Annotated in this window: 56 protein-coding genes and 1 riboswitch (2 of these 57 running past the window's edge); of the genes, 27 read left to right on the top strand and 29 right to left on the bottom strand. The window is 73.6% G+C overall.

Features of this window, described 5'->3' with window-relative positions; translation table 11 throughout:
* A protein-coding gene (locus tag GGE06_RS24935; RefSeq protein ID WP_184931759.1) for a site-specific integrase crosses the window boundary here: on the top strand, positions 1–431 show its 3' end. 964 nt of this gene lie to the left of the window's left edge; 431 of the gene's 1,395 nt are visible here — the last part of the coding sequence; its start codon lies beyond the left edge, outside the window; the stop codon is at positions 429–431.
* 172 nt (positions 432–603) lie between these two features.
* On the opposite strand, the gene exaC is transcribed toward GGE06_RS24935, so the two are convergent.
* Positions 604–2,127 (bottom strand): acetaldehyde dehydrogenase ExaC, encoded by a 1,524-nt coding sequence (gene exaC, locus GGE06_RS24930; protein ID WP_184931949.1) that lies wholly within the window; start codon positions 2,125–2,127, stop codon positions 604–606.
* A 43-nt stretch (positions 2,128–2,170) separates the two neighbouring features.
* The gene (locus GGE06_RS24925) at positions 2,171–3,604 is read right to left on the bottom strand and encodes a GAF domain-containing protein (RefSeq protein ID WP_376773589.1); all 1,434 of its coding nucleotides are present in this window, start codon (positions 3,602–3,604) and stop codon (positions 2,171–2,173) included.
* A 92-nt stretch (positions 3,605–3,696) separates the two neighbouring features.
* Positions 3,697–3,805: riboswitch (ZMP/ZTP riboswitch) on the top strand.
* A gap of 28 nt (positions 3,806–3,833) precedes the next feature.
* On the opposite strand from GGE06_RS24925, the gene GGE06_RS24920 reads away from it, so the two are divergent.
* Both GGE06_RS24920 and GGE06_RS24915 read left to right on the top strand, forming a co-directional pair.
* Positions 3,834–4,688, top strand: a complete 855-nt coding sequence (locus GGE06_RS24920; RefSeq protein ID WP_184931758.1) for a bifunctional 5,10-methylenetetrahydrofolate dehydrogenase/5,10-methenyltetrahydrofolate cyclohydrolase — start codon at positions 3,834–3,836, stop codon at positions 4,686–4,688.
* Between the two features lie 272 nt (positions 4,689–4,960).
* Positions 4,961–5,791: a hypothetical protein gene (locus tag GGE06_RS24915; protein WP_184931757.1), complete on the top strand. Its 831-nt coding sequence runs from the start codon at positions 4,961–4,963 to the stop codon at positions 5,789–5,791.
* Here the strand turns inward: GGE06_RS24915 and GGE06_RS24910 are convergent.
* A complete protein-coding gene (locus GGE06_RS24910; RefSeq protein WP_184931756.1) occupies positions 5,772–7,115 on the bottom strand; it encodes an SWF or SNF family helicase in 1,344 nt (447 codons plus the stop codon). The two genes, GGE06_RS24915 and GGE06_RS24910, sit on opposite strands and share 20 nt — an antisense overlap.
* Positions 7,112–10,066 (bottom strand): SCO1167/SCO6262 family helicase, encoded by a 2,955-nt coding sequence (locus tag GGE06_RS24905; protein WP_246532727.1) that lies wholly within the window; start codon positions 10,064–10,066, stop codon positions 7,112–7,114. Before GGE06_RS24905 ends, GGE06_RS24910 begins: the two co-directional genes overlap by 4 nt.
* 249 nt (positions 10,067–10,315) lie before the next feature.
* Here GGE06_RS24905 and GGE06_RS24900 point away from each other — a divergent pair, with 249 nt between their 5' ends.
* Positions 10,316–11,404, top strand: coding sequence for a fatty acid desaturase family protein (locus tag GGE06_RS24900; RefSeq protein WP_116164243.1), 1,089 nt, complete (start codon positions 10,316–10,318; stop codon positions 11,402–11,404).
* A gap of 87 nt (positions 11,405–11,491) precedes the next feature.
* Positions 11,492–12,037, top strand: a complete 546-nt coding sequence (locus GGE06_RS24895; RefSeq protein ID WP_184931754.1) for an MOSC domain-containing protein — start codon at positions 11,492–11,494, stop codon at positions 12,035–12,037.
* A gap of 12 nt (positions 12,038–12,049) precedes the next feature.
* On the opposite strand, the gene GGE06_RS24890 is transcribed toward GGE06_RS24895, so the two are convergent.
* The 4 genes from GGE06_RS24890 to GGE06_RS24875 form a co-directional block, all read right to left on the bottom strand.
* Entirely contained in the window at positions 12,050–13,459 is a 1,410-nt protein-coding gene (locus GGE06_RS24890) for a tannase/feruloyl esterase family alpha/beta hydrolase (RefSeq protein WP_184931753.1), read from the bottom strand.
* A 177-nt stretch (positions 13,460–13,636) separates the two neighbouring features.
* On the bottom strand, positions 13,637–14,497 hold the full coding sequence (locus tag GGE06_RS24885) for a hypothetical protein (RefSeq protein WP_184931752.1): 861 nt from the start codon (positions 14,495–14,497) through the stop codon (positions 13,637–13,639).
* Positions 14,498–14,596: 99 nt separating this feature from the next.
* Positions 14,597–14,932 carry a hypothetical protein gene (locus GGE06_RS24880; protein WP_181924784.1) on the bottom strand — a complete coding sequence of 112 codons (336 nt, stop codon included), beginning with the start codon at positions 14,930–14,932 and terminating at the stop codon, positions 14,597–14,599.
* 82 nt (positions 14,933–15,014) lie between these two features.
* Entirely contained in the window at positions 15,015–15,620 is a 606-nt protein-coding gene (locus GGE06_RS24875; protein ID WP_116164253.1) for a class I SAM-dependent methyltransferase, read from the bottom strand.
* 161 nt (positions 15,621–15,781) lie between these two features.
* On the opposite strand from GGE06_RS24875, the gene GGE06_RS24870 reads away from it, so the two are divergent.
* The 10 genes from GGE06_RS24870 to GGE06_RS24825 all read left to right on the top strand — a co-directional run bounded on the left by GGE06_RS24870 (position 15,782) and on the right by GGE06_RS24825 (position 26,239).
* Positions 15,782–16,615: an MHYT domain-containing protein gene (locus GGE06_RS24870; RefSeq protein ID WP_116164255.1), complete on the top strand. Its 834-nt coding sequence runs from the start codon at positions 15,782–15,784 to the stop codon at positions 16,613–16,615.
* Between the two features lie 66 nt (positions 16,616–16,681).
* Entirely contained in the window at positions 16,682–19,816 is a 3,135-nt protein-coding gene (locus GGE06_RS24865) for a sensor histidine kinase (protein WP_376773586.1), read from the top strand.
* Positions 19,813–20,247, top strand: coding sequence for a roadblock/LC7 domain-containing protein (locus GGE06_RS24860; protein WP_116164258.1), 435 nt, complete (start codon positions 19,813–19,815; stop codon positions 20,245–20,247). The genes GGE06_RS24865 and GGE06_RS24860 overlap by 4 nt, the downstream gene beginning before the upstream one ends.
* A gap of 13 nt (positions 20,248–20,260) precedes the next feature.
* Positions 20,261–20,674 carry a DUF742 domain-containing protein gene (locus GGE06_RS24855; protein ID WP_116164260.1) on the top strand — a complete coding sequence of 138 codons (414 nt, stop codon included), beginning with the start codon at positions 20,261–20,263 and terminating at the stop codon, positions 20,672–20,674.
* Positions 20,655–21,272: a GTP-binding protein gene (locus GGE06_RS24850; protein WP_116164262.1), complete on the top strand. Its 618-nt coding sequence runs from the start codon at positions 20,655–20,657 to the stop codon at positions 21,270–21,272. Before GGE06_RS24855 ends, GGE06_RS24850 begins: the two co-directional genes overlap by 20 nt.
* 218 nt (positions 21,273–21,490) lie before the next feature.
* Entirely contained in the window at positions 21,491–21,904 is a 414-nt protein-coding gene (locus tag GGE06_RS24845; protein ID WP_116164264.1) for a roadblock/LC7 domain-containing protein, read from the top strand.
* A 139-nt stretch (positions 21,905–22,043) separates the two neighbouring features.
* On the top strand, positions 22,044–23,057 hold the full coding sequence (locus GGE06_RS24840) for a DUF6397 family protein (RefSeq protein WP_116164266.1): 1,014 nt from the start codon (positions 22,044–22,046) through the stop codon (positions 23,055–23,057).
* A gap of 51 nt (positions 23,058–23,108) precedes the next feature.
* Positions 23,109–24,656: an ATP-dependent DNA ligase gene (locus GGE06_RS24835; RefSeq protein ID WP_116164268.1), complete on the top strand. Its 1,548-nt coding sequence runs from the start codon at positions 23,109–23,111 to the stop codon at positions 24,654–24,656.
* Between the two features lie 57 nt (positions 24,657–24,713).
* Positions 24,714–25,157 carry a hypothetical protein gene (locus tag GGE06_RS24830; protein ID WP_312883281.1) on the top strand — a complete coding sequence of 148 codons (444 nt, stop codon included), beginning with the start codon at positions 24,714–24,716 and terminating at the stop codon, positions 25,155–25,157.
* Between the two features lie 296 nt (positions 25,158–25,453).
* On the top strand, positions 25,454–26,239 hold the full coding sequence (locus tag GGE06_RS24825) for a polysaccharide deacetylase family protein (protein WP_116164272.1): 786 nt from the start codon (positions 25,454–25,456) through the stop codon (positions 26,237–26,239).
* A 223-nt stretch (positions 26,240–26,462) separates the two neighbouring features.
* On the opposite strand, the gene GGE06_RS24820 is transcribed toward GGE06_RS24825, so the two are convergent.
* The 5 genes from GGE06_RS24820 to GGE06_RS24800 form a co-directional block, all read right to left on the bottom strand.
* The gene (locus GGE06_RS24820; RefSeq protein ID WP_116164274.1) at positions 26,463–27,230 is read right to left on the bottom strand and encodes a rod shape-determining protein; all 768 of its coding nucleotides are present in this window, start codon (positions 27,228–27,230) and stop codon (positions 26,463–26,465) included.
* Between the two features lie 123 nt (positions 27,231–27,353).
* Positions 27,354–28,541 (bottom strand): globin domain-containing protein, encoded by a 1,188-nt coding sequence (locus tag GGE06_RS24815; RefSeq protein ID WP_116164276.1) that lies wholly within the window; start codon positions 28,539–28,541, stop codon positions 27,354–27,356.
* Between the two features lie 69 nt (positions 28,542–28,610).
* Positions 28,611–29,060 (bottom strand): RrF2 family transcriptional regulator, encoded by a 450-nt coding sequence (locus GGE06_RS24810; protein WP_116164278.1) that lies wholly within the window; start codon positions 29,058–29,060, stop codon positions 28,611–28,613.
* Between the two features lie 88 nt (positions 29,061–29,148).
* Complete coding sequence (locus GGE06_RS24805) at positions 29,149–29,982, bottom strand: hypothetical protein (protein ID WP_116164280.1); 834 nt, start codon at positions 29,980–29,982, stop codon at positions 29,149–29,151.
* A 137-nt stretch (positions 29,983–30,119) separates the two neighbouring features.
* The gene (locus GGE06_RS24800) at positions 30,120–30,518 is read right to left on the bottom strand and encodes an SHOCT domain-containing protein (RefSeq protein ID WP_116164282.1); all 399 of its coding nucleotides are present in this window, start codon (positions 30,516–30,518) and stop codon (positions 30,120–30,122) included.
* 161 nt (positions 30,519–30,679) lie between these two features.
* On the opposite strand from GGE06_RS24800, the gene GGE06_RS24795 reads away from it, so the two are divergent.
* A complete protein-coding gene (locus GGE06_RS24795; protein ID WP_184931751.1) occupies positions 30,680–31,120 on the top strand; it encodes a DUF6325 family protein in 441 nt (146 codons plus the stop codon).
* A gap of 2 nt (positions 31,121–31,122) precedes the next feature.
* The gene (locus tag GGE06_RS24790) at positions 31,123–31,446 is read left to right on the top strand and encodes an SHOCT domain-containing protein (protein ID WP_184931750.1); all 324 of its coding nucleotides are present in this window, start codon (positions 31,123–31,125) and stop codon (positions 31,444–31,446) included.
* Positions 31,447–31,458: 12 nt separating this feature from the next.
* Here the strand turns inward: GGE06_RS24790 and GGE06_RS24785 are convergent, their stop codons facing one another.
* Positions 31,459–31,908, bottom strand: coding sequence for a peroxiredoxin (locus GGE06_RS24785; protein WP_116164286.1), 450 nt, complete (start codon positions 31,906–31,908; stop codon positions 31,459–31,461).
* 102 nt (positions 31,909–32,010) lie between these two features.
* A complete protein-coding gene (locus tag GGE06_RS24780; protein WP_184931749.1) occupies positions 32,011–32,601 on the bottom strand; it encodes a PadR family transcriptional regulator in 591 nt (196 codons plus the stop codon).
* 178 nt (positions 32,602–32,779) lie between these two features.
* Here GGE06_RS24780 and GGE06_RS24775 point away from each other — a divergent pair, with 178 nt between their 5' ends.
* The 3 genes from GGE06_RS24775 (at position 32,780) to GGE06_RS24765 (ending at position 35,156) form a co-directional block, all read left to right on the top strand.
* Positions 32,780–33,265, top strand: a complete 486-nt coding sequence (locus tag GGE06_RS24775; RefSeq protein WP_184931748.1) for an SRPBCC family protein — start codon at positions 32,780–32,782, stop codon at positions 33,263–33,265.
* Positions 33,266–33,404: 139 nt separating this feature from the next.
* A complete protein-coding gene (locus tag GGE06_RS24770; protein ID WP_312883278.1) occupies positions 33,405–34,829 on the top strand; it encodes a L,D-transpeptidase in 1,425 nt (474 codons plus the stop codon).
* Positions 34,830–34,844: 15 nt separating this feature from the next.
* Positions 34,845–35,156 (top strand): CU044_2847 family protein, encoded by a 312-nt coding sequence (locus tag GGE06_RS24765; protein ID WP_116164294.1) that lies wholly within the window; start codon positions 34,845–34,847, stop codon positions 35,154–35,156.
* 4 nt (positions 35,157–35,160) lie between these two features.
* Here the strand turns inward: GGE06_RS24765 and GGE06_RS24760 are convergent, their stop codons facing one another.
* From GGE06_RS24760 to GGE06_RS24745, 4 genes are read right to left on the bottom strand one after another with little or no spacing between them, the layout of a single operon-like run.
* Positions 35,161–35,976, bottom strand: coding sequence for an ABC transporter permease (locus GGE06_RS24760; RefSeq protein WP_116164296.1), 816 nt, complete (start codon positions 35,974–35,976; stop codon positions 35,161–35,163).
* Between the two features lie 22 nt (positions 35,977–35,998).
* Entirely contained in the window at positions 35,999–36,922 is a 924-nt protein-coding gene (locus GGE06_RS24755; protein ID WP_246532726.1) for an ABC transporter permease, read from the bottom strand.
* A gap of 10 nt (positions 36,923–36,932) precedes the next feature.
* Complete coding sequence (locus GGE06_RS24750; protein WP_184931746.1) at positions 36,933–38,132, bottom strand: ABC transporter substrate-binding protein; 1,200 nt, start codon at positions 38,130–38,132, stop codon at positions 36,933–36,935.
* A gap of 51 nt (positions 38,133–38,183) precedes the next feature.
* Complete coding sequence (locus GGE06_RS24745; protein WP_116164300.1) at positions 38,184–39,221, bottom strand: ABC transporter ATP-binding protein; 1,038 nt, start codon at positions 39,219–39,221, stop codon at positions 38,184–38,186.
* A 129-nt stretch (positions 39,222–39,350) separates the two neighbouring features.
* Here GGE06_RS24745 and GGE06_RS24740 point away from each other — a divergent pair, with 129 nt between their 5' ends.
* Both GGE06_RS24740 and GGE06_RS24735 read left to right on the top strand, forming a co-directional pair.
* Positions 39,351–40,202 carry a FadR/GntR family transcriptional regulator gene (locus tag GGE06_RS24740; protein ID WP_116164302.1) on the top strand — a complete coding sequence of 284 codons (852 nt, stop codon included), beginning with the start codon at positions 39,351–39,353 and terminating at the stop codon, positions 40,200–40,202.
* Positions 40,156–40,989 carry a cache domain-containing protein gene (locus GGE06_RS24735; protein ID WP_184931745.1) on the top strand — a complete coding sequence of 278 codons (834 nt, stop codon included), beginning with the start codon at positions 40,156–40,158 and terminating at the stop codon, positions 40,987–40,989. Before GGE06_RS24740 ends, GGE06_RS24735 begins: the two co-directional genes overlap by 47 nt.
* Positions 40,990–41,002: 13 nt before the next feature.
* Here GGE06_RS24735 and GGE06_RS24730 read toward each other — a convergent pair whose 3' ends face one another.
* The 3 genes from GGE06_RS24730 to GGE06_RS24720 are packed head-to-tail and all read right to left on the bottom strand — an operon-like array spanning position 41,003 to position 43,284.
* Positions 41,003–41,656 (bottom strand): TOPRIM nucleotidyl transferase/hydrolase domain-containing protein, encoded by a 654-nt coding sequence (locus GGE06_RS24730; RefSeq protein ID WP_116164306.1) that lies wholly within the window; start codon positions 41,654–41,656, stop codon positions 41,003–41,005.
* Between the two features lie 51 nt (positions 41,657–41,707).
* Positions 41,708–42,025: a cupin domain-containing protein gene (locus GGE06_RS24725; protein ID WP_116164308.1), complete on the bottom strand. Its 318-nt coding sequence runs from the start codon at positions 42,023–42,025 to the stop codon at positions 41,708–41,710.
* Positions 42,025–43,284 carry an MFS transporter gene (locus GGE06_RS24720; protein ID WP_184931744.1) on the bottom strand — a complete coding sequence of 420 codons (1,260 nt, stop codon included), beginning with the start codon at positions 43,282–43,284 and terminating at the stop codon, positions 42,025–42,027. Before GGE06_RS24720 ends, GGE06_RS24725 begins: the two co-directional genes overlap by 1 nt.
* 131 nt (positions 43,285–43,415) lie before the next feature.
* Between GGE06_RS24720 and GGE06_RS24715 the strand changes: the two genes are divergently transcribed.
* Positions 43,416–44,363, top strand: coding sequence for a LysR family transcriptional regulator (locus tag GGE06_RS24715; RefSeq protein ID WP_184931743.1), 948 nt, complete (start codon positions 43,416–43,418; stop codon positions 44,361–44,363).
* On the opposite strand, the gene GGE06_RS24710 is transcribed toward GGE06_RS24715, so the two are convergent.
* The 6 genes from GGE06_RS24710 to GGE06_RS24685 form a co-directional block, all read right to left on the bottom strand.
* Complete coding sequence (locus GGE06_RS24710; RefSeq protein WP_184931742.1) at positions 44,296–45,585, bottom strand: M20 metallopeptidase family protein; 1,290 nt, start codon at positions 45,583–45,585, stop codon at positions 44,296–44,298. The genes GGE06_RS24715 and GGE06_RS24710 overlap by 68 nt on opposite strands.
* A gap of 102 nt (positions 45,586–45,687) precedes the next feature.
* Positions 45,688–46,221, bottom strand: coding sequence for a VOC family protein (locus GGE06_RS24705; protein ID WP_184931741.1), 534 nt, complete (start codon positions 46,219–46,221; stop codon positions 45,688–45,690).
* 112 nt (positions 46,222–46,333) lie between these two features.
* A complete protein-coding gene (locus tag GGE06_RS24700; protein WP_184931740.1) occupies positions 46,334–47,992 on the bottom strand; it encodes an acyl-CoA dehydrogenase family protein in 1,659 nt (552 codons plus the stop codon).
* Positions 47,976–48,593 carry a TetR/AcrR family transcriptional regulator gene (locus GGE06_RS24695; protein ID WP_116164319.1) on the bottom strand — a complete coding sequence of 206 codons (618 nt, stop codon included), beginning with the start codon at positions 48,591–48,593 and terminating at the stop codon, positions 47,976–47,978. The genes GGE06_RS24700 and GGE06_RS24695 overlap by 17 nt, the downstream gene beginning before the upstream one ends.
* Positions 48,594–48,666: 73 nt before the next feature.
* Positions 48,667–49,185, bottom strand: coding sequence for a hemerythrin domain-containing protein (locus GGE06_RS24690; RefSeq protein ID WP_184931739.1), 519 nt, complete (start codon positions 49,183–49,185; stop codon positions 48,667–48,669).
* 83 nt (positions 49,186–49,268) lie between these two features.
* On the bottom strand, positions 49,269–49,853 hold the full coding sequence (locus GGE06_RS24685) for a TMEM165/GDT1 family protein (protein WP_116164323.1): 585 nt from the start codon (positions 49,851–49,853) through the stop codon (positions 49,269–49,271).
* Between the two features lie 304 nt (positions 49,854–50,157).
* On the opposite strand from GGE06_RS24685, the gene GGE06_RS24680 reads away from it, so the two are divergent.
* The 4 genes from GGE06_RS24680 to GGE06_RS24665 all read left to right on the top strand — a co-directional run bounded on the left by GGE06_RS24680 (position 50,158) and on the right by GGE06_RS24665 (position 55,385).
* On the top strand, positions 50,158–50,751 hold the full coding sequence (locus GGE06_RS24680; protein ID WP_246532725.1) for a TetR/AcrR family transcriptional regulator: 594 nt from the start codon (positions 50,158–50,160) through the stop codon (positions 50,749–50,751).
* Entirely contained in the window at positions 50,748–52,166 is a 1,419-nt protein-coding gene (locus GGE06_RS24675; RefSeq protein WP_184931737.1) for an MFS transporter, read from the top strand. Before GGE06_RS24680 ends, GGE06_RS24675 begins: the two co-directional genes overlap by 4 nt.
* 1 nt (position 52,167) lies before the next feature.
* The gene (locus GGE06_RS24670; protein ID WP_116164329.1) at positions 52,168–53,280 is read left to right on the top strand and encodes a PP2C family protein-serine/threonine phosphatase; all 1,113 of its coding nucleotides are present in this window, start codon (positions 52,168–52,170) and stop codon (positions 53,278–53,280) included.
* A gap of 203 nt (positions 53,281–53,483) precedes the next feature.
* Complete coding sequence (locus GGE06_RS24665) at positions 53,484–55,385, top strand: CocE/NonD family hydrolase C-terminal non-catalytic domain-containing protein (RefSeq protein ID WP_246532724.1); 1,902 nt, start codon at positions 53,484–53,486, stop codon at positions 55,383–55,385.
* Between the two features lie 42 nt (positions 55,386–55,427).
* On the opposite strand, the gene GGE06_RS24660 is transcribed toward GGE06_RS24665, so the two are convergent.
* Positions 55,428–55,574, bottom strand: partial view of an NtaA/DmoA family FMN-dependent monooxygenase gene (locus GGE06_RS24660; protein ID WP_184931735.1) — the final stretch only. It continues 1,218 nt past the right edge of the window; 147 of the gene's 1,365 nt are visible here — the last part of the coding sequence; the start codon falls outside the window, past its right edge; it ends in the stop codon at positions 55,428–55,430.

Below are 55,574 nucleotides of genomic sequence, written 5' to 3'. Positions count from 1 at the left end.
GGCGAGCCGTCAAGGCCACACGTCCCGTGCCGATACCGCCGTCGTTCGTGCGCACACTGCGAAATCACGTCGATCGCTTCGGCGTTGCGCCCGATGGCCGAGTGTTTCGCAATGCGGCCGGCGGCTACGTTGATGCAGCGGCCTACGGCAAGACGTGGGAGCGGGCCCGTAAGAAGGCCCTGGCTCCCAGCGAGCAGCCTACGCTGCTCGCCAAGAGGCCCTATGACCTCCGGCACGCCGGGATCTCGTTCTGGCTGCACTCCGGCGTGGATCCTGCCGAATGCGCGCGCCGGGCCGGCCAGAGCATCCAAGTGCTCTTCCAGTACTACGCCAAGTTCCTGGACGGTCTGCAGGAGCATTCCAACCGGCTCATCGAGGAGTCGATGCAGGAGTGGAGCCGGCGCAGCAAGGACAGCAGCCCCAAGGGCTGAGCCGCAATCTGGCCCGTGTATGGCCCGGAACTGCCGGTCAGGACTGGGATACCGGTGGGATGAACTGGAAGAAGGGGGGTATTTCGACACCTCCCCCATGGGAGGGGCCGTGCACTCCAAGAAGGCGCCTGACCCGGGGAAAACCCCAGGTCAGGCGCCTTCTTTCGTGCAGCTAGAAGAAGCCGAGCTTTTTCGGCGAGTAGCTCACCAGCAGATTTTTCGTCTGCTGGTAGTGGTCCAGCATCATCTTGTGGGTCTCTCGCCCGATGCCCGACTGCTTATAGCCTCCAAAAGCACTGTGGGCCGGGTAGGCGTGGTAGCAGTTCGTCCAGACGCGGCCCGCCTGGATCGCGCGGCCCGCGCGGTAGGCGGTGTTCGTGTCGCGGGTCCAGACGCCGGCGCCGAGGCCGTAGAGGGTGTCGTTGGCCGTGCGGATCGCGTCGTCGAAGTCGTTGAAGGAGGTCACCGCCACCACCGGGCCGAAGATCTCCTCCTGGAAGATCCGCATGCGGTTGTCGCCCTCGAAGACGGTCGGCTGGACGTAGTAGCCGCCCGCCAACTCGCCGCCGTGCTCGACGATCTGGCCGCCCGTCAGGATCTTCGCGCCCTCCTTCTGGCCGATCTCCAGGTAGGAGAGGATCTTGCGGAGCTGGTCGGCGGAGGCCTGGGCGCCGATCATCGTGTCCGTGTCCAGGGGGTGGCCGGGGACGATCTTCTCCGTGCGGGCGACCGCCGCTTCCATGAAGTCGGCGTAGTGGCCGCGCTGGACGAGGGCCCGCGAGGGGCAGGTGCAGACCTCGCCCTGGTTGAGGGCGAACATCGTGAAGCCTTCGAGCGCCTTGTCGCGGAAGTCGTCGTCCGCCGCCCACACGTCGTCGAAGAAGATGTTGGGGGACTTGCCGCCGAGTTCGAGGGTGACCGGCTTCAGGTTCTCGGCGGCGTACCCCATGATGAGGCGGCCCGTCGTCGTCTCGCCGGTGAACGCGATCTTCGCGACGCGCGGGCTGGACGCCAGCGGCTTGCCGGCCTCCTCGCCGAAGCCGTTGACGACGTTCAGGACGCCCGGCGGCAGCAGGTCCGCGACCAGGCTCAGCCAGAAGTGCACGGAGGCCGGGGTCTGTTCGGCCGGCTTGAGGATCACCGCGTTGCCCGCCGCCAGCGCCGGGGCCAGCTTCCAGACCGCCATGAGGATCGGGAAGTTCCACGGGATGATCTGCGCGACGACGCCCAGCGGCTCGTGGAAGTGGTACGCCACGGTGTCGTCGTCGATCTCGCTCAGCGCGCCCTCCTGGGCCCGCAGCGCCCCCGCGAAGTAGCGGAAGTGGTCGATCGCGAGCGGGATGTCCGCGGCGAGCGTCTCCCGGACCGGCTTGCCGTTGTCCCACGTCTCGGCGACCGCCAGCGCCTCCAGGTTGCTCTCCATGCGGTCCGCGATCTTCAGCAGAACGGCCGCCCGCTCCGCCGGCGCCGTCCGCCCCCACGCCGGGGCCGCCGCGTGCGCCGCGTCGAGGGCGCGTTCCACGTCCTCGGCGGTGCCGCGCGCGACCTCCGTGAAGGGCCGGCCGTCGACCGGGCTGGGGTTCTCGAAGTAGCGCCCGCCCGCCGGGGCGACGTACTCGCCGCCGATCCAGTGGTCGTAGCGGGCCTGGTACGACATGAGCGCGCCCTCGGTGCCGGGTGCGGCGTAACGGGTCATCGGCATGGCCTCCCTCGACGCGCCGGCCGTCCCTGGCCGGCACTCACGCCCGAGTGTGGTGCCCCGAACGTTGCAAGCCCGTTGCACCGGCGGACAGTTCCGCCTCCAGGGAGTCGAGCCTCGCCCGTACGGGAGGAAGTTGGGGCGCCGGAACCGCCGCGCACAGCGCCCGCCAGACCACCACGTCGTCCTCGCCCCACGCGCTGTACGCCCAGTCGGCGAGCAGCCCGGGATCGGCCCGGTCCACCAGTGCCGCCCGCAGCCGGTCCGCCAGCCGCTCCCGCAGCCGTACGACCCCGGGCGCGGTCGACGCCGGGAGCAGCGGGCCCGCGTAGTCCCCGGCCGCCGCTGCCACGGCCCCCGAGGCGAGCTTCCGGTCGACCGTCGCGAAGTCCGCGTCCACCGCCCCCGCGAGCCGGTACGGCCGCGACCGCAGCGCGTCCGCGCCGAGCAGCGCCCGCAGCCGGGACAGCTCCGCCCGCAGCGTCACCGGGGTGACCGACTCGTCCTCGTACAGGAGCGTGAGCAGCTCGTCGCCGCCCACCCCGTCCGGCCGGTGCGCGAGGACCACCAGGATCTCGCTGTGCCGGCGGCTCAGCCGCAGCCGCCGCCCGCCCGCCGAGAGCACCGCCTCGTCCCGGCCGAGCGCCGAGAGCCGGATCCGCCCCGGGTCCGGGGCCGGCCCGAGCAGGGCCAGCTGGGACTCGGCCGCGCGCGCCACCGCCTGCACGAAGCCGAGACTGTGCGGGTGCGCGAGCCGCTCCCCGCCCGTGATGTCGACCGCGCCGAGCACCCGCCCGCTGTACGGGTCGTGCACGGGGGCCGCGGCGCAGGTCCACGCCCGCACCGGACGCCGGAAGTGCTCGGCGGCGACGACCTGCACCGGCCGGTCCACGGCCAGGGCGGTGCCCGGCGCGTTCGTGCCGGCCGCCGTCTCCGACCAGCGGGCCCCGGCCACGAAGTTCATCCCCCGGGCCTTGCGCAGGGTCCCCGGATGCCCCTCGACCCACAGCATCCGCCCGGCCGCGTCGCAGACCGCGAGCAGATGTTCCCCGTCCGTCGCGTACGCCCCCATCAGCTCCCTGATCACCGGCATCGCCGCGGAGAGGGGATGTGCTTCGCGGTACGCGGCGAGCTCGTCCTCGTCCAGCTCCACCCGCGCCGAACCGTCGGGGCTCACGCGCGCGCGTACGGACCGGCGCCAGGACGCCGCCACCAGCGGACGGGCCTCCCGGAGGGGCCGGTCGACGTCCGTGCTCCCGTCGTCGTTGTCCGTGGAGTGTCGGTCGGCGTCCGTGGAGGGCCGGTCGTCATCCGCACGCGGGTAAGTTTCCGTGCCCCGGCGAGTCGCCCTGCCCCGGTCGGTGCCCCCGTGCCGGCCCGCGCTTTCGTCCCGTTCCGTCCGTGGCTCCGCGGCCACCCACGCTTCGCTCAACTCGGCCTCCTCGTCGAGGTCGTCCCGGCCCGTCGCGGTCATCGTGGTGCGCCCGACGGCCGCCGACAAGCTCCCTCGCACCTCGGCATATGCACCCTGTCCGGGAGCGGCCCCCCGCCCCTCACGTAGAGTGGTGCCCGGGCCGTGACTGGCGCTTGAGGTGGATCACCACCGGGGAGCGGCCCGGCGGTGCGTGCCCCCTGCGGCGCGACCGTGCCGATGCCGTGCGCCTGGGCGAACCACCGGTCAGAGACGACGCCCAGGAGTTGCCATGTCCACCAGCACCGCCATCCTCATGGACGGTACGGCCCTCGCCCGCCGCACGGTCGAGGAGACCGCCGCCCGCGCCGCCGAGATCACCCGCCGCACCGGCGTCACCCCGTGCCTCGCGACCGTCCTGGTCGGCGCGGACCCGGCCTCCGTCACGTACGTGAAGATGAAGCAGAACCGCTGCGCGAAGGCCGGAATCCGCTCCAAGCACGTCGAGCTGCCCGCGGAGACGACCACCGAGGAGCTCGTCGCCGCCATCACCGCCCTGTCCGAGGACCCCGAGGTCCACGGCATCCTGCTCCAGCACCCGGTCGGCCCGCACATCGACGAGCGCGCCGCCTTCGAGGCCATCGCCCCCGAGAAGGACGTCGACGGCGTCACCATGGCCTCCTTCGCCGCCATGGGCTTCGGCCTGCCCGGCTTCGTCTCCTGCACGCCCGGCGGCATCATGCGCCTCCTCGACGCGTACGACGTCCAGCTCAGCGGCAAGCGCGCGGTCGTCGTCGGCCGCAGCGCGATCCTGGGCAAGCCGGCCGGCCTGCTCCTCCTCGGCCGCGACGCCACCGTCACCTACCGCCACTCCCGCACCGAGGACCTCTCCTCGGTCGTCCGCGAGGCCGACGTCCTCGTCGCCGCCGTCGGCAAGCCGAACTTCATCAAGGGCGAGGACATCAAGCCGGGCGCCGTCGTCATCGACGCCGGCTACAACCCGGGCAACGTCGGCGACGTCGACTTCGCGTCGGCCGCCGAGCGCGCCTCGCTCATCACCCCGGTCCCCGGCGGTGTCGGCCCCATGACCATCGCCGTGCTCCTCGCCCAGACGGTCGAGGGCGCGGAGCGCCAGCTCGGCCTGTAGCCGACGGTGACCGGGCGGCGGCGGTGACGGGGGAGCGGCGGTGGCATGGGCGCCCGCGGTCGGCGATCGTCACGATTCTGTACGGGTCGGTCCCGGCGGCCGGTGAAAGCTGGCCGAGTCGCCGCCGAACGGCGAACCTGGTCCCTGTGTCCCACCCGCCGACCGCCACGCCTCCGTCCGAGCCGGACCGCCCGGGCCCGTCCGGTGAGAAAGATGCCGAGACGGGCACTGACGCGCCTCGGCCTGCCGAGGCGCGCCCTCTCGACGCCCTCGTGCCCGACCCGCTCGTCACCAGGCCCCCCGGCACCGGTGGCGAGTCCCCCTGGCCCACGCGTTTCGTCCGGCTCGGCGCGGCCCGGCCGGGACCGGAGGCGCGGCGCGCCCGTTGGTTCGGTGTGCCCCTCCTGCCCCTGCTCACGGCAGGCCTCGTGGCAGGCGCCTTCCTGACCGCCCGAAGCGGGGCGGAGGGTGGCGGACCCGCCGACGGCCGGCCGGGCGGGGACCCGGTCGGCGCGCCGGCGCCGGTCGTCACCGGCGGGACGGGTCCGACCGCCGGGACGGCCGACACGCCGAGCGCGGGCACGCCCCCGAACTCCACGGCCACGGGCGGCACGCGGACGGCGTCCGAGGACCGCTCGGGCCGCGCACAGAGCAGTACGTCCGCGGAGCCGACCCGGTCCGGGGCCCCCGCACCCGCGAACGGCACGCCCTCGACCGGCGCCACCCCTTCCGGCCGCCCGACCGGCGCCCCGGCCCGCGAGCGCTCCGTCTCCTACGAGGCGCTGCGCATCGGCGACTGCTTCGACATCGACCGCGACGCGCCCGGCACCGCCCTCCGGCGGCGCTGCGACACGCCGCACCACGCCGAACTCGTCGCCCGGCCCCGCCTGGTCGGCTCCTTCGCCACCGATCGGGCGGTACGCGACGCCGCCACCCTGCTCTGCCGCGAACCGCTCCGGCTCAAGGCCGCCCGGCAGCCGCTCGGCACGCGCTGGACGACCTTCGTCCAGTACCCGTACCTGACGAGTCATCTCCTCGGCGCGGACACCGTCGCCTGCAGCCTGGCCGTCCTCGGCGACACGCTCAGCCACCGGCTCCAGTAGCACCGGCGGCGAACGCCGTCGCCAGGGCCGCCGCCGGGTCCCGGTCCGCCGGACCGGCCGGGGACCAGCGGGCCCCGGCCTTCACGTACGGCCACCAGCGTCCGTCCTCGCCGAGCCGCAGCTGAGCCTCCGTGCCCACGGCCGTCCACCGCCCGCCGCCCGCCTGCCGCAGCGCCGGCCGGTCGTCGTCCGCCCAGGCCTCGGCGAGCCTGGCCCCGGCCCGTTCCAGCGCCTCGGCGTCCGGTGCCCACTCCTCGTCCAGTACGGCGAGGGCGGCGGCGCCGCCGAACCGCCACGCGCGCGTGGCCAGGTCCAGCTCCGCCCGCGACCTGCCCGAACCGGCGGCGAGCCGCGCGGCGATCCACGGAACGGGAGCGCCCGCCGCGAGCCGTACCGCGTCCTGAGCGACCGTCGGACGGGCTGCGGCCGGGGCCGTCGTGTCCCCACCGCTCAGCAGCGTGCCGAGCAGCCGGTGCGCGCGTGCCGCCGCGTCCGCCACGAGGAACTCGAGGGCCGCCGGGTCGACCCCCGGCTCCGGCGGGGTGTCCGTGTCCAGGGACGGCGACCGGCCGGGCGCGGCCGGGAGGACCGGAGGGGTGGGCAGCGGGGGTACGAGGAACCCCGCCGCGAACGCCTCCTCGGCCGACACGCCGGGCATCCCGCCGACCTCTCCGGGCCCGCCGGCCTCCTCCTCGCCGCGCGCGGACGGCACGGCGGCCCGTGCGGCACTGCGCGTCTGCAGCAGTTCCAGGAGGGTGCGCTCGCCCCGCCCCCGCATGAGCAGGAGGACGAACGGGTCCTCGTCGAGCAGGCGGGCGACCTGGTAGCAGAGCGCCGTCGTGTGCGGGCAGTGGTCCCAGGCCTCGCAGGCGCACTCCGCCTCCAGGTCCCCGATGCCCGGCAGGAGGTCGAGCCCGGCCGCCGCAGCGTCCTCCACCAGGTGCGGCGGCATCTCGCGGTCGAGGAGCGCGGCGATGTGGCCCGCACTGTCCACGGCGAGGTCGAGGAGCCGCTCCCACTGCTCCTCCGAGAACTCGCGCACCAGCACGTCGCTGCGGTACGCCGTGCCGTCACGGTCCTTGACCATCGCGGTGATCCGGCCGGGCCGCACCGAGACGGCGCCCACCGCCCCCGCGCGCGCGTGCCGGCGTCCCGCCTTGAGCTGCTGCAGGTCCAGCGCGCTGTCCTCGAGGGCCTTCAGCCACACCCGTCCCCACCAGGTGCGGGTGAACGCGCCGCCCTGCGCCGGCGGCAGCGCCTCGAACGTCCGCTCGTCGTCCCCGTACCCGTGGGCGGGGCCGTTCCCCTGTCCGTACTCGCTCATCGTCCGTCCCCTCGCAGTCGCACCAGCTCCGCCAGTTCGGCATCGGTCAGTTCGGTCAGCTCCGGCGGGGCGTCGCCGCCGGAGCCCAGGACGGTGTCCGCCAGCTCGCGCTTGCGGTCGAGCATCGCGGCGATCCGGTCCTCGATCGTGCCCTCGGCGATCAGCCGGTGGACCTGCACCGGCCGGTCCTGCCCGATGCGGTACGCGCGGTCGGTGGCCTGCGCCTCCACGGCCGGGTTCCACCAGCGGTCGTAGTGCACGACGTGCTCGGCGCGGGTCAGGTTGAGACCGGTCCCGGCGGCCTTCAGGGACAGGAGGAAGACCGGCACCTCCCCGCCCTGGAAGCGGGCGACCATCGCCTCGCGCTCGGCGACCGGTGTGCCGCCGTGCAGGAACTGGGTCCGCACGCCCCGTGCTTCGAGATGCGCCTCCAGGAGCCGGGCCATCCCCACGTACTGGGTGAAGACCAGGGTGCACGCGCCCTCGGCGACGATCGTGTCGAGGAGCTCGTCGAGCAGTTCCAGCTTGCCCGAGCGGCCCCCGATCCTCGGCCGCTCCTCCTTGAGGTACTGGGCGGGGTGGTTGCAGATCTGCTTGAGGCCCGTCAGGAGCTTCACGACGAGCCCGCGGCGCTCCATGCCGTCGGCCTCCGCGATCGCCGCGAGCGTCTCCCGCACCACCGCCTCGTACAGACCGGTCTGCTCGGGCGTCAGGGAGACGGTCCGATCGGTCTCGGTCTTCGGCGGCAGCTCGAGGGCGATACCGGGGTCGGACTTGCGCCGGCGCAGGAGGAAGGGGCGCACGAGCGCGGCGAGCCGCTCGGCGGCGGCCGGGTCCTGCCCGCCCTCGACGGCGGCGGCGAACCGGGTCCGGAAGGCGCCCAGACCGCCGAGGAGCCCCGGCGTGGTCCAGTCGAGGATCGCCCACAGTTCGGAGAGGTTGTTCTCCACCGGCGTGCCGGACAGCGCCACGCGCGCGCGTGCCCCGATGGTCCGCAGCTGTCGGGCCGTCGCCGAGTACGGGTTCTTGACGTGCTGGGCCTCGTCCGCGACCACGAGCCCCCAGTTCCGTGCGGCGAGCCGCTCGGCGTCCAGCCGCATGGTGCCGTACGTGGTGAGCACGAAGCCGCCGTCGGCGAGGTCCTCCAGGTCACGTGCCGCGCCGTGGAAGCGGCGCACCGGCGTGCCGGGCGCGAACTTCTCGATCTCCCGCTGCCAGTTGCCCATGAGCGAGGTCGGGCAGACGACGAGGGTGGGGCCCGCGGACGCCGGGTCGGCCTGCCGGTGCAGGTGGAGGGAGATGACCGTGATCGTCTTGCCGAGTCCCATGTCGTCGGCGAGACAGCCGCCGAGGCCGAGGGAGGTCATCCGGTGGAGCCAGTCGAGTCCGCGCAGCTGGTAGTCGCGCAGGGTCGCGGCGAGCGCCGGGGGTTGTGCGATCTCCGGCCGGTCGCCCTCGGGTTCGGCGAGCCGTTCCCGCAGCCGTTCCAGCCAGCCCGTCGCGGCCACCTCGACGGTGCGTCCGTCGACCTCGGTGGTGCCGGTGAGGACGGCCGAGAGGGCGTCCACCGGGGTGACCTTGCGGTCCTGGTGGGCCCGGGCCCGGCGGACCTCGGTCGGATCGACGAGGACCCAGCGGTCGCGCAGCCGCACGAGCGGCCGTCCCGCCTCGGCGAGCCGGTCGAGTTCCGCGCGGGTGAGCTCGTGGTCGCCGACGGCGAAGCGCCAGTTGAAGGCGAGCAGGGAGTCCGCGGCGAGGAAGGAGGGCAGCGCGGAGGCGCGGGAGCCATCGGCGGGGTCCGAGTCGACGTCGACGCCGTCACGGAGCCCGGAGGCCCCGGTACCGACGGCTGCCTGCGGGCCGATCACCGCGCGGGCGGTGAGCCGGTCGGCGAGTTCGCGCGGCCAGTGGACCTGGACGCCCGAGGCCGCGAGGGCCTCGGCCGCCGGGCCCAGGAGCTCCCCGACCTCCTCGTCGGCGAGTTCGACGGTGTCGGGCACGGCCGCCGACAGGAGCGGGGACAGCGGGGGCCAGGCACGGGCGGCACGCCGGAGGGCGAGGAGGGCGTCCATCCGGGCCCGGGGGCCGAACGCGGCTCCGGCCCGGCCGGAGGCCGCCCACACCTCCGCCGCGTCCGCGACGAGGGTCGGGTCGGCGACCCCGTGCAGCTGGAGCACCGCCCGGAAGGCGGGCGCCTCCCGAGATTTCCGGGTGAAGCCGGGCAGTTCGAGGCGGAGCGAGAGCCGGACGCCCGCGTCGTGCACCGCCGCCACGTCGGCGGCCCACGCCCGCTGTTCGGGGACGGTCTGCGGCGCGTCGGCCGCGAAGGCCGACCCTCCGGCCGCGAGCGGGGCGGCGGGAGTACGGGGCAGCGTGTCGGCCACCGCGTCGGCGAAGGCACGCAGCAGCGCCTCGGGTTCGGGCAGCAGCAGCGGCTCGTCGTCGGACAGGGGGACGGCGTGCGCGGCGGGCGGCATCGACGCCGCCAGCGTGCGGAGTTCGTCCAGCTCGCCGGGGCCGAGCGGTCCGACGCGCCACGCGTCGTGGTCGGCGGGCGTGAGGCCGGGCAGCAGCAGGCCGCGCGCGACGAGGTCCAGGGCGAAGAGGGACGCGGCACCCCAGAACGCGGTCGCGGGGGAGGCGGCGTCCGAGAACCGGGCACGTGCGAGGAACGGCAGGGCGTCCCGTACGGACAGGCTGCGGGCGGCGACGGTCACGAGCTGCAGCGAGTCGCCGTCGACGACCGTGATCGCGGTGTCGCCGGGGTGGGAGTCGTGGCCGTCGTCGGCGTCGCGGACGTCCGGCAGGGGCTCGTCGTCGGGTGACCAGAAGGCGATCCGTCCGGCACGCGGCGGGTCGGCGGGCACGAAGACGGCGGAGTGGCGGAGGAGTTCGGGGGCTTCGGGGACGGGTTCGCGGGCCGGGTCATCTTGTCCGTGCGAGAGCGACAACGCATTCCTCAAATTTGACTACCTGGAGACCGAGTCGCCGAGGATACCCGACGGAATCGATCTCCTGGCGCGCATCCGAGGTGATGTGGGTCACGTGCGGCGATGGGGGGATCTCCCTACCCTCGTACCCCGGCGCGCCTCAGGTCGTGGACGGGTGGTGACGCCATGGCCCCGGTGGATCACGGATCCGTACGTTTTCGGAAGGCGTCCGCCCCTCGCTCATCGACCGACAGAAACCGGAGCCCCGCCATGTCCCAGGCCACCGTCCTGCCTCCGGCCGCCGCCCCCGCAGCGGCGCCCGCCCGCGCCAGAGGCGGTAGCGAGTTCACCCCGCTCCTGCGGACGGTCAGGGAACAGGGCCTCCTCGCGCACCGCCCCGGCTGGTACGCCCGCGGCATCGTCGTCAACCTCCTCGGCATCGCCGCCGTGGTGGCCGGGCTCGCCCTGATCGGGCCCTCCTGGTGGGCGCTGCCCCTCGCCCTGCCCCTCGCCCTGTTCTCGGCGCGCGCCGCCTTCGTCGGCCACGACGCCGGCCACGCCCAGATCACGGCCGACCGCAAGGCGAGCCGGATCCTCCAGCTCGTCCATGCCAACCTCCTCCTCGGCATGAGCCGGGAGTGGTGGAACGACAAGCACAACCGCCACCACGCCAACCCCAACCACCTCGACAAGGACCCGGACGTCGCCGCCGACATCCTCGTCTTCGCCGAGCACCAGACGGCGGGCCGCACGGGCCTGCGCGGGTTCCTCACCCGCCACCAGGCCTGGCTGTTCTTCCCGCTCACCACCCTGGAGGGCATCGCGCTCAAGGTGTACGGGATCCAGGCCCTGCTCGCGAAGGACGGCCCGTGCCGCACCCGGCGCGAACGGCTCGTCGAAGGCGCGCTCCTGCTCGCCCACTTCGCCGGATACGCGACGCTGCTCCTCACGTTCCTGACGCCCGCCCAGGCCCTCCTCTTCGCCCTCGCCCACCAGATGCTCCTCGGCGTGCACCTCGGCATGGCGTTCGCGCCCAACCACAAGGGCATGGACCGGCCGGACGAGCACGCGGACGGCGACAGCTGGGGCCATCTGCGCCGCCAGGTGCTCACCTCGCGCAACATCCGGGGCGGCGCCCTCACCGACTGGTTCCTCGGCGGGCTCAACTACCAGGTCGAGCACCACCTGTTCCCGAGCATGCCGCGCCCGAACCTCCGACTGGCGCAGCCCGCCGTCAAAGCCCACTGCGCCGCGCTCGGCATCCCGTACACGGAGACCGGCTTCGTGGACTCGTACCGCCAGGCCTTGGGCCATCTGCACGAAGTGGGCGCACCGCTGCGTACTCGGGGCGCCGAGTAGGGTCGTACGCAGAGGCGCGATGTGATCATCGGTCCGGACGGGGGCGGGGAGCCTCCGCCCGGACCGACAGGGAAGGGAGCTCTCACCATGAGCGGCGGTACCGTCACCACGGTCAGCAGCAACGGCACGTACTCGTTCACCAAGCCCAACCGGGAGGGCATCACCCTGCTCGCCGGGCTCGGCGTGGAGGGCGACGTCCACGCGGGCGTGACCGTGAAGCACCGGTCCCGCGTCGCGCAGGACCCCACTCAGCCCAACCTGCGTCAGGTCCACCTCATCCACGCCGAGCTGTTCGACGAGGTCGCCGGCGCCGGCTTCGAGGTCGCCCCCGGCGACCTCGGCGAGAACGTCACCACCCGGGGGATCGACCTCCTCGCCCTGCCCACCGGCACGCTCCTCCACCTCGGCGCCGAGGCCGTCGTCGAGGTCACCGGACTGCGCAACCCCTGCGCGCAGATCGACAACTTCCGGCACGGGCTGCTCAAGCAGGTCCTCGGCCGGGACGAGAACGGTGAGATCGTGCGCAAGGCGGGCATCATGGGCGTCGTTCTGACCGGCGGGGAGGTGCGGCCCGGCGACCCGGTCCGGGTCGAACTGCCGCCGGAGCCGCACCGCCCGCTGGAGAGGGTCTGAGCGTCCGGGGTTTCACCCCTCCAGAGCACAGGAGTTGACCACGTCACCGCTCGCGGGCCGCGCGATCGTACGGTCCGCGGGCGGTGCCGTACCCTCCTCGACCCAGCGCGTCAGGGCGTCGAACGCGGAGCGGTAGCAGGGCAGGATCGGCCGCAGGCGGTCCGGATACGTGTCGTACAGGCCGTCCGTGTGCGTCCCGTCCTGCACCGTGTAGTAGCGGTGCAGCCCGCCCCGGCCCCGCGCGTCGATCATCCGGTCGTACACGTCGGAGTCCGTGGCGATCGGCAGCAGGGTGTCGAGATCGCCGTGGAGCGTGATGAGCGGCTTGCCGATCCGTCCGGTGAGCGCGACCTTGGCGACCGCGCGGTGCACGGACGCCGGCCGGGAGGCGTAGTCGTAGGCGGCGTCCGAGGCGCAGGGCGCGAAGATCTGCTCCACGGTCCCGCCGGCCGTGGAGCCGGGGCAGGCCGGGTCGTACGCGGGGTCGAACTCGGCCCGGAACAGCTTCTGCGTCAGGCCCCAGTAGGCCTTCTCGTGGTACGGCCACAGGAAGCGCGAGCCGGGCGCGAAGCCCGCCGCGATCAGGTCCTCGTCGGTGGCCAGGCCCTGGGTCCTGGCCACCGTCACCGGCAGGCTCGTCAGCAGGTTCGGGCCGCGCGTCGTCCACAGCACGCCCTCCCAGTCCACCCCGCCGTCGTACAGCTCGGGCCGGTTCTCCAGCTGCCAGCGCGTGAGGTAGCCGGCGTTGGAGATGCCGGTCATGTACGTGCGTTCCGGCGCGTGGCCGTAGCGCTGCCGTACGACCTTCTTGGCGGCCCGCGTCAGCTCGGTCACGCGACGGTTCCACTCGGCGACCGCGTCGCCCGGCTCCTTCCCGTCGGTGAAGAAGTCCGGGCCGGTGTTGCCCTTGTCGGTGGCGGCGTAGGCGAAGCCCCGGGCGAGCACCTGGTCGGAGATCAGCGCGTCCGTGGAGTACTGACGCCGGCTGCCGGGGGAGCCGGTGACGACGAGCCCGCCGTTCCAGTGGTCGGGCAGCCGGATGACGAACTGCGCGTCATGGGCCCAGCCGTGGGTGGCGTTCAGAAGGGAGTCGTCGGGGAAGTAGCCGTCGATCTGGACGCCGGACACTCCCGAGGGGTTCCGGGTCGCCTTCGCGGCGAGTCCCGCCTGGTCCGCCATGTCGGTGTACGGGGTGCCGGCGAGCCCGGTGGTCGTCAGGTCGTCCAGACAGGCGGACTGCTGGCGCTCGGCGCCGGGTACCCGGACCCGGTCCTGGCGCGCGCAGTGGGCGGCGGCCGGGGCATCGGCCGCGGTGGGGCTCGCGGTGGTCGGTGCTTTCGCCCCGGCGGGGCTCGCGGGGGCGAGGACGGTGACCCCGGTGAGGAGCGCGGCGAACAGGGGGACGCCTGGGAACAGGCGCATGATGAGCCTCCGGTGGGACGACGTGAAAGGGGTGCGGCGCCACATCGTGCGGCGCACCCCAGCCACCGGGCCATGGCTCGAAACCACATCTCCGTCCGTCGTCCTATGGGGAGTGGAGACAGGGCGTGACGGACGGAGTCCCTGCGGAGGCGGAGACCCTCGGGAGGACTGAGTTCCTCAGGAGGGTCGTACGGCCATCGCGTCGAGCGCTTCGAGGAGGGCGGGCAGATGCGGCCCCCGTGTCACGGGCAGCACCTCGCGCGGCAGCTCGTCGAGGAGGACGAACGCCATGTCGTCGGCCTTGGCCACGAGCGACCAGCCGGGACCGTCGGCACGCAGCATCCCGGCGGCCGATCGCACCCGGCCGACCGGCGGAGGCTCCTCCAGGTAGCCGCGCAGCTCGTGCAGGGCCTTCCTGACGCTGGTGTACGGGTCGGAGGGGGCGCCTCCGGCAACCGGGGCCTGAGCCTGCGGCGCGGGCGGCTTCGGGCTGTCGGTGCCCGTGGTTCCCGCACCGGCCGCCGACGGCCGCCCGTCTGCGCCCTCGTCGCCCACCCTGGCCCGCCAGACGTCCCACTGGAGGGCCACCTCGTCGGCCCCCAGCCGGCGCTGGACCGGTCCCCACTCGTCGCCGGAGGGCGGGGTCAGCGGCGCGGGATCGCCCTCCTCGGGCTCCGGGTCGTGCGGGGCCGGGACACCGGGGGCGACGGTCGCCACGGGGAGTGGCCAGCCCGGCAGTCCGGCCACCACGGAACGCTCGTCGGGGGAGAGGTCGTAGGCCATGCCGCAGTCCCAGGAGGAGATGGCCACTGCGACGAGCGACACGTCGTCGACGACGACCGTCCAGCGGGCCCCCAGGCCGTCCTGGCCGAACACGAGCCCGTACCCCTCGGCGTACGGCTGCAGGCCCAGCGCGGCGCAGGCCGCCGGGTAGTCGTCCCCGAGCACGCTCGGGAAGTTCCCGGGCGTCAGCAGTGCCGCGGTCAGCACAAAGAGCGCGTCGGCGTCGGCCTCGGCGATCGGGTCCGTCCCAGCCACGGCGTCCTCCCCATCTGGTCGTCGGCGCACCTTAACCAGTGGGTAACCCGCGCGTCGAGGGTCTCCGCCCCGGAACCTCGCCTCTTCGGGGAATGCCCGTCATGCGTCACCGGCCTGCCGGGTGGGTGACGGGTCGCGGAGGCCGAGCAGCGAGCGGGCCACGGCGCTCGGGGGCTGGTTCCGTTCCCGGGCGAGGGCGATCAGGGCCCGGCAGGCCAGTTCGTTCACCCCGAAGGACAGCATGCCGGGGGAGACCCGGCTCGCCGCCTCCTCCGCCCTGGCCGGATCGTCCTCGGCGCAGGCGGTGATGTACTCGGCCGCCGCCTCGAAGAGGTTGTGCCCCTGTCGTGGGCGCGGTGGTGCCGGCGCGGCGGCTTCGGGGGCCCTGCGGCCGGAGGGGAGGAGTCTGCGGAGTCTTTCGGGAATGAATGCCACGGCCCGCCGCCTTTCCCGGGCACGACTGCCCGGCATGTCCACGGTAGACAGTGAAGTGCCGGTAAAGAAGGGGGCGTTGGTGTCAGGCCTCGCGGACCGCGAGGGCCAGGTAGCGCGCGTCCTCGTCGACGTAGCTGACGAGCCGCCAGCCGGCCTCGGCGAGCAGGGGGCGCAGCCGGGGTTCGGCGCGCAGGTCGTCCGGCGTGATCTGCCGACCGTGGCGGGCCGCGAGGGCGGCGCGCCCGATCGGGTGGAAGAGGGCGAGGCGCCCTCCGGGCCGTACGACGCGGGCGAGTTCCCGCAGATCGGCGACGGGGTCCGCGAGGTGCGAGACGAGCCCGGCTCCGAACACGGCGTCGAGCGCGCCGTCGCGTACGGGAAGCCGGCCGACATCGGCGAGCAGCAGCGTCCCGCCCTCCTCGCCGCCGCGTCCGGCGTCGACGGCCCGATCGATCATCTCGGGGGTGAGATCGGCGCCGATGACCGTGCCGGAGGGGCCGACCGCGGCGCGGAGCGGCGGGAGCGCCCGGCCGGTCCCGCAGCCGGCGTCGAGCACGGCGTCGCCGGGGCGCAGGCCGACCTCGCCCACGGCCGCGGCGTACGCGGGGCCGTCGTCCGGGAAGCGGCTGTCCCAGTCGGCGGCGCGGGCGCCGAAGAACTCTCGTACCTGTGTGGGGTCATCACTCATGCGTTCATGATCTCGCACGATTCGACACACGGAGGGGTGAACGTTCTGTGTGTCCGTTCGAGCCCGGTCTGATCGTTCGGGATCATCTCTCTGTCATATTCCAACAGCTTTCGAAATGCGCCCCTGGTGCGCCCCCCGATGCGCACTAGCGTCCCGGAGCCATGGGACACCTGGACCACGCCACCTTCGGCTGGCTGACACCCGTGCTGTCGTACGCGATGGCCTGCATCGGCGCCGCCCTCGGGCTGCGCTGCACCGTACGAGCGCTCGACGCGACCGGCCGGTCACGGCGCAACTGGCTGCTCACCGCCGCCTCCGCGATCGGCACCGGCATCTGGACGATGCACTTCGTGGCCATGCTCGGTTTCGGCGTGACGGGCACCGACATCCGTTACGACGTTCCGCTCACCCTTCTCAGCCTCGTCATGGCGATGGCCGTCGTCGGGGTCGGCGTCTTCGCCGTCGGCTACGGACGCGACCGGGTCCGTTCGCTCCTGATCGGGGGGCTGACGACGGGCGTCGGCGTGGCGAGCATGCACTACCTGGGCATGGCCGCACTCCGGCTCCACGGGCAGGTGCGATACGACCCGCTCCTCGTCGGACTCTCCGTGCTGATCGCCGTCGTCGCCGCCACGGCGGCTCTCTGGGCGGCGCTCAACATCCACGCGCCCGTGGCCGTGGCCGTCGCCTCGCTCGTGATGGGCGCGGCCGTCACCAGCATGCACTACACGGGCATGTTCGCCGTGCGGATCGATGTCGTCCCCTCCGGCGCCCCCCTCCCGGGAGCCATGCTCATGCAGTTCATCTTCCCCCTCGCCGTCGGTCTCGGCTCGTACCTGTTCATCACCTCCGCCTTCGTCGCCCTCACCCCGACAGCCAGCGAACGCGCCGCGTACGCCTCGGCCGGACGTCTCGCCGAACCGGACGAACGCGCGGTCGACGTCGCACCGCCCGGCTTCCGCACCGCGGGGGCGAGCAGCACACCCACGACCTGACCCGACCTCCCGACGTACGCCATGCCACACCGCACCAGAGCCAGACGCAGCCGGAACGAGGAGGCCATGCGAACTCCCCGCAAGACCAAGGACGCCGACGCGGCCACACCACCGGCTGCGGCCGCGCGCGGGCGGCGCGCTCACGCGGGCCCGCCCGCCGACGAGCCGGGGGAGCGGACCCCCGCGGCCCACGGGGCACGGCCCCGGACCCCGGAGGCCTCCTCGACCGCAGGGCACGGGGCACGGCCCCGGACCGCCGAAGGCCCTCCGGCCACGGAGCACACGGCACGGCCCCGGACCACGGAGGCCTCCCCGACCGCAGGGCACGCGGCACGAGGCGAAGGCTCCGACGGGCCGCACGCGCCCGACGCGCGCCCTGCCCGTCCCGCGTTCCAGGGGCTGCGCCCGCGCTCGGTCCGCGCCAAGATCGTCTCGCTCCTGATGGTCCCGGTCGTCTCGCTCCTCGCTCTGTGGGGCCTGGCCACCGTCACCACCGCGCAGGACGTCGCCCGGCTCCGCCAGCTCCAGCGGGTCGACGCCGAGATCCGCGGGCCGGTGACGGCCGCCCTCACCGCCCTCCAGGACGAACGGCGCGCCGCCGTACGGCAGGTCGCGGCGCCCGGCTCCACCCGGGCCGCCGAGCTCAAGGACCGGATCCGCCGGACGGACGAGGCCGTCGACCGGCTCCGCCTGGACGGCACGCACACCGTCGGCGACACCGGAGACCTGCCCGGCGAGGTCGCCGGCCGGGTGAGCGCGTTCGTCGGCAAGGTCGAGGGCCTCGCCCGGCTCCGTACCGCCGCGGCCGAAGGCCGCGCCGACTGGGACCAGGTGTACGGGGCGTACACGGACACCATCTCCGCCGCGTTCGCCGTCGGTGGTGCCCTCACCGGCATCCAGGACGCCGAGCAGGGGTCCGACGCGCGCGTACTCCTCGAATTCGGCCGGGCCGGCGAGATGCTGTCCCGCGAGGACGCCCTCCTCACCTCCGCCCACCTCACCGGCCGGCTGACCGCGGACCGGCTCCGCGAGTTCTCCGGGGCCGTCGAGACCCGGCGCACCCTCACCGCCTCGGCCACCGTCGACCTGCCCGCCGCCGCACGGGCCGCCTGGGCCCGGCTCTCCGCCGGTGGCGACCAGGCGCGGCTCACCCGGGCGGAGGACCGGGTCGGCGCCGCGAGCCCGGGCCGCCCCGCCGCCCAGGCGGTCACCTCCGCCGAATGGGACGACTCCCTCGCCGCCGTCCGAGGCGGACTCGCCGCGATCGAGACGGACGCGCGCGGTGTGGCCGCCGACCACGCCGATCCGCTCGCCGACGGCGCCTTCACGGCGGGCGGCGCGGCGGTCGTGCTCGGCCTCGCCGCCGTCGCCGCCTCGCTCGTCATCTCCGTACGGATCGGGCGTGGTCTCGTCGTCGAGCTCGTCAGCCTCCGCAACACCGCCCTCGGCATCGCGCGCCGCAAACTCCCCGCCGCCATGCGCAGGCTCCGCGCGGGCGAGGAGATCGACGTCCAGGCCGAAGCTCCGCCCGGGCCCGTCTCCCAGGACGAGATCGGCCAGGTCGGCGAAGCCCTCACCACCGTCCACCGCGCGGCCCTCTCCGCCGCCGTCGAACGCGCCGAACTCGCCAGCGGCATCTCCGGGGTCTTCGTCAACCTCGCCCGCCGCAGCCAGGTCCTCGTCCACCGCCAGCTCAACCTCCTGGACAGCATGGAACGGCGCGCCGACGACCCCAACGAGCTCGGCGACCTCTTCCGCCTCGACCACCTCACCACCCGTATGCGGCGCCACGCGGAGAGCCTGATCATCCTGTCCGGAGCCGCCCCCGGGCGCGCCTGGCGCATGCCCGTCCCCCTCACCAACGTCGTTCGCGCCGCCGTCTCCGAGATCGAGGACTACGCGCGCGTGGAGGTGCGCCGGCTCCCCGAGACGGCGGTCGTCGGCGGAGCCGTCGCCGACCTCACCCACCTCCTGGCCGAACTCATCGAGAACGCCGCCCAGTTCTCCCCGCCGCACACCAAGGTCCGGGTCAGCGGCGAACCCGTCGGCAACGGCTACGCCCTGGAGATCGAGGACCGGGGGCTCGGCATGGGCAGCGAGACCCTCGCCGAGGCGAACGCCCGTATCGCCCAGTCCGAAGCCCTCGACCTCTTCGACAGCGACCGGCTCGGCCTGTTCGTGGTCAGCCGCCTCTCCTCCCGCCACGACATCAAGGTCCACCTGAGGACGTCCCCCTACGGCGGTACGACCGCCGTCGTCCTGCTCCCGACCGATCTGCTCCAGGGCGCCCTGCCACCCGGCCGCGGCACGTCGGAGAGCGACTCCGACACGCCGCACGCCGGAACCCCGCGCGCGGGGGACCCCCGTACCCACGCGTCGGGCGTCGACGGGTCGAGGAACGGCTTCCGCGCCGAAGAGGCCCCGCACGCCGACAACCAGCGTGCCGCGCGGGAGCGCGAGGAGGCGCAGCGCGCCGAGGCCCGCCGCTTCGGCCGGCCCCAGGTCGCGCGGCCCGCCCCGCCCACTCCGCCCGCCCCGACGAGCCCTGCGCTGCCCGGGATTCCCGCCCCGTCGGCCCCGTCCGTCCCGTCCGCCCCCTCCGTCCCGTCCGGACACCGCGCCGCCCCGCAGCCGCCGGCGGGAACGCGCCCCGCGAGCCTGCCCCGGCAGGCGGACGGATCGCGGCCCCCGGGCCCGCCCCAGCCCCCGCAGGCCGCGCGCCCGCAGCCGGCGGCGCGCCCGACCGCCGTGCCCGCCCTCACGGCGCGCCCGGAGCCGGGAGCGGGACCCGGAGCAGCGCCGGGAGCCGCGCCCACGGCCGCACCCGGCTCCGCGGACGTCACCGAACTGCGCCGCCGCGGTCCCTCCGTACCCACGCCCCCGCGTGAGCAGCCGCCCGCGGGCTCGACCGACCAGGCCGGTTCCGAAGGCGAACTGCCGCGTCGCATACGGCAGGCGAGTCTCGTACCGCAGCTGCGCGAGGCACCGGACCCGACGCCGGCGTTCGTTCCCGCCACACCCGGCACGGACGCGCCGACCCCGGAACAGGCCCGGGACCGCATGGCGGCGTACCGGGACGGCTGGCAGCGGGGCGGCGGCGCGGCCCCGGGCACAAGGCGCCCCCTCGGCACGGGCTTCGGAACCGACCCGGGCCACGGCACCGCACCTCACGACCCTCGCTCCGAAGGAGACGACTCATGATCGACCACGAGCGGATCTCGCACCACCGGTCCGGCGAACTGGACTGGCTCCTCGACGACCTCGTCATGCGGGTCCGCGACGTCCGCCACACGGTGGTGCTCTCGAACGACGGCCTCGCCGTCGGCGCCTCCAACGGACTCAGCCGTGAGGACGCCGAGCACCTGGCCGCCATAGCCTCCGGCTTCCACAGCCTCGCCAAGGGCGCCGGACGCCAGTTCCACACCGGCGGGGTCCGCCAGACGATGGTCGAGATGGACGACGGTTTCCTCTTCGTCGCCGCGGCGGGAGACGGCTCCTGCCTCGCGGTCCTCAGCTCCGTGAGCGCCGACATCGGCCTCATCGCCTACGAGATGGCCCGCCTCGTGAAGCGCGTCGGCGAGCACCTGCACACCCCGCCGCGCGTCACGGTGACCCCGCCGGCCGCCGGCTGACCCGGAGAGACCCATGAACGACGACAGCACCGGCGGCCCGTCCGTGCCGGGCAGTCAGTGGTACGACGCCGACGCGGGACCGCTCGTCCGTCCGTACGCGATGACCGGCGGACGGACCAAGCCGGGTCCCAGCAACGTACGGTTCGACCTCATCGCCCTCGTCGTCGTCGACGACGAGCCGCCCGGACCGGCAGAGGAAGCGCTCCTCGGCCCCGAGCACCGGTCCCTGCTCACCCTGTGCCGGGCCGAGACCCAGTCGGTGGCCGAACTCGCGGCCGACGCCGATCTCCCCGTCGGCGTCGTCAGGGTCCTCCTCGGCGATCTCCTCGAATCGGGCTTCGTGCGCGTCAGCCGGCCCGTACCGCCCGCACAGCTCCCCGACGAAAGAATCCTGAGGGAAGTAATCGATGGCCTACGAGCGCTCTGAGAGCACCGGCGCGGGCGACGGCGCGGACACCTCCGCCCTCGCGCTGAAGATCCTGGTCGCCGGCGGATTCGGCGTGGGCAAGACCACCCTCGTCGGCGCGGTCAGCGAGATCCGGCCCCTGCGGACGGAGGAACAGCTCAGCAGGGCCGGCGAACTGGTCGACGACACCGGGGGCGTCGACCAGAAGACCACCACGACCGTCGCCATGGACTTCGGCCGCATCACGATCCGCTCCGGGCTCTCGCTCTACCTCTTCGGCACGCCCGGCCAGGACCGGTTCTGGTTCCTCTGGGACGAGCTGTCCCAGGGGGCCCTCGGGGCCGTCGTCCTCGCCGACACGCGACGCCTGGAGGACTGCTTCCCGGCGGTCGACTACTTCGAGCACCGGAAGATCCCGTTCGTGGTCGCGGTCAACTGCTTCACGGGCGCGCGTACGTACGGGGCGCACGACGTCTCCCGGGCGCTCGACCTGGACCGGGGCACGCCCGTCGTACTGTGCGACGCGCGCGACCGCGATTCGGGGAAGGAAGTACTGATCCGCCTGGTCGAGTACGCCGGCCGGATGCACACCGCGCGGCTCCTGAACACCGTCAGTTGAAGGGAGTTGGGGAGGTGGAGCGGGGAGGGAGCGCCGGGGCCGGGGCCGGCGTTCCCCCGTCCTGCGGCACGCGCGGGCGTGGTGCAGTGCTTGCCCTGTCCACGACAGTGCGTAAGGCTTGCGGCGATACGCGGACCACGACGGTACGGACCACGAGGGACTTGAGGACCACCAGGGTCCGGCCGCGCGGGACGCACCGGCTAGGGGGAGGAACACTGATGGCCCTGGACAAGGAACTGGACTGGCTCCTGGACGACCTGACGCAGCGGGTCGGATACATACGCCACGCGCTGGTGCTGTCGAACGACGGCCTGGTGACGGGCGCGAGCAGCGGACTCGTCCGTGAGGACGCCGAGCACCTGGCGGCCGTCTCCTCCGGCCTGCACAGCCTCGCGAGGGGCTCGGGCCGGCACTTCCAGGCGGGCAGGGCGCGGCAGACGATGGTGGAGTTCGACGACGCGCTGCTCTTTGTGACAGCCGCGGGCGAAGGCAGCTGCCTGTGCGTCCTCAGCGCGGCGGAGGCGGACGTCGGTCAGGTCGCGTACGAGATGACGCTGCTGGTCAACCGGGTCGGCGAGCACCTGGGCGTGGCGGCGCGACAGCCCGGAATCCCAGGCGGCGGAGTGCTCTGACCACGCCTGCCGGGACGGTTTTCCACAGGCCGTTTTCCACAGTTCGCGCCGATGTCGTCACTCTGCGTTACGGTTTTCTTCGTGGGTCCGAGAGGCCCGCGATCTGGAGAGAACACGGACGCAGGGGGAGGGCCGGGGAATGACGGTGGACGAAGGCGCGCGCACGGTGACACCGGGGCGGGCCGCACAGGAACTGGAACTGAGGCGCGACGAGTTCCGACTCGCCGTCCAACTCGGCCTGGTGAGGACGGCGCCGGCCGGCGAGGGAGAGCGGCGGCGGGTCGAGCAGCGCGAGCTCGACCGCCTCAGGGCCGCCCCGGACTTCCCCGACGGACTGCGCGAGCGGGTGCGCGCGGTCGGTACGGGGGAGGCCTCCGCCCTCCTCGGGATCACCGCCGACCGGTTCACCCGGCTCGCCCGGACGGGTCATGTCAGTCCGGTGCGGTTCTCGCTGAACCGCTACCGGGCGGTGGTGTGGCTGTATCTGGCGCAGGAGGTCGCCGAGTTCGGCCTCTCCTGTCCGGCCCTGCTTGCAGGACGGCTGCCGCTGGAGGTCCGCGAGCGTCTTGCCGCGCGCGAGGACCTGCGGGCCAGGAACTGGCGGGCGCGACGGCTGGCCCTGCTGCTCCGTGGGACCGAGGACCCGTGGGCTCGGGCAGCCGCCATCGCCTCCCTGCTCGACCCGGTCCAGGTGGCCGAGGTCGTCGACGATCCCTACGAACGCACCCACCTCGACCGGCTGCGACCACCTCCGCCACCCGGGATGCCGATGGCGCCGGTCGCGCGCGAGATCGCCGAACGGCTGACGCGGGCCGACGACCCGGACGAGATCCTCTGGCACCGAGTGAGCCTGGCCATGGCCCTGGACGAGGCCCGCGCGGAGCGGCAGGCGCCCCATCCAGGGGAGATGCGTGGTGAGGTCGGTGTGCCGGTGATGACGGTGCGGGCGGGATCCGCGGTGCCGGTTTCGGCGGTGGATGTTCCGGCCGTGGAGGTTCCCGTGGTGTCGGCTCCGGAGGCCCGGACTCTGGTGATCGATCGTCCGCCGGGCCGTCCCGCGCGGGTGAGGCTCCTGGAGCGTTTCCGGCGGGGGAAAGGGGCGGATGCGGGGCGTCCGCCACGGCGGCGGAGGCGTCCGGTGGCCTGGCCCTGAAAGGGGGCGTCCTGGCATGCGGTCGGGGCGACGGGCGGAGAGGATGAGCCCATGCTGCTTGCGCGAGTCGCGGAAGTGTCCCGGGAGGTCGCCGCCGCGTCGGCGCGGTCGCGCAAGATCGCACTGCTGGCCGAGTTGTTCGCCGAGGCCGGGTCCGACGAGAGTCCGCTCGTCATCGCGTATCTGTCCGGGCGGCTGCCGCAGGGGCGGATCGGGGTCGGGTGGAGCATCCTCAAGGACGTCATCCCGCCGGCCGTTCCGCCCGCCGACAGGCCCGCCCTCACGCTCGGGCAGGTCGACGAGACGATGGCGGAGCTCGCCGCCGTGTCCGGCGCGGGAGTGCGGGCCGAGCGGACCCGGCTCGTGCACCAGTTGATCTCCGCCGCGACCCTCGACGAACAGGAACTGCTGGTGCGGTTGCTGGCGGGCGAGGTGCGGCAGGGGGCGCTGGACGCCGTCGCCCTGGAGGGGGTCGCGCGGGCCGCCGGGGTGCCCGCCTCGGATCTGCGGCGCGCCGTGATGCTCGAAGGCTCGCTGCCTCCGGTCGCCCAGGCCGTGCTGGCCGAGGGGGCGTCCGCGCTCGACCGGTTCACCCTGCGGGTCGGCAGCCCCGTGCAGCCGATGCTCGCGCACACCGCCGGCTCCGTCGCCGAGGCGATCGCCGGTCTGGGGGCGTGCGCCGTCGAGGAGAAGCTCGACGGGATCCGCGTGCAGGTGCATCGGCGCGGCGAGGACGTCCGGGTGTACACGCGCTCGCTCGACGACATCACCGATCGGCTCCCGGAGGTGGTCGCGACGGCTCGTGCGGTCGATGCCGACGTTTTCATCCTGGACGGGGAAGTGATCGCCCTCGACCCCGGGACCGGACGCCCCGTGTCCTTCCAGTCGATCGCCGCCCGGGTCGGCTCCCGGGCCGACGTGGCCGGTGCGCGGGCCGCGCTTCCCCTCACGCCGGTCTTCTTCGACGTCCTCGCGGTGGAGGGCGAGGAGCTGATCGACCGGCCGGGTCTGGAGCGGCACGCCGTCCTGGCCCGCCTGCTGCCGGAGGCCCAGCGGGTGCGCCGTACCGTCGTCGCCGATCCGGCCGACGCCGCGCAGGCCGAGGCCGCCGAGCGGTTCTACGCGGACACGCTGTCGCGGGGGCACGAGGGCGTGCTCGTGAAGGCGTTGGAGGCGCCCTATGCGGCGGGACGCAGGGGACGGACCTGGCTGAAGGTGAAACCCGTCCACACCGTCGACCTCGTCGTGCTCGCCGTGGAGCGGGGCCACGGCCGCAGGACAGGGCTGCTCTCCAACCTCCACCTCGGCGCGCGGACCGCCGACGGCGGGTTCGCCATGTTGGGCAAGACCTTCAAGGGGCTCACGGACGAGATGCTGCGGTGGCAGACCGAGCGGCTCCGTGAACTCGCCGTGTCGGACGACGGATTCACCGTACGCGTGAGACCTGAGCTCGTCGTGGAGATCGCGTACGACGGGCTCCAGACCTCGACGCGCTACCCGGCGGGCGTCACGCTCCGCTTCGCCCGGGTCGTACGGCACCGGCCCGACAAACGCGCCTCGGAGGCCGACACGGTGGAGCGCATCACCGAAGGCCGCTGACGGGGGTCGACGTCGACGGGTCTCGCGGGGCGGCCTCCCGCGAGGGATGCTGGAGACGTGGCACGACGAGCGCCCGGCACGAGGCGTGCGTGGCACCACGAGCGGCCGGCGGGCCGCGAGGAGATGAGCGACGTGTACGACTTGCACATCGACACCGACGTCACCGTGCAGCTCAGCGACTGCTGCAAGGAGGACGCCCAGGCCGTGTTCGACGTCCTCGACCGGGTCTACCGGCTGGAGGACATGACGACACCGAGCCCGCAGGTGGCGACGGGACCGGCTCCCACTGTCTGGACCGCAACGTTCGACACGGCCGGTGGACGGCACGAGGACGTGGCCCCCACCCACCTGTCCGCCCTGGTCGGAGCCACGCTGACCGGCGGCTACCACGCCGTCGACGAGGTCGAGAAGGTGCTCGCCACGGGCTTCGACATCCAGTCGATGCAGTCCGTCTCCGGTGACCAGGAGACCGAGGCCCGGCTGTTGCTCGCGTCCCGCTGAGCGGGGCGTGTGAAGGCTCCGGGTGGCGCGGACGGGCGCCGCCCGGGGTTCCTGCGTGCCCGTGAGCTTCTTGCGGTCCGTGCACCGGCCCGCATCGCGTCACGCTGCACCGAACCCACCGCACCGCGCCGCGCCGCCCTGCGCCGCGCCGCACCACCCCGCGCCGTCTGAACGGTCGGCGGACCCCGCCGATCTCCCCGGTATACACCATGTGTAGAGTGGTTTCCGGTTGTGATCACCGCCCTGACCAGCGGTGACGGCCGTACCGAAGACACCACGGGGAAAGCGGGTCCACCATGTTCCGATCCAGGTCTGGCCGCAGCAGGACGGTGGGCACCGCCGTGCTCGCCGCGGCCACGCTGATGCTGACGCTCGGAGCCTGCGGCGTCGACCCGGTCACCCCGCAGGACGCCCGCCGCGACGCCGCGACGGACGACAAGGCGGGCGGCACCGCCCGCCGCGTCGACTGCACGAAGGTCAAGTGCATAGCCCTGACCTTCGACGCGGGGCCGGGAGAGGACACCCCCCACCTCCTCGACGTCCTCAAGGAGAAGCAGGTGCGCGCCACCTTCTTCCTCCTCGGCAGCAAGCACGTCGACCGCTATCCCGACGTGGTCAAGCGCATCTCCGACGAGGGCCACGAGGTCGCCAACCACACCTGGTCGCACCGGATCCTGACCGACCTCGACGAGTCCGAGGTCCGCGAGGAGCTGTCCCGCACCCAGGACGCCATCGAGAAGATCACCGGCCGGAAGCCCACGCTCATGCGTCCGCCGCAGGGCCGCACCGACGGCACGGTGTCCGACGTCAGCCGGGAGCTCGGTCTGGCCCAGGTCCTGTGGAGCATCACGGCCAAGGACTACTCGACCACCGACTCGGCCCTCATACGGCAGCGGGTCCTGGAGCAGGCGCACCGCGACGGGATCATCCTGCTCCACGACATCTACGACGGCACGGTGCCGGCCGTGCCCTCGATCATCGACGAGCTCAAGCGGCGGGGCTTCACGTTCGTGACGGTGCCGGAGCTCCTCGCTCCCGGGAAGGCCGAGCCCGGCACCGTCTACCGTCCCGAGAAGGACTGACGGACCTGCCGAAATCGGGTGAGGTGACTCACATCGCCCACCGGGGATGCCTCGGAACATTCGGGAAAGGTTTACCGTTCATACGTACGTGACTGCGAAGGGGCCCGGTCCCCAAGGTCCCCCCCCGAGAGGTGACCGCTCTTCGCGCCGTCACGGCAATCGGCCCCGGTTGGAATCCCCCGTCCAACCGGGGCTCTGTCGTTCCCGCTCGGTGTCGCCCCCGTCAGCCGCGGGGGAGCGCGCCCGCCGGGTGGCGCAAGGCCGAGGCCAGCATCAGGCCCGCGCCCCGGACGACGCTGGTGGACGGGTCGTTCGCCAGGCGGAGCCGGGCCCGTAGGAGGTGGGCCAGGCGCCCGGTCACGTCGAGCCGCAGCGCGCCGCCGCCGGTCACCAGGACGCCCCGGCGCAGCGCCCCGCGGACGGCGCCGGTGCGGTCGTGCCGCCACAGGTCGCTCACCATGTCGGCGGTCGTCGCGGCGATCGTGTCCGCCCCGCTCCCCGATTCCGGGAGGTCGTCGAGGCCCACCTCGGCCAGCCGGGCGTCCTCGACGAGTCCGTCCACGACGAGGGTGACCTCCGTCAGCTGGGCGCCGAGGTCGACGACGAGCAGCGGTCCCCCGCCGGACGGGGCGGCGTAGGCGGCGGCCGCGCGGGCGCTGTCCACGGCGATGACCCGCACCGGGCCGAGACCGTCCACCATCCGCCGTGCCGCCGCCCGCTCCTCCGGGGCCGCGAGGACCGGGTGGGTGAGCATCACGACGGTGTCGTGCCCGCCGTCGCCCGGGGCCGAGGCGGTCAGGCTGCGGAGCAGCCGGAGCTGGGAGTCGGCATCGGTCACCCGGCCGCGCCGGACGGGACCGCTCGGAACGTCCGCGAAGACGCCCGCCCCCGGCGCCCAGGCGCGGGTCCGGGAACTGCCGATGTCGAGGGCGATCCCACGCACCGGCCGCCCCGTGGCCCGGCCGCCCGCTGCTGCTCCGAACGATCCCATCGTTTCCGTCCATTTCCTGTGAACCCGCTGATTGCGAGGTTGATATGGGACCTCACTATGCAATATCCGTGGCTGTGGCGCCATGGCGCTTGGGGATCGAAGGGAACGGGCGGTGAGGGTGGGTCAGCCCTCGGTGCCGAGCCACAGGTCGGGGCCGAACACCTCGTAGTGGATGTCGGCCGCGGCGGTGCCCCGGCCGAGGAGGTCGCCGCGTACCGCGCGCAGGAAGGGCAGCGGCCCGCACAGGTACGCGGTGGTGCCCGCCGGGAGGTCGATGAGCGTGACATCCGCGCGGCCCGGCCGGGCGCCGGACTCGCCCGGCTCCTCGTACCAGAGGTGGAGCGTCCCCTGCGGCAGCGCGTCCACGAGGCGCCGCAGCTCGTCGGCGTGCGCGTGGGAGGCGGGGGAGCGGTCGGCGTGCACCACGACGACCGGTCGCTTCGACCCGGTGGTGACCAGGTGGTCGAGCATCGCCAGCATCGGGGTGCTGCCGATCCCGGCGGAGGCGAGCAACAGGGGGCTGTCGCCCTCGGGCAGGACCAGGTCGCCGAAGGGGACCGAGACCTCCACGGTGTCGCCCGCGCCCGCGTGGGCGTGCAGCCAGGAGGAGACCTCGCCCGCCGGGTCGCCGTCGACCCGCTTCACGGTGATCCGCCACTGCGGGTGTCCGGGAGCGGCGGACAGGCTGTACTGGCGGATCTGCCGGGCGCCGTCGGGCAGGGCGACCTGGACGCTCACGTACTGCCCCGGCCGGAACGGGGCCGTCGGGGTCCCGTCGGTCAGCCGCAGGACGAAGGACGCCGTGTCGGCCGTCTCCTCGCGCCGTTCGGCGATCTCCATGGTCCGCCAGACCTGGCCCTCGGCGACGCCGGCCTCCTGGTAGAGGCGGGCCTCCACGGCGATGAGCGCGTTCGCCATCAGCCAGTACACCTCGTCCCAGGCCTGCGCGACCTCGGGGGTCACGGCGTCGCCGAGGACCTCCACGATGGCGGAGAAGAGGTGCTCGTGCACGATCTTGTACTGCTCGGAGGTGACGCCGAGCGAGGCGTGCTTGTGCGCGATCCGGGACAGCATCGTGTCGGGGCGGCTGTCGGGGCTCTCGAGGAGGGCCACGGCGAAGGCGGCTATGGAGCCGGCCAGCGCCTTCCGCTGCTCGCCGTTGGCCTGGTTGCCGCGGTTGAACAGGTCGCGCAGGAGCTCGGGGTGGGCGGCGAAGAGACGCCCGTAGAAGCGCTCGGTGATCTCGTCGAGGGCGCCGCCGACGGCGGGCAGGGTGGCACGGACGACAGGGACGGCCTGCTCGGACAGCATGAGAACTCCCAATCTGGTAGATGATCTGCGTATTTAAAGGTGTGCGGATGCTCCCGGGGAGCGGGCCGGTCAGGGTGAGCGCGGGGGGCGTGGGCTGAGGGTCAGGAGCAGCGGGCCGGTGGGGGATCCCACGAGTTCCGCCACGGTCAGCGGATCGAGCGCGCGGTAGAAGGCCTCCTGCGCCTCGCGCAGTGCTCCGCGCAGCCGGCACGCGGTGCGCAGCGGGCAGGGGGGATCGCCCTCGCAGGCGACGACCTCCTCCTCGCCCTCCAGGGTCCGGGTCAGCCATCCCACCGAAGAGCGCCGCCCCAGCTCCGTCAGGGCCAGACCGCCGCCACGGCCGCGCCGCGCCTCGACCACGCCGAGGTGCTGCAGCCGTGTGACCACCTTCGCCATGTGGGCGTAGGGCACGTCCATCGACTCCGCCACCTCTCGGGTGGTGACGGACTCCTCCGGTGCGGTGACCGCCAGGCGCATCACGGCACGGAGCGCCAGGTCGGTGAACTTCGTCAGCCTCACGGCCTGACCGTATCAAAGGCGCATCTCGCATACGTATTAGGGGGTGGTTCCCCGTATTAGTGGTTCCCTGTACTAGTGGTTCCCCGTACTAGGGGGACGATTCCCGGCGCTTTCGCCGTCGTCGCCACATCCACCAGCCGCCCGTGACCAGGCAGCTCGTCGTCAGGACGATCCCGGCCACCGGCCACCGCCCGCCCGCGATGCGCGTGTCGGTGGCGATGACCAGGAGCAGGGCGACCGCCGGCAGCATCATCGACGCCAGCGCGCGCAGCCCCGCCGCGGCCGTGGCGGGATCGACCCGGGCGCCCCGCGGGGTGCGCCGGTCGCGCGAGCCGACGTAGAAGACGGTGGCCCGGTCGGTCAGACGGTTCGTGGCGCGGTTGTACGAGTAGGCCATGTACGGCAGCCAGACGAGCGGGACCACCAGGCCCACCAGGAACACGCAGCCGACGAGCGCCCACTGGCCGACGCGGGTCCATAGCCCGACCTTCTCGTCGGAGGGCGTGAGCAGGCCGAGCAGCCAGGCCATGCGCAGCACCAGGGCGCGGAACGCGGCCACACGGCCCGGCCGCTTCTCCGGTCGCGGCCTGTCGGGGGCGGCGTCGAGGGCGGCCCGGGCCGCGGTGGTGTCCGCGTACACCCCTTGCAGGACGAGGAGTTCGGCCGCACGCTGCGGATCCGTGGTGTCGAGCCCCTCGGTGGCGGCGAGTTCGAGCACGATGCGCACCTGGGAGAGCAGGGCGCCGCAGAACGCGACCGGGATGAAGAGCATGAACGGGCCGCCGACGAAGGAGCCCTCCGCCGTGACCCTCCGGCGCCCGCGTGTGACGACGAGGGTCCGCAGGGCCGCCGTGTCGGCGTCGGGATGGGCGGCACGGAGGCGTTCGACCGCCGGCCCCGCCCCGGGGCCGAGGTGGCGCAAGGCGAAGGAGGCGAGGGCTTCCGGCAGCCTTCCGGGCTCCGCCGCGACCTCCCGCAGCAGCGAACCCTCGAGCCCGGCGCCTTTCCCGCCTCCCGCCGCACCGGCGCCGCGTCGTCCGGAGCGCCGTTTGTGGAGTCTCAGGACAGGACCTTGGCCTTGGCCTTCTCGAACTCCTCGGCCGTGATCGCGCCCTTCTCCTTGAGTTCGGAGAGCCGTGCCAGTTCGGCGGCGGCTCCGCCACCACCGCCCTGCGGGCCGGCGGTCTTGCGGATGTAGTCCTGGAACGCGGCCTCGCTCTCCTTGGCCTGCTTGACGTCCCGCTGGCTCATGCCCTTGCCGCGGGCGATGACGTAGACCAGGACGCCGAGGTAGGGCAGCAGGATGCAGAAGATCAGCCAGCCGGCCTTGCCCCATCCGCCGAGCGAGTGATCACGGAAGATGTCCGTGATCACCTTGAACAGCAGGAAGAGCCACAAGATCCAGAGGAAGAACCACAACATGGTCCAGAAGAGGTTCAGGGCGGGGTAGTCGTCCATTCCTGCACTCCGTTCCCGCGCAGGCCGGTGGGAGGCCTGGCGATGGAGCGAGTCTCACCCAGTCGCCACGCGCCCGCATGTCGTGACGACTCCAAGTGCGCACCCGATCCCGCCGTGTTCGGATGGAGGCCGAGGACCGACGGGCAACAGAGCGGAGCACCATGGGCCCGGTGGAATGCGTCGTGCTCGCCTTTCCGGGAGAGCGGCTGAAAGTGGCGGCCGTGACGGCCGTCGGGGAGCTGCGCCGGGCCGGACAGGTGCGGCTGATCGACTCGCTCGTCGTCGTCAAGTCCGTCACCGGAGAGGTGTCCACCTCCGAACTCGTCGAGTACGAGGAGTACGACGAGGCCACCGTCGAGATCGGCCCCGAGGTCAATCTGCTCGGCCCCGAGGACGCGGCCGAGGCGGCCGAGACGCTCGAACCGGGCTCCTGCGCGCTGATGCTGCTCGTCGAGCACGTCTGGGCCGCGCGGGCCGCGGAGGCGATGCGCGAGGCCGGCGGACGCGTCGCCGGGAGGGTGGGCATCGCGCCCGACCTCGTCGAAGAGGCGCGGCACGCCTATCGCGAGGCCGTGGCCGCCGCCGCGGTCGGAAGGGGCTGAGCATGTTCCTGCGACGCCGACCCCTCGTACGACCGGTCGTACGGCCCGTCGGAGCTCCCCTGCTGCGCGGCGCCCTCGTCGGCGGCGCGGCCTACGCGGCGGGCCGCAGCTCGGCCCGCGCCGTGCGCCGCGAGGAGGACCGGGAGCAGGCCGTCGCCGAACTCCAGGCGCGGCAGCAGCCCGTGGCGCCTCCACCGCCGGCGCCCGCCCCCGGCGGGGCGGCGACGACCGCCGACCAGCCGGCACGGCTCGGCGAGCTCGCCCAGCAGGGCCTGCTCGCCCCGGAGGAGTTCGCGGCGGCCAAGGCGAAGCTGCTCGGCGTCTGACCGGAAGCGAGATCAGGCGCCGCGCAGGGCCGCCAGTGCGCGGTCCGCGTGTGCGCTCATGCGGAGTTCGCTGCGTACGACCTCCAGGACCCGGCGGTCCTGGCCGATCACGAACGTGACCCGCTTCGTCGGGGCGAGCGAGAACCCGCGCTTCACGCCGAACCGCTCCCGTACGGCACCGTCCGGGTCGGACAGCAGCGGGTAGCCGAGCGAGTGCCGTTCGGCGAACTCCTGCTGCCGCTCCACCCCGTCGGAGCTGATGCCGACGGGCAGGGCGCCGACGGCACGGAACTCGGCCGCGAGGTCGCGGAAGTGGCAGGCCTCGGCGGTGCAGCCCGGGGTGAGGGCCGCCGGGTAGAAGAAGAGGACGACCGGACCTTCCGCGAGCAGGCCGGTCAGCGAGCGCGGGGCGCCCGTCTCATCCGGCAGCGTGAAGTCCTCGGCGAGGTCACCGACGTTCATCTCAGGCCCGTCCCGATCCGTTCCTGTGTCGCCGCCGGTGCCTCCGGTGGCCGGGCGGTGACGTTACCGCACAGTAGGGCCGGCGTCACCCCTCGGGGTGACTCACGCCCGCTGGGCCGCCCGAGGCGCCGCGCTCCGTGCGGCGGCGCGCCGGTCGAGCACGGCGAGGGCCCGTTCGCCCCAGCGCAGGTTCTCCTCCTCGAAGAACCGCCCGCGCATGAGCGTGAGGTACGGCCCGACGCGCTCCGCCTCACCCAGATAGGTGTCCTCGTCACGGCCGTCGAGCATCCACTCCCGCAGCCGGTCGTAGCGGGCCAGCTTCGCCCGCGCCGTCTCCATCCGCTGGGCCACGAACTCGCGGACGGCCGCGGTGTCGCCCTCGTCGCAGGCCTGCACCTGTACGAGCAGCTCGTCGCGGACGGCGCTCGGGCGCGGAGGCGCCGTCGTGTAGGCGACCAGATCCTGCCTGCCCGGCTCCGTGAGGCTGAACATCCGCTTGTTGGGGCGCCGTTCCTGCTCGACCACGCGGGCCTCGATCAGACCGGCCTCGGCGAGCCGCTCCAGCTCGCGGTAGAGCTGCTGCGGTGTGGCGGCCCAGAAGTTGGCGACGGACACGTCGAAGATCTTGGCCAGGTCGTATCCGGAGGCCTCGCCCTCCAGGAGAGCTGCGAGGACGGCGTGCTTGAGGGACATCCGGACACGCTAGCAGCACGTTGAATAGTTTCCTCCGCACCTAATCAACTCCTCCGCACCCGGTCGGCCGACGGAGTACGGAGGTGCCGGACGGGGGTTCTTCGCTGGCACGTCCGTCCGGCGCCTGCCTAGGCTGGAGAGGGCAGGCCGCGGGGGAGCAGATCCGAGGGGCAGCGCGATGGACAGCGACACGTTCGTCTACACCACCTATATCCGGACCACCCCCGAGGAGCTCTGGCAGGCGCTCACCGAGCCGGAGCTCACGCGCCGCTACTGGGGCGTCGCCTTCGAGTCGGTGTGGACGCCGGGCGCCCCGATGGTCTGGGACGAGAACGGCCGCAGGACCGAGGACCCCGAGCAGGTCGTCCTCGCGGCCGAACCCGGCCGCCTCCTCTCGTACACCTGGCACACCTTCACCCCGAACTGGGCGGAGGCGGTCCGGCTCGACGACGAGGTGTACCAGCGCCTCGTCCGCGAGCGCCGGTCCCGGGTCACCTTCGTGATCGAGCCCTCCGGCGACACGGTCAAGCTCACCGTCACCCACGGCGACCTGGAGCCCCACGGCACGATCAAGGCACTGATCGGCGAGGGCTGGCCCGCACTGATCTCCAGTCTCAAGTCCCTCCTGGAGACCGGAGAGGAGCTTCCGGAACCGCCCCGCTGACCCATTCGAGTCGTCTCGCCCCCGACTCCGCCGCCACGCCCGTCGCCTTGATCATCTTTTCCTCCTTTCATCCGCTTTGATGCTGTGGTCGGCACCGCCCGCCGACGTCTCCGCAGGAAAAAAGGGGAGAGTGTCCGACGTGCCGTCACGCCGATACGCACGGGGGTGGGGAGCGCTCTCCCTCGCCGTCGGAGCCGTCCTCGTCAGCACGGCGGCCCAGACCCCCGACGAGGACTCCGAGCGCGGCCACCGCGCCTCCGCCTCCCGGGACGCCACCGTCGTCGTCGCGGTCGACGGCTGTGTCGCCGGCGGCGGCCTGTGCTCCGCGCCGCGCCACGCGATCGTCCTCGGGGGCGGCCGCGTCCTCACCGGCCGGCCGTTCACGCTCGGCCCGCGGGCCACCGGTCCCGTCGAGCTGGCCCTCCGCACTCCCGGAGCACTCGCCGACGTCACCGTCACCGACCAGCGCGGCCACCGGATCGCCGGAACGCAGAGCGCGGACCACACCCGGTGGACCAGCGCCGCGCCCCTGCCGGCCGGAGCGCGCTATGCCGCCCGCCTCGTCGTCGACGGGACCGGGGCCGGCGGCGCCCACCGCGCCCGCCTCGACTTCCGGACGGCCCCGATGCCCGCCGGGGAGCGGCTGACGGTCACCTTCGGACCCGAGGACGGCGGCACGTTCGGGGTGGGCCGGCCGGTCACGGCCGAGCTCAGCCGACCCGTGCCGAAGGATGCCCCCGACGCCCGGCGTGCCGTGGAACGGGCGCTGGACGTACGGTCCGTGCCCCATGTGGACGGCGCCTGGTACTGGGTGGACGACGTCACCCTCCACTACCGGCCCCGCACGTACTGGCCGGCCCATGCCACGGTCCGGGTCCACAGCGGCCTCGACGGGGCCCGCATCGGCGGCGGCCTCTACGGCGGCCCCTCAAGGCCCCTCATGTTCACCACCGGTGCCCGGATCGAGGCCGTCACCGACGTCTCCGCCCACGCGATGAGCGTCTTCCGCGACGGGGAACTCCTGCGCACCCTCCCGGTCACCACCGGCAAGGCCGGCTACCGCACCCGCGGGGGCATCAAGGTCGTCCTCGGCAAGGAGCCGCTGGTCCGCATGCGCGGCGACACCATCGGCATCAAGCGCGGCAGCACCGACTTCTACGACCTCAAGGTCCGCTGGGCCACCCGGGTGACGTGGAGCGGCGAGTACCTGCACGCCGCGCCCTGGTCGCTCGACTCCCAGGGCAGCGAGGACGTCAGCCACGGCTGCACGGGCATGAGCACCGAGGACGCCGCCTGGCTGTTCCGGACGGTGCGCGAGGGGGATCTCGTACGGGTCGTCAACGGGTACGGGAAGCTCATGACGCCGTTCGACAACGGTTTCGGCGACTGGAACCTCAGCTGGCCCCAGTGGCTCCGCGGCAGCGCCCTCGCAGCGGAAACCACGGAAACCACGGAAAGCACCGACAGCGCAGGCAGCGCAGGCAGCGCAGGCAGCACGGACACCGCAGATGCCGCCGGCCCCGCGTCCAGCTCGGCCGCGGGTGCGCTGAGCCCGACACTCTGAACGGAGGGAGCTTCGGTGCCGGACATCACCAAGGTCGACGTCGGTGACGCGACGCTCTTCGTGGAGGCCCGACGCCTCGGCACGGAGACGGACCTCGAAGGGCTCGGCGGCCGCCTCCCCGACCTGTCGAGCGTCACCGAGGCGCTCTCGAACTTCGCCGGACAGATCGGGCAGGCGCTCCATCAGGCGGCCCCGGACCGTGCGACCGTCGAGTTCGGCTGTCAGCTCGGCCTGGACGCGGGCAAGCTCACCGCGCTCGTCGTCCAGGGCACCGCGAACGCCAGCGTGCGCGTGACCCTCGAATGGGTGAAGAAGGCACCTCGCTGATCCCTCACACCCGTCCGCCGCCGGCCGTGTCCGAGGAGAGCCGCTGCGCGGCGTAGATCGGGATCACCGAGAGCAGCACGAGCGCCGCCGCCACCACGTTCACCACCGGAGCCTGCTGAGGGCGGGTCATGTTGTTGAAGATCCACACCGGCAGCGTCTGCACCCCGGGTCCCGCCGTGAACGTCGTCACCACGATCTCGTCGAAGGACAGCGCGAAGGCGAGCAGCCCGCCCGCGAGCAGCGCCGAGCGCAGCAGCGGGAACGTGATGTCCCAGAAGACGCGGAACGTGTGCGCCCCCAGGTCCATCGCCGCCTCCTCGTACGAGCCGGGAAGCCGACGCAGCCGCGCCACCACGTTGTTGAAGACGACCACGATGCAGAAGGTGGCGTGGCCGACGACCACGGTGAACATGCCGAGTCCCACGCCGAGGGGAGCGAGGACCGTGCCGAAGGCCGAGTTGAGCGCGATGCCGGTGACGATGCCCGGCAGCGCGATCGGCAGCACGACCGCGAAGGAGACGGCCTCCCGTCCGAAGAAGCTGTAGCGCTGCACCGCGAAGGCGATGAGCGTGCCGAGCACCAGGGCCACCGCCGTCGCCGCGAGCCCTGCCTGGACCGAGGTCCACAGCGCCGCGCGGGCGCCCTCGTTGTCCCAGGCCGTCGCCCACCAGTCGAGCGTGAGGCCGGGCGGCGGCCAGCTCGCCGAGCGGTCAGGGTTGAGCGAGCCGAGCAGGACGAGCAGCAGCGGCAGGTAGATCGCCGCGAAGCCGAGACCGGCCGCGGTGCGCAGCGCGATCCGCGCGGGACGGGAGAGGTTCATCGGTCGCGGTCCTTCCGGCCGGTCACAGGCTGCGCAGCGCGCCGGAGCGCCGCACGGCGAGGAGGTACAGCACGATGACGGCGACGGGCACGGTGCCGAGCGCGGCCGCCAGCGGCAGGTTCAGGGTGACGTTGGAGTAGACGAGGTTGCCGATCAGCTGGGTCTTGCCGCCGACGATCTGCACCGTGATGTAGTCGCCGAGGCTCAGGGAGAAGGTGAAGACGGACCCGGCGGCCACCGCCGGCCACACGAGCGGCAGCACCACCGAGGCGAAGGTCCGCCACGTCCTCGCCCCCAGGTCCGCCGAGGCGTTCAGGAGGTTGTCCGGGAGCTGGGCGAGCGCGGTGTGGATCGGCAGCACCATGTACGGCAGCCAGAGGTACGTGAGGACGACCACCGTCGCCGTCAGCCCGTACCCGGGTCCGCTCAGGCCGAGCGGCCGCAGCGCCCAGTCGAGCGGTCCGCCCTCGGAGAGGATGAGCCGCCACGCGTACACCTTCACGAGGTAGCCGGCCCACAGCGGCATGAGCAGCGCCACCACGAACAGCGGGCGGCGGCGCGGGTGGGCGACGCGCGCGGTGTAGAAGGCGAGGGGGAAGGCGATGACGGCGCAGAGCGCGGTCACGGCGAGGGCGACGCCGATGGTGCGCAGGGCGACCGTGCGGTAGACGGGGGAGCCGACGAGTTCCTCGAAGTTCTGCGAGGTCCAGATCCGGACGACCTCGGAGGTGAAGGCGTCGGTCGACCAGAAGGCGGAGAGGAACAGGGCCGCGAGGGAGCCGAGGTAGGCGAGGACCAGCCACAGCAGCGGGGCGGTGAGCAGGGCGGCGAGGCGCAGCCGGGGCCGCCGGTGCAGCGCCCCGGCGAACCGCCGGACGGCGCTTCGTCCGGGGCCGGCGGTTCGCGTCGCGGACTCGGGGGAGAGCCCGGGGGAGAGCGCGGTCATGGCGTCGGGGTCAGCCCTTGATCTCGGTCCAGGCCTGGACCCACTTGGCGTACGGCACGCAGCGGGTGTCCGTCCGGCCGTCCAGGCACTGCTCGATGGGCGTGGTCCAGAAGTGGACCTGCTTCCAGTACGCCTCGTCGGAGGCGTGGAAGACGGCGCAGTGGTTCTTGTCGGCGGTCTCGGCGCACGACTTCGCGTTGGCCGGGGCCTCGCCGAAGTACTCGGCGACCTGCGCGTTGGTCTTCGGCGAGACGATCCAGTCGAGCCACTTGTAGGCGCAGGTGGGGTGCTTGGCCTTGGCCGAGACCATCCAGGTGTCGGACCAGCCGGTGGAGCCCTCCTTCGGCAGGACCGCGTCGACCTTCGCGCCCTCGGACTCGGCGAGGTTGGCGATGACCTGCCAGCTGGTGCCGACGACCGAGTCGCCGCTCTTGAAGGCGGAGATCTCCTTGAGGTAGTCGCTCCAGTACTCGCCGATGTGCGCGTTCTGCTCCTTGAGCAGGGCCACGGCGGCGTCGAACTGCTTCTGGTCGAGGGCGTACGGGTTCTTGATGCCGAGCTCGGGCTTGGTCGCCTTGAGGTACAGGGCGGCGTCCGCGAGGTAGATGGGGGAGTCGTACGCGGTGACCTTGCCGCTGTGCGCCGAGGCCTTGTCGAAGACGGCGGACCAGGAGTCGGGGGCCGGCTTCACCTTCTGCGTGTCGTACATGAGGAGGTTGGCGCCGCGGCCGTGCGGGATGCCGTAGGCGACGCCCTTGACGGAGTTCCAGTCCTTGTTCTTGAGCCCGGCGAAGACGTCGGCGTAGTTCGGCACGAGCGCGGTGTTCACGGGCGCGGCGTCGCCGGAGGCGATCAGCCGGAGGGAGGCGTCGCCGGAGGCGGAGACGGCGTCGTACGCGCCGGTCTTCATCAGCGAGACCATCTCGTCGGAGGTGGCGGCGGTCTTGGCGTTGACCTGGCAGCCGGTCTGCTTCTCGAAGGCGCTGACCCAGTCGACCTTCGGGTCGTTGGAGCCGTCCTCGACGTAACCGGCCCAGGCGATCAGGTTGACCTCGCCCTCGGCCTTGCCGAGGGCCGTCGGCGCCTTCAGGTCGGGCGGGTTGAGGCCGCCGGACTTCCCGGACCCCGCCGGGTCGGCCGATCCGCAGGCGGTGACGAGGAGCAGCCCGGAGAGGGCGGCTGCGGTCAGGAGGGAGCGGTGCGGGCGCACGTGGTTCTCCGTTGCGTGAGGGGGACGGTGCCTGACGGGACGTAGGGGGACTTACGGGGTTTCCGGGACGCTCACCGCGTGGCTCGGGTGCCACTGGAGGCCGATCCGGGCACCCCGGAAGGCGGCGAGGTCGGCGGAGGAGGTCTCCAGGTTCTGCTGGAGGGCGGTGAGCCGGCCGCCGCCGTCGAGGTCGACCAGGAACCGGGTGGAGTCGCCGAGGTAGACGACCTCCGCGACCGTGCCGGCGGCGGTGGCGTGCCCGGGGTCGCCGGGTGCCTTGTGGTCGGAGAGGATCCGGATCTTCTCCGGCCGGATGCTGTACGTGCCTGGCGCGCCGACCACCCGCCGGGCGGTCTCCCCGGTCAGCAGGTTGGAGGAGCCGACGAAGCCGGCGACGAAGGGGGTCGCGGGGCGCTCGTAGATCTCGGCGGGGGCGGCGACCTGTTCGATCCGGCCCTGGTGGAAGACGGCGATCCGGTCGCTCATCGTGAGCGCCTCCTCCTGGTCGTGCGTGACGAACACGAAGGTGATGCCGACCTCCCGCTGGATCTCCTTGAGCTCGACCTGCATCCGCTCGCGGAGCTTGAGGTCGAGCGCGCCGAGCGGCTCGTCGAGCAGCAGCACGCGGGGGCGGCCGACGAGCGCGCGGGCCAGGGCGACCCGCTGGCGCTGGCCGCCGGAGAGCTCGGCGGGTCGGCGCTTCCCGAGACCGTCGAGGCCGACCTGCGCGAGGGCGGCCCGGGCGCGCACGAGACGCTCGGCGCGGGGCACGCCGCGGACCTTGAGCCCGTACGCGACGTTCTGTTCGACCGTCATGTGCGGGAAGAGCGCGTAGTCCTGGAAGACGGTGTGCACGTCCCGCTCGAAGGGGGCGAGCCGGGTGACGTCACGGCCGGCCAGTTCGACGGTGCCGGCGCTCGGCGCCTCGAAGCCGGCGATCATCCGCAGCACGGTCGTCTTCCCGGAACCGGAGGGACCGAGCATCGAGAAGAACTCGCCGTCCGCGATCTCCAGGTCCACCCCGGCCACGGCCTCGGTCCGGCCGTAGGTCTTGCGCAGTCCCGTCAGCCGGATCGCCATTCCCTCCATGGGCGGGAACCTTTCTGGTGCGGTGGAGCGTTGCTCGGGCGTGGGCGTAAAGATATGAAGTCATAGTTCAAATCTCAAGACCCCTTTAAGGTAAAGCCTGAGTCAACGCTCGACGCGAGGTGGTTAACCGTGAGACCGAACGGCAGGCCGGACGAGGGAGGCGGCGCGGCCCGGACCGGCGCCGCCCGCAGGGCCGTCTTCACCCCCGTCGACACCCGGGCCCGGGTCGACACCGTCGCCCGCCGCATCGGCGACGCCATCGAACTCGGACTCCTCGCCGACGGCGAACAGCTGCCCGGCGAGACCGAACTCGCCGGACAGCTCGGCGTCTCCACCGTCACCCTGCGCGAAGCCCTCATGGCCCTGCGCCAGCAGGGCCTCGTCACCACCCGCCGGGGCCGCGGCGGCGGCAGCTTCGTCACCCTCCCCGACACCCCGCCGCAGGAACGGTTGCGCGCCCGCCTCGCCGACTGGTCCACCGAGGAACTCCGCGACCTCGGCGACCACTGGGCCGCCGTCTCCGGCGCCGCCGCCCTGCTCGCCGCCCGCCGCACCCAGCCCGGGGACCTGCGCCCCCTCACCCGTACCGTCGAGGAACTCGCCGCCGCCGACGACCCGGCGACCCGCAGCAGGCTCTACGGCCGCTTCCACGTCGAACTCGCCGCCGCAGCCCAGTCCGCCCGCCTCACCCGCGAGGAGATCGCCCTCCAGACGGACCTCGGCGCGCTCCTCTGCCTCGTCCTCGACGACCCCGTCCATCTCGGCAATGTGTCGGATCGTCACCGCGCCGTGATCTCCGCCGTGCAGGATGAGGCCGACGAGCGGGCCAGAACGCTCGCCGAGACGTGCGTACGGGAGTCAGTGGGGCGGCTGATCGCGCTGCGCCTCGGCACCCCCGGCCGCGCAACCGAGCCTCGTCCCGAGGAGGACACGCATGGGCAGGAGCAGCGGGCTCGCGAGCCCCGCGGGGGCCGTCGCTGACACCGCACGCGCGGACGTGACGACGGCGCACCGGGCCCCGGACCCGTTCGACGAGGCCGCCGACGAGGTGGTCGGTCGCGTCCGGGACACCCTCGAAGAGGTCTTCGCCGCCGTCGCCGAGACCGGCACCGACACGGCCACCCTGCTCGCCCGGGTGGCCGGTCCCGGCCGCGCGCCCGTCGCCGCCGACCTGGCGGCCCTGCGCCCCGGCCTGCGTTCCCGGCTGGCGGACCATCCGCTGGTCTCGGGCGTGGGCTTCGTCGCCGCTCCCGGACTCCTCACCGACGTGCCGGGCTGGCTGGAGTGGTGGCAGCGCGGCCCCGACGGAGCCGTCCGCCCGCTCCTCCTCGACCTGGACCCGGAGCACTCCGCCTACTCCGACTACACGCACTGGGACTGGTACACCCTGCCCCGCGAGACCGGGCACCGAGCCGCCGCCGGACCCTACGTGGACTACCTGTGCTCCGACGAGTACAGCCTCACGCTCTCCGCGCCGGTCGAACTCGGCGGCCGGTTCGTGGGCGTGGCCGCCGCCGACGTCTACCTGCGGCACTTCGAGGCGGCCGTGCTCCCCGTGCTCCAGCGGCTGCCCGCACCGGCCCGGCTCGTCAACGCGCGGGGCCGGGTCGCCGCCTCCACCGACCCCGGCCACCTGGCCGGATCCCTCACCAAGGGCCCCGACTTCGCCGCCGTCCTCGCCGGGCCGCCGGCCGAACACCGCGTCGACGGCCTGCGCCTGCGGCCCTGCGGAGACACGCCCCTCGTCCTGGTCACGACGGACGCCTGAAGCCCCGGGGCGGTCACAGACTCCGCAGGAGCCCGTCGAGGGGCGCCGGCACCCGGCCCGCGTCGAGGGCCTCCACCAGGAGGGTGCCGTAGCGGATCTTGCGTCCCTTCTTCGTGCCGAGGAAGCGCCGCAGCTGCTGCTCCCGGGGCCGGCCGTGCTGGGCGGGCTGGCTCAGGAAGGTCTGCCAGGGGCGCAGATCCCCTTCCTCACGGATGATCTCCTCGACCTTCGCCGTGCCCAGCGCGCGGATGAGCTCGTCCTCCAGGTCCGCCACACAGACGAAGAACCCGTCCTGCGGCGCTCCGGCCCGCGCGAGGCCGCGCTCGTAGAAGCCCCGCTCACGCTCGTCGCACAGACCTGTCAGGCGCAGGTCGAGTCCGGGCGGTCCGAGCAGTTCGGCGTAGCGGGCGACGCTCATCGCCCCGCCCATGGACACCACGCACACGCCCTCCGCGGCGAGGTCCCGGCCGCGCCGCGCCGCCAGCGACTCGACGGCCGCGAAGTCGCTCGGTCCTTCCAGGAGCACCGCCGTCCGCAGCCCCAGGGCCACGGCCAGTTCCCTCGCCGTGTCTCCGCCGGACGCGCCGGCCGCCCAGCGGCCCACCTCGTCCTGGAACGCCCTCGTGCCCGCCCACGCCCTGTCCGCCCGTGCCCTCGTGTCTGCCATGGGGCGAGTCTGCCCGGCCACGCATCCGTACGGCACCGGAATATCGGGCCCTCAGTCGTTCACGGCCGTCAGCAGCACCACCGCGTCCTCCAGCGCCGTCAGCCCGTGCCGCTCCTTGGGGATCATCCGCAGCGTGCCGGAACGCAGCTCCTCCGTCCACCCGGCCGCCGTCAGGTTCACCCGGCCCCGCAGCACCTGGAGGCTCGCGGCGGGCGGCGCGTTGTGCTCGTCGAGCGACGTGCCCGACGTCAGGGCGATGACGGTCTGCCGCAGCACCCCGTCGTGCATCACCACGTGGGCGCTGCGCCCGTGCGCGTGCGCACGGGCCGCGGCCAGGTGCTCGTCGGCGAGGGCGGTGAGGTCCAGCATCATGACTCTCCCTGCGGGATGCGCGGGCGGATACCCCCAGCCTCCCGTGTGACGTCCCGGACGCAACTCGGGGCCGCCGGTCGCGCGCGGACCACCACGAGCCCGCCGACGGCGACGCACGCCCCCGCGGCGAGGAGCGCGGCCGTCCAGCCGTGCGCGGCGTACAGCCAGGTCCCGGCGAGCGAGCCGAGGGCCCCGCCGCCGAACGTGGCCAGCATGAAGACCGTGTTCACCCGGGCCGCCACCGCCCGGCCGATCCCGAAGATCCGCGCCTGACTGGCCACCTGACAGGAGCTGACCCCCACCACCAGCAGGTTCGCCCCGGCCACCAGGGCCACGGGGGAGTACGGGGCGATCCCGGCCGCCGAGAGGCCGAGCCCCGCGCAGACCAGCCCCCCGGCGTTCACCGCGGAGGCCCCGTACCGGTCGGCCAGCGACCCGGCGGCCGCCGAGAGCAGCGCCGCCGGCAGGGTCAGCACCCCGAAGAGCCCCGCGGCCCCCGGCCCGTACCCGAGCGGCGGGGCCGCCAGGTGGAAGGCGAGCACGGACCAGAAGACGCTGAACGCGGCGAAGACGCACGCCCCGAGCAGCGCCGAGATCCGCAGCTCCCGGTGGACCGCGAGGAGCCGGGGAAGCCCCGCCAGGAGCCGTGCGTACGAGGTGTCCCCCCGCGACCCCAGCCGTTCGGGCAGCCGGCGGGGGAGGACGAGGAGCAGTGCCGCCGTCGCCACGGCCGCCACCGCGTAGGCGACCCGCCAGCTGCCGCTCGCGTCGGTCACCGCGCCCGAGACCGTACGGGACAGGGTCGAGCCCAGCGTGAGACCGAGGCCGACCAGACCCACGACCCGGCCCTGTCGTCCGGGCCCCGCGAGCACAGCCGCCACGGGGGTGAGGATCTGCGGGAGCACCGTCGTGGTGGAGAGCGCGAGGGTCGCGACCGTCAGGGTGACCACGTCGGGGGCCGCCGCGGCAACGAGCAGGGCGGCGCTGGTCAGGGCGAGCAGCACCGAGGTGAGGCGGCGCAGCCGCGCGGAGTCGGCGAGCGGCACGAGCAGCAGGATGCCGAGCGCGTACCCGATCTGGGCGGCCGAGGCGATGAGTCCCGCCGTCCGCTCCGACACGTCGAGCCCACGTGCCACGGCGGCGAGCAGCGGCTGCGGGAAGTAGATGTTGGCGACGGTGACCGCCCCCGCCACGGCGAGGAGCAGGACGTTCACGGGCCGGGTGGAGGTGGCGGGAGCGAGGGGGCGTGGGACCACGGAGGGCCTTCCGTACGGGGGGAGGGGGACGTCTCCAGGCTCCCGGCAGCCACCCCGGCCGATCAAGCTGTCATCATGAAACCGGCGTTGAGCCACACTCAACGATCGGCGGACGTGAAGGGACGGGGCCGGTGCTCGAACGGTACGAACTGGAAGCGTTCCTGACGCTCGCCGAGGAACTCCACTTCGGGCGCACCGCCGAACGCCTCGGCGTCTCCACCGGCCGGATCAGCCAGACCGTCAAGAAGCTGGAGCGCCGCTTCGGTACACCGCTCTTCGCCCGCACCAGCCGCAGCGTCCGCCTCACCCCCGTCGGCCAGGCCCTGTACGAGGACCTGCTGCCCGCGTACCGGCAGATGAGGGCAGCCCTCGAACGCGCCACCGCCGCGGGGCGCGGAGTCCACGGGAGGCTGCGCGTCGGCTTCGGCACCCCCTGGGGCGGCGAACTGCTCACGGCCGCCGCCGACGCCCTGCTCGCCTCGTACCCCGACTGCGAGATCACCGTCCGTGAGGTGCCCCTCGACGGCGGGGTCCGCCCCCTCCAGGAGGGCACGCTCGACGTCCAGTGCGCCACCTTCCCGGTCCACGAGCCGGACCTCACCACCGGACCCGTCGTCGTCACCGACGCACGGGTCCTGCTCCTGCCCGCCGGACACCCGCTGGCCCGCCGCGATGCCCTCGGCCCGGAGGACCTCGCGGGCCTCGACCTCATCGCACCCGGCGGAGCCGTACCCCGTTACTGGACCGACCACCACTACCCGCGCAGCACCCCGTCCGGCGCCCCCGTCGGCCGGGGGCCGGCCGCCGCCACCTGGCAGGAGGTCCTCTCCCATGTGACCGCCGGCCGGGGCGCCTCCCCGGGAGCGGCCCGCGGCGCCCGCTACCACCCCCGCCCCGGCATCGCCTACGTTCCGCTCCACGGCGTCCCGCCCCTCGCATACGGCCTCGTATGGCCCACCGCCGCCGACTCCGCGCTGCTCAGGGCCTTCGTGGCGAGGGTCGAAGGTCTTTCTACCGGACGACCAGAGCGCCCGTCAGATGGTCGTACGCCACATGCGCGTGGAGACGGACACCGGTGACGAGGGTGTCGTCGTCGGCGTAGAAATGCGGGTTGTGGTTGGTGACGAGGCCGCGCCCGCCCTCCGCCGGGACCGGCCGTCCCGAGGCGTCGAGCGCGGCGTCCTGGACGCCGAGCATCACGTACAGGCCGCCGAACCGGCGGATGAACTCGGAGACGTCGTCGTAGCCGAGCGTGGCACCCGTCTCCACCACGCGCTCCCCGCCGGCCACCCGGCGGAAGGTCGGCAGCGCGGCCTCCACCCACGGCCCGCTGTTGTGCACGGGCGGCACGGACTGCAGGTACTCCACCGTGGCCGTCGCCCCGTACGCCGCCGCGGAGTGTTCGGCCAGCGTCGTCAGACGGCGCTCGACCTCGGCCATGTCGGACTCGACGGCGCAGCGGACCGTGCCCCACAGGGTCACCGTCTGGCCGATGATGTTGAAGCGGCCCACGTCCTCGACGTGCCCGATCGTCACCGTGACCGGGTCGAAGGCCGAGACCTGCCGGTACAGCTGGCCGATCCCGGTGAGCACCGCGCCGACCGCGGGCATCGGGTCGACGCCCTCCCAGGGCGTGGAGCCGTGCACCTGCTTTCCGGTGACGACGATGCGGACCAGGGCGGACGCGCCGTACTGGTTGCCGACCCTGTACCCCACGTACCCCTTCGGATACGGCGTCACGTGCATGCCGAAGGCCATCGTCGGCACCGGGCCGGCGAACGCACCCGCCTCGACCATGGCCCGCGCCCCGCCCTCCTCCGTCACCGGCGGGCCCTCCTCGGCGGGCTGGAAGACGAAGAGGACCGTGCCGGGAAGCCGCTCGCGGACACCCGCGAGGACCGTCGCCGCGCCCATCAGCATCGCCGTGTGGCAGTCGTGCCCGCAGGCGTGCGACACGGGGAACGGGCCGCCCGGGTAGTCGGCGTCCACCGTCTCGGAGGCGAAGTCCGTCCCGCACAGGTCCTTCACCGGCAGCGCGTCCATGTCGGCCCGCAGCGCCACGACCCGCCCGCCGTCCGGCGCCGACCCGCGCAGGACGCCCACCACGCCGTGACCGGCGATGCCCGTACGGACCTCGTCCAGGCCGAGGGAGCGCAGGTGGTCCGCCACCAGGCGGGCCGTGTTCACCTCCCGGTTGGACAGCTCCGGATGCCGGTGCAGATGACGCCGCCAGGCCACCACCTGCCCGGCCGCGTCGGCCGCCCGCTCGTCCAGTTCCTCGTGGATCGCCTCGCTGTCCAAGGGGACTCCCTCTCGTACCGGCCGACGCCGCTCCGGGAACCGTGCGGGAACAGCCTCCCACCCCGGGCGCGCAGAGACACGGCGCGGACACCGACCGGGCGGTCAGCCGGTCGGGCCGACCGGGGCGCTGCTGCGGCCGTGGTCGCGACCGCTGAGCTCGGCGTCGAGGGTCGCCTGGGCCACGCGCATCGTCTCGGCGTACCCGGGGTCCTGGAGCCGCCGCCACATCTCGTCCTCGGAGACCTCCTCGACGACGCTCGTCACCCACCAGATGTTGCCGAAGGGATCCCGGACCCGCCCGCCGCGTTGCCCGAAGGCATCGAAGGCCAACGGGGTCACGACGCGCGCGCCCGCCGCGGCGGCCCGGTCGAACGCCTCGTCCGCGTCGGCGACGAACACGCGCAGCAGACTCGGCAGGACCGGCCAGTCCGCGCGCCGGTCGAAGGCCAGCACGACGGTGTCGCCGACCCGGATCTCGCCGTGCCCGATCCCGCCGTCCTCGGTGGCCACCCGCGCGAGCTCCTCGCCGCCGAACGCCTGGGCGACGAAGTCGAGGAAGGCTCCCGTGTCGTCGGTGACGACCCAGGGGGCGACGGTCGTGTAGCCCTTCGGGGTGGTGCCGCTCTGCTCGGGCATGGTGATCCCTCCGTCGATGTGACCCTCGGTGCCGGACAGGAGTGACGCTAGGCGTGAAGTAGGTCAGATCCTGTCCGACACGAAGGAACCCCGGGGGACGCCGTGGGATCGGTCAGGCCGGCGTGCTCACCGCGTCCGGGCCGCTCCGCGCGATGATGGCCGCCGTGTCCACACCCGCCGGCAGCGTCCCGAAGGCGAGGCCCCGGTCCCCGGCCAGGCGCGAGGCGCAGAACGCGTCCGCGATCGCCGGGTGGCCGTGCCGGACGAGCAGCGAACCCTGGAGGACCAGGGCGAGGCGCTCGACGAGCCGCCGTGCCCCGTACGCCACGGCCTCCGGGTCGCCGAGCCCCGCGAGGTCCTTGCGGAGGCCCGCGACCGCCGCGTCGAGCCGCCGGTCGGCGCCCGCGCCCCGGTCGACCTCCGCGAAGTACGCCTCCACCGCCTCCGGCTGACGGACCATCGCCCGCAGCACGTCGAGCGCGGCGACGTTCCCGGAGCCCTCCCAGATCGACGGCAGCGGCGACTCCCGGTAGAGCCTCGGCAGGCCCGAGTCCTCCACGTAGCCGTTGCCGCCGAGGCATTCGAGCGCCTCGGCCGCGTGCGCGGGCGCCCGCTTGCACACCCAGTACTTGGTGACCGCGAGCCCGAGCCGGCGCAGCTGCTCCTCCTCGGCGTCACCGCGCGCCGCCCGGTCCACCGCACCGGCGAGCCGCAGCGACGCGACCGTCGCGGCCTCCGCCTCCACCGCCAGGTCCGCGAGCACGTTCCGCATCAGCGGCTGGTCCGCGAGCCGCGCCCCGAACGCCTCGCGGTGCGTGGCGTGGTGCACGGCCTGCACGAGCCCGAGCCGCATGCCGGAGGCCGAGCTGATGGCGCAGTCGAGCCGCGTCATGTTGACCATCCGGATGATGGTCGCCACCCCGCGCCCCTCCTCGCCGACCAGGGTGCCGAGGGCGCCCTCGTACTCGATCTCGGAGGAGGCGTTGGACCGGTTGCCCAGCTTGTCCTTGAGGCGCTGGAACCGGACCGCGTTGCGGGTGCCGTCGGGCAGCACCCGGGGCACCAGGAAGCAGGACAGGCCGCCGGGGGCCTGCGCGAGGGTGAGGAAGACGTCCGACATCGGCGCCGAGGTGAACCACTTGTGGCCGGTCAGCGCGTACTGCCCGGGCTCGCCCGTCGGCACCGCCCGGGTCGTGTTCGCCCGGACGTCCGAGCCGCCCTGCTTCTCGGTCATCGACATCCCGGCGATGATCCCGCGCTTCTCCGTCGGCACCCGCAGCCCGAAGTCGTACGAGGAGGAGGTCAGCAGCGGCTCGTACACCCCGGCGAGCTCCGGCTGGACGCGCAGCGCGGGCACCGCCGCGTACGTCATGGAGACGGGACACAGGTGTCCGGCGTCGGCCTGCCCCCACACGAACACCTTGGCCGCGCGCGCCACGTGTGCGCCCGGCCGCTCGTCGCGCCAGGGAGCACCGTGCAGCCCGTACCGGACGGCCGTGTCCATCAGTTCGTGCCAGTACGGATGGAACTCGACCTCGTCGATCCGGTGCCCGTGCCGGTCGTGGGTGTGCAGGACGGGGGAGTGGCGCTCGGCGAGCCGCCCCCACTCCTGGGCCTCCTCGCCTCCCGCCTTCGCACCGAGCTCGCGGACCTCGGCCTCGGCCCAGCCCGCGCCCTCGCGGCGCAGCGCCTCCAGGAGCGCGGGATCGGCGGAGACGTCGTAACCGGTCAGCGGCGGTACCTGGTTGGTGACCTCATGCGTGGGCGGCATCGGGAACTCCCAGAGCTCTCAGGGTGAACGTGACGAGTGCGGGTACGGTCTCGGGCCCCACGGACCCCTCCGCCAGCGGCCCGACGAGCGCCTCCGCGCCCGCCCCGACCAGCGCCGAGGCCGTCAGGACCGCGTCCTGCGGCGGCAGTTCGCCCGAGCGCACGCCCTCCTCGACGCGCGCGGCGAACACGTCCCGGAACGCGCGCCGGAACACGAGCCGCTCCGCGTCCACGGCCGGGTCGACCGGTTCGGCGAGCAGCGCGTAGGCCAGGCGCGGCGACTTCAGGGCCCGCTGGGCGAAGGTCTCGATCACGGCGACCACCCGCTCGGCCGCCGATCCGTGCCCGGGGTGCCCGGCCGCCTCGGAGACGGCCGCGACCTCCCGGCTCACCACCGTCCGGAACAGCTCGACGGAGAGTTCGGCCTTGCTCGGGAAGTGGCGGTACACGCTGCCCGTGGCGATTCCGGCGCGCGCGGCGACGGCGGCCATCGTGCAGCCCGCGTACCCCTGCTCGGCGAGCAGTCCGAGGGCGGCGTCGACGACCGAGCCGCGCTGGGCGTCGAGCCGGGCCTGGACGGCGGGGGTGCGTCGGTAGGGCATGGAAGGAGTGAAGCAGTGATTCATTGCTTCATCAAGAGGCCGGACGAGGATGCCCGCCCGGCACCGCCGATGGTCAGCCGCCGGTCAGGTCGCGGAGCGCGAAGTCGTCCGGCAGCGGGGTGCCGAGCTCGTTCAGGGCCGAGACGAGCTTCTTCTCCTCGTACGTGAAGTGCGACTGCACCAGCGCGACGAGACCGTCCAGTTCGCCGCGCACCCGCCGTACCTCCGCCGGGTCCGGGTCGGTCCCCGGCTCGGCCGGGAGCGTGTCGAGGAGTTCCTGGAGGCGGACCAGGATCTCCTCCACCTGCACGTGGTCGCGGGCCAGTTCGTCGAGCACGGGCCGCAGCGCCGGATGCGTCTCGGCGAGGACGGGGAAGACGCCCTGGTCCTCGGCGGTGTGGTGGCGGGTGAGCGCGGTGCAGAAGGCGAGGCAGCGCGCGCGGAGGTTGCGGGGGCGGGCGCCGCCGCCGGAGAGGAAGGAGTCGAGGTCCTCGCGGAGGCGGGCGAGCTCCTCGCGGAGCCAGAGGTGCACGTCGACGAGCTGGTTCCCGAACGCCGCGAGGCGGTCGGCCGGTTCGGAGGTGGTGGACATGCGTCGCATGATTCCACCGGCCCCTGAACGGCGCACGCCCCTTCCCGGAGCGGGAAGGGGCGTGCGCCGGGGCGGGTGGCCGCTCAGCCGGTGAAGACCTCGGTCAGGGACCAGATCGCAAGGCCCGCCATGCAGACGCCGCCGATGCGCTGCACGGTCTTGAGCGGGACGCGCTTGGCGATGAAGCGACCCGCGATCAGGGCGAGGGCGGAGACCGTCGTCAGGGCGGCGAAGGAGCCGATCGCCGTCGACCAGGTGCCGTTGGTGGCGGCCAGGTTGGCGGTGGTGATCTGGGTCAGGTCGCCCCACTCGCTGATGAAGACGGCCATGAACGCGGTCGAGAAGACGGGCCAGAAGCCGCTGACCGTCCGGCCGCCCTCGTCGGCCTCGTCGTCGTCGCCCCCGCCGCGCAGCAGCATGAACGCGCCGAAGCCGAACATCAGGGCCGAGACCAGCTTGACCGTCCAGCCCGGGAGCAGCCCGAGCAGGCTGCCGGCGCCCACCGCGATGGCGACGTGGGCCAGGAAGGCGGTGGAGGTGCCGATCCACACGTACAGCGGACGCATGCGCGTGCCCATGGCGAGGGACGCGAACATCGTCTTGTCGGGAAGCTCGGCGAGGAAGATCAGCCCGAAGGCGGTGAGGATCGCCAAGGGGTCGAGGTGCATACCGGGGCTCTCTGCTCGGTCCGGGCCCCGCGGCTCCGCACGACACCTCGGTGGGCGACGGGAGGACCACTCGGCCCGGCATGACGGACCACGCCCACGAGAACGCGGACGTGGCTGTTGCCTGGCCGAAGGTCTCGCCCGTCCGCGTCGTACGCGGACCCGGTCACCGGGAACCCGGGGGTTCCAGTGTGTCGACGACCGGTTCGCAGGGCTACTCCCCTTCGCTGTCGCCCAGTGTAACGGATCGCGGCGCGAAGTCGGGTAGACACTGTCTACTCGATCTTGATAGACAGTGTCTATGCCCTTGCACGAGAACGCTTCCGAAGACACCCGCGAGGACGGACTGCGCGTCCGGCTCGTCCGGGTCGGCGTCGAGCTGGTGAACGCCGAAGGCGCCCAGGCCCTCTCCCTGCGCGAGATCGCCCGCCGCGCCGGCGTCTCCCACGGAGCCCCGCGGCGGTACTTCCCGACCCACCTGGACCTGCTGTCCGCCATCGCCCGCCAGGGCTTCGCCGAACTCGCCGCGCGCGTCGCCGAGGAGGACCCCGAGGGGGCCCCGGCGCGCGAGCGGATCGAGGTGCTCGCCCGGGTCTACCTCGACTACGCCGACACCCGGCGCGGCATGTACGAGCTGATGTTCCGGCACGACCTGCTGGAGAGCGGCCGGCTCGGACTGCGCGAGACCAGCCTGCCGCTCTTCGCCCACCTCGTCGGACTCGTCGCCCGAGTCCGCCCGGCGGCCGACCCCGCCGTCCTCGCCGGCGCCCTCTGGGCCAACCTGCACGGCATCGCCCAGCTCTGGCACTGGGGCAGCCTCCGCCTCGCCACCGGCGGCGACGACCCGGGCCCCCTCCTGGCCGCCGCCCTCGACGCCCACCTCGGGGGTGCCGCCCGGTGAACCGCACCCTCGCCTGCAGCGTCGTCGGCGCCGCCGTCGTCGCCCTCGACGGCACCGTCCTGACCGTCGCCCAGCCCGCCCTCCAACGCGACCTGCACGCCCAGGTCGGCCAGGTGCAGTGGACCAGCACCGGCTACCTCGTCGCCGTCGCGAGCCTCCTCGTCCTCGCGGGCCGCCTCGGCGACCGGTACGGCCACCGCCGGGTCTTCGCCGTCGGCGCCCTCGGCTTCGCCGCCGCCTCCACCGGGATCGCCCTGGCACCCGGCATCGGCGCCGTGATCGCTCTGCGCGTGCTCCAGGGCGTCTGCGGGGCGCTCCTCCAGCCCGCCACCCTCGGCATGCTCCGCACCGCCTTCCCGCCCGAGCGGCTCGCGACCCCGATCGCCGTCCGCACCGCCGCCATCGGCCTCGCCGCCGCGACCGGCCCCGTCATCGGCGGCGCCCTGGTCTCCTCGTACGGCTGGCGCGCGGTCTTCCTCCTCGGAGTGCCCCCGACCCTGGCGATCGGGCTGCTGGCCCTGACAACGCGGGACGACCGCCCGGCGCACGCGCCCGAACGCCCGAAGTCCCGCCCCGCCGGGCTCGACCCGCTCGGCGCCCTCCTGCTCGCCGCCGCGCTCGGGCTGCTCGTTCACGGGCTCGACCAGGCGTCCCGCCCCGGAGGCGGCGGGACCGCCCTGCTCGCCTGCGGCGCGGCCCTCGCCGCCGGGGCGGCCTTCGCGCGGCACGAGCGGCGGGTCGTGGACCCCCTGCTGCCCCCGGCGCTGCTCCGGAGCGTGCCGGTCGTCGCGGGGCTCGCCGTGCTCCTCGCGGCCTCGGCCGCCCTCTCCGGCGCGCTCTTCGTGGTCACGTACTTCCTCCAGGACGTCCAGGGGCTCGACCCCCTCGCCTGCGCGCTGCGCTTCCTCCCCCTCGCCGTCCTCATGGTCCCCGGCGCGCTGCTCTGCCCGTCGCTCCAGCGCCGCTTCGGGCCCCGGCGCACCGCGACCACCGGGGCCGCGCTGCTCGCGCTCGGGGTCACGCTGCTCTCCCGACTCGACGAGACGGCCGGCGCGGCCGCCGTCGGCGGTGCGTCCGCGCTCATCGGCGCCGGGTTCGTCACGCTCATGGTCACCGCGACCTCCGTCGTCGTGCACCGCGCCCCCGAGGCCCACGCCGGCGTCGCCGGCGGCCTCCAGCAGACGGTGATGAACGTCGGCCCCGCGCTCGGCGTCGCCACCGCGACCCTGCTCCTCGCCCTCGTCCCGGACGGCGGCTTCGTACCGGCCCGGGGCGCCGCCCTCCCGGCCCTGGCGGCCATCGCCGCGCTCGCCCTCCCCGCCGCGCTCGCCCTCCCCGGCCGCCCGGACCGCGGCGGGACACGCCCGGAGCCCGCGCCACCCGGGCGCCGCCGACAGCCCTGCGTACGATCATGAGATGCCCGCAGCCGGTCACCGCCCGCCTCCCGGCACGGCGACGCGCACCCAGTTCAACCTCGGTCGCGCCCTGCCCTTCCTGGTCCTGGCCCTGACGGTCCTCGCCGACCTGCTCACCCCGGACCGGGAGCGCTTCGACCGGCTCCTCGTCGCCGCACCCGCGCTCGCCGCCGTCACCTGGAGCGTGCGCGGGACCATCGGCATCGGGCTGCTCGCCATGGCCGCCCGCTTGCTCCTCAACCCCACCAGGGACGTGACGTCCCCCTCCGAGCTCCTCGCCAGCGAGGCCGTCATCGCCGCCGCGACCGCCGTCGCGGCCTGGGTCAGCCGGGTCAGGACCCGCTACGAGCGGGACCTGCAGGAGGTCACCGCCGTCGCCGAGGTCGTCCAGCGGGTCGTCCTGCGCCCGCTGCCCGAGCGCCTCGGCCGCTTCGAACTGCATCTGCTGTACGTCGCGGCCGCGGCCAAGGCGAGGATCGGAGGCGACTTCTACGAGGCCGTCAGGATCCCCGGCGCGGTGCGCGTCATGCTCGGCGACGTCCAGGGCAAGGGCCTCGGCGCCGTCGAGACCGCCTCCGTCCTGCTCGGCTCCTTCCGCGCCGCCGTCAACGAGGCGCGCGACCTCGCGGACCTCGCGGACCGGCTCGACGAGGGCCTCGCCCGCTACGGCGCCTGGGACCCGGACTCCGACGCCGCCGAACGCTTCGCCACCGTGGTCCTGGTGGAGCTCCCCGACGGCCGTGACGTCGCACGGCTCCTCAGCTGCGGCCACCCCGCCCCGCTGCTCCAGCGCAGGAGCGGCGTCGAGCCCGTGCACTTCGCCGACCCCTCCCTGCCGGTCAACCTCGCGGGCCTCGCCGACAACCACCACCGGATCGAGGAGGTGCCCTTCGGCCCGGGCGACCGGCTGCTCCTCTACACCGACGGCGTCAGCGAGACCCGCGACCGGGCCGGCACCTTCTACCCGTTGGAGCTGCGCCTGCGCGGCTGGGCCCGGCAGCCGGCCGCGGAGCTTCCCGAGCTCCTCCACCGCGACCTCGCCGCCTACGGGGCGGGCGGCCTCGACGACGACGTGGCCGCCGTCCTCGTGGTCCGCCCGCCGGAGACCGCCTGACGCGACCGCGCCGGACCCACCGGAGCCGCCCGACGGGCGCCGGCCGTGACCTCCCGAACCACCCGCAGGGGGCGGCTTGTGCCGTTGACGCCCGGTTGCGCGTCCTGTGCGCCGTTCGTGCGCTCTGGTCGCTCCGTTCCCGGTACGTGAGGCTTGCGACCGTCCGCAGAGCGGACCGCCGGCAGCCCAGTCGAGAGGAACGGATGCACGTGCCCCAGGCCAGTCCCTTCGCCAACGGATCGTCCGAAGAATTCCCCGGCTTCCCGGGCATCACGGCGGGCCTCACCGCGGCCGAGGCCTCCCGCCTCTCCGGCCGCGGCCTCTGGGCCCCCGACGGCACCGTCGACCCCGACGTCGTCCGGCTCGGCCAGACCCTCACGACCGCGCTCCTGAACGGCACCGGCGAAGGACCCGAGGCCCTGCTCCCCGCCGAACTCGCCGCGGACGTCGAGGAGGTACGGAGCCGCGCCCTGCCCGCGTACCACCGCATCGAGGCCACGGACGGCATCCGGCTCTCCGCCCTCAGCCTCCGGCAGCTCGGCCCCGGCCCCCACCCGCTGGTGGTCGTCCCGGCCGGCTGGACCCCCTTCGGCTGGCCGCTGTTCCTCCGGGCGTACCTCGACCTGGCCCGCAGGGGCCACCACGTCCTCGCCTACACGCCCCGCGGCCTCGGCATCCCCGGACTGCCCTCCACCTCCGAGGGCTTCGTCGACGTCGCGGGACCCCACGACTGGGCCGACGGCTCCGCCGTCATCGACTTCGCGACCGATCACCTCGCCCCGAGCGCGATCGGCTTCCTCGGCGAGTCCTACGGCTCCGGCATCAGCCAGCTCGTCGCCGCCCACGACGACCGCGTCACCGCCGTCGTCGCCCTCAGCACCTGGGGCAACCTCGCCACCAGCCTCTACGACCACGGCACCCGCCACCTCGCGGCCGTGAAGGCACTCCTGGCGCTCACCGGCGGCCCGGTGGAGACCAAGTTCGACGCGAGGAACCAGGAGGTCCTCGCCGACTTCCTGGCCGACCGGAACCTCGACCGGGTCGTCGAATGGGGCCGGCTGCGCGCCCCCGAGTCGTACCTCCACCTCACCAACGACAACGAGACCCCGACCTTCTTCTCGAACACCTGGCACGAGGGCCTCTTCGCCGTCAACCAGCTCCTGCGGACCTTCGAGGGCCTCGACGTCCCCAAGCGGCTCAACCTCTGGATCGGCGACCACGCCGCCCCCGAGGGCCCGGGACTCGTCGGCACGGAGCCCGGAAGACCGAACCTCCCCCTGGCCGAGGCGTACGCCTGGCTCGACCACCACCTCAAGGGCGAGCGCAACGGGGTGGAGGACTGGGAACAGGTCTGCAACGAGGTCATGTTCACGTACGTCACCGCACCCGTCCTGGACCCCGGCACGGGCGAGCCGACCGGCGAGCGCCGCATCGTCGAGGAGGCCCGCCGGGAGAGCCGCGCCGACTGGAGCCGGGTCACGGCGGGTGTCGAGGTCCTCGGCCTCACCGGCGACGGCGCGGGCGGCACCGACGGCCGGCTCCTGCCCGCGGGCGAGACGTCGGCGCCCTCGGAGGTCACCGGCTGGCGCCGCGCGTACCTCGCGGGCGTGGACACCGAGGCCACCGTCATGGACGGCCTCATGAAGACCGGCCAGGCGGAACGGGCCGGCAGCCCCAAGACCTACGACACCCGCAAGATCGACCGCCGGCACGCCGTCGTCTGGACCACCGCCCCGCTCACCGCCCCGGAGGGCGAGGGCACGGCCGGCCGCCGGATCCGCGGGGTGCCGCGCCTGCGCCTCACGGTCCGCTCCACGGCCGCCTCCGCCTGCCTCGTCGCCCACCTCTTCGACGTCGCCGAGGACGGCACGGCCCGGATCATCACCCACGAGCCGCTCAGCGTGTACGGGCTGACGCCCGACCAGGACCGCACCGTGACCTGGAGGCTCCAGGCCGCCGCGTACGACATCGACACGGGACACCGTCTGATGCTGGTCGTCGACAGCAAGGACCCGCTGTACGGCGACGCATCCGTCACGTGGACGCAGACCGTCGTCAGCTCTCCGCAGGACGCGCCGGCCTTCCTGGAACTGCCGCTGGGGTGAAGCCGCAGGAGCCGAGGCGGTGTCCCCGCCCCGGCCCCCGTGTCAGACCGCCGGCGCGAGCCCCAGGTGCTCCCGGAGCGTCGTGCCCGTGTACGCCGTCCGGTACACGCCCCGCTCCTGGAGCTCCGGCACGAGCAGGTCGACGATGTCGTCGAGTCCGTCCGGCACCAGGTACGGCGAGATGTTGAA

Origin of the sequence: Streptomyces nymphaeiformis, from assembly GCF_014203895.1 — a bacterium.
In the GTDB taxonomy this organism is placed as follows: domain Bacteria; phylum Actinomycetota; class Actinomycetes; order Streptomycetales; family Streptomycetaceae; genus Streptomyces; species Streptomyces nymphaeiformis.
The sequence above is the reverse complement of the archived record's forward strand: the minus strand, read 5'-3'. Positions and strand labels throughout refer to the sequence as shown.

Bases quoted from the DNA above. Each gene is read 5' to 3' on its own strand.
- GGE06_RS24925 (WP_376773589.1), bottom strand. From the start codon at position 3,604: ATGACCGCGACGGGCCGGGACGACCTCGACGAGGAGGCCGAGTTGAGC.
- GGE06_RS24800 (WP_116164282.1), bottom strand. From the start codon at position 30,518: ATGGACGACTACCCCGCCCTGAACCTCTTCTGGACCATGTTGTGGTTC.
- GGE06_RS24835 (WP_116164268.1), top strand. From the start codon at position 23,109: ATGCTGCTTGCGCGAGTCGCGGAAGTGTCCCGGGAGGTCGCCGCCGCG.
- GGE06_RS24735 (WP_184931745.1), top strand. From the start codon at position 40,156: ATGGGCAGGAGCAGCGGGCTCGCGAGCCCCGCGGGGGCCGTCGCTGAC.
- GGE06_RS24860 (WP_116164258.1), top strand. From the start codon at position 19,813: ATGATCGACCACGAGCGGATCTCGCACCACCGGTCCGGCGAACTGGAC.
- GGE06_RS24730 (WP_116164306.1), bottom strand. From the start codon at position 41,656: ATGGCAGACACGAGGGCACGGGCGGACAGGGCGTGGGCGGGCACGAGG.
- GGE06_RS24670 (WP_116164329.1), top strand. From the start codon at position 52,168: ATGCCCGCAGCCGGTCACCGCCCGCCTCCCGGCACGGCGACGCGCACC.
- GGE06_RS24855 (WP_116164260.1), top strand. From the start codon at position 20,261: ATGAACGACGACAGCACCGGCGGCCCGTCCGTGCCGGGCAGTCAGTGG.
- GGE06_RS24920 (WP_184931758.1), top strand. From the start codon at position 3,834: ATGTCCACCAGCACCGCCATCCTCATGGACGGTACGGCCCTCGCCCGC.
- GGE06_RS24850 (WP_116164262.1), top strand. From the start codon at position 20,655: ATGGCCTACGAGCGCTCTGAGAGCACCGGCGCGGGCGACGGCGCGGAC.
- GGE06_RS24725 (WP_116164308.1), bottom strand. From the start codon at position 42,025: ATGCTGGACCTCACCGCCCTCGCCGACGAGCACCTGGCCGCGGCCCGT.
- GGE06_RS24875 (WP_116164253.1), bottom strand. From the start codon at position 15,620: ATGAGTGATGACCCCACACAGGTACGAGAGTTCTTCGGCGCCCGCGCC.
- GGE06_RS24900 (WP_116164243.1), top strand. From the start codon at position 10,316: ATGTCCCAGGCCACCGTCCTGCCTCCGGCCGCCGCCCCCGCAGCGGCG.
- GGE06_RS24685 (WP_116164323.1), bottom strand. From the start codon at position 49,853: ATGCACCTCGACCCCTTGGCGATCCTCACCGCCTTCGGGCTGATCTTC.
- GGE06_RS24780 (WP_184931749.1), bottom strand. From the start codon at position 32,601: ATGTCCCTCAAGCACGCCGTCCTCGCAGCTCTCCTGGAGGGCGAGGCC.
- GGE06_RS24760 (WP_116164296.1), bottom strand. From the start codon at position 35,976: ATGAACCTCTCCCGTCCCGCGCGGATCGCGCTGCGCACCGCGGCCGGT.
- GGE06_RS24755 (WP_246532726.1), bottom strand. From the start codon at position 36,922: ATGACCGCGCTCTCCCCCGGGCTCTCCCCCGAGTCCGCGACGCGAACC.
- GGE06_RS24910 (WP_184931756.1), bottom strand. From the start codon at position 7,115: ATGAGCGAGTACGGACAGGGGAACGGCCCCGCCCACGGGTACGGGGAC.
- GGE06_RS24705 (WP_184931741.1), bottom strand. From the start codon at position 46,221: ATGCCCGAGCAGAGCGGCACCACCCCGAAGGGCTACACGACCGTCGCC.
- GGE06_RS24795 (WP_184931751.1), top strand. From the start codon at position 30,680: ATGGGCCCGGTGGAATGCGTCGTGCTCGCCTTTCCGGGAGAGCGGCTG.
- exaC (WP_184931949.1), bottom strand. From the start codon at position 2,127: ATGACCCGTTACGCCGCACCCGGCACCGAGGGCGCGCTCATGTCGTAC.
- GGE06_RS24870 (WP_116164255.1), top strand. From the start codon at position 15,782: ATGGGACACCTGGACCACGCCACCTTCGGCTGGCTGACACCCGTGCTG.
- GGE06_RS24820 (WP_116164274.1), bottom strand. From the start codon at position 27,230: ATGGGATCGTTCGGAGCAGCAGCGGGCGGCCGGGCCACGGGGCGGCCG.
- GGE06_RS24815 (WP_116164276.1), bottom strand. From the start codon at position 28,541: ATGCTGTCCGAGCAGGCCGTCCCTGTCGTCCGTGCCACCCTGCCCGCC.
- GGE06_RS24790 (WP_184931750.1), top strand. From the start codon at position 31,123: ATGTTCCTGCGACGCCGACCCCTCGTACGACCGGTCGTACGGCCCGTC.
- GGE06_RS24700 (WP_184931740.1), bottom strand. From the start codon at position 47,992: ATGCCGCCCACGCATGAGGTCACCAACCAGGTACCGCCGCTGACCGGT.
- GGE06_RS24895 (WP_184931754.1), top strand. From the start codon at position 11,492: ATGAGCGGCGGTACCGTCACCACGGTCAGCAGCAACGGCACGTACTCG.
- GGE06_RS24840 (WP_116164266.1), top strand. From the start codon at position 22,044: ATGACGGTGGACGAAGGCGCGCGCACGGTGACACCGGGGCGGGCCGCA.
- GGE06_RS24845 (WP_116164264.1), top strand. From the start codon at position 21,491: ATGGCCCTGGACAAGGAACTGGACTGGCTCCTGGACGACCTGACGCAG.
- GGE06_RS24825 (WP_116164272.1), top strand. From the start codon at position 25,454: ATGTTCCGATCCAGGTCTGGCCGCAGCAGGACGGTGGGCACCGCCGTG.
- GGE06_RS24665 (WP_246532724.1), top strand. From the start codon at position 53,484: ATGCACGTGCCCCAGGCCAGTCCCTTCGCCAACGGATCGTCCGAAGAA.
- GGE06_RS24775 (WP_184931748.1), top strand. From the start codon at position 32,780: ATGGACAGCGACACGTTCGTCTACACCACCTATATCCGGACCACCCCC.
- GGE06_RS24690 (WP_184931739.1), bottom strand. From the start codon at position 49,185: ATGTCCACCACCTCCGAACCGGCCGACCGCCTCGCGGCGTTCGGGAAC.
- GGE06_RS24745 (WP_116164300.1), bottom strand. From the start codon at position 39,221: ATGGAGGGAATGGCGATCCGGCTGACGGGACTGCGCAAGACCTACGGC.
- GGE06_RS24865 (WP_376773586.1), top strand. From the start codon at position 16,682: ATGCGAACTCCCCGCAAGACCAAGGACGCCGACGCGGCCACACCACCG.
- GGE06_RS24890 (WP_184931753.1), bottom strand. From the start codon at position 13,459: ATGCGCCTGTTCCCAGGCGTCCCCCTGTTCGCCGCGCTCCTCACCGGG.
- GGE06_RS24785 (WP_116164286.1), bottom strand. From the start codon at position 31,908: ATGAACGTCGGTGACCTCGCCGAGGACTTCACGCTGCCGGATGAGACG.
- GGE06_RS24695 (WP_116164319.1), bottom strand. From the start codon at position 48,593: ATGCCCTACCGACGCACCCCCGCCGTCCAGGCCCGGCTCGACGCCCAG.